This is a genomic window from Virgibacillus dakarensis (assembly GCF_900155625.1).
Taxonomy (GTDB): domain Bacteria; phylum Bacillota; class Bacilli; order Bacillales; family Amphibacillaceae; genus Lentibacillus_C; species Lentibacillus_C populi.
On sequence record NZ_LT732554.1, the window covers coordinates 1 to 57,671 of the forward strand.

The 57,671-nt window shown below is 39.8% G+C and carries 60 protein-coding genes, 12 tRNA genes and 1 rRNA gene; 14 read left to right on the plus strand and 59 right to left on the minus strand.

The window, feature by feature from the left end:
* The 14 genes from CZ382_RS09455 to CZ382_RS09525 all read right to left on the minus strand — a co-directional run.
* Nucleotides 1–126: ribosomal RNA gene (locus CZ382_RS09455) — 16S ribosomal RNA — on the minus strand; the annotation flags it as partial.
* Between the two features lie 243 nt (nucleotides 127–369).
* Nucleotides 370–443: transfer RNA gene (locus CZ382_RS09460), tRNA-Ile, on the minus strand.
* Between the two features lie 11 nt (nucleotides 444–454).
* Nucleotides 455–528 (minus strand) — tRNA-Gly (locus CZ382_RS09465).
* Nucleotides 529–559: 31 nt separating this feature from the next.
* Nucleotides 560–636, minus strand: a tRNA-Pro gene (locus tag CZ382_RS09470).
* A gap of 7 nt (nucleotides 637–643) precedes the next feature.
* Nucleotides 644–720, minus strand: a tRNA-Arg gene (locus CZ382_RS09475).
* 59 nt (nucleotides 721–779) lie between these two features.
* Nucleotides 780–863 (minus strand) — tRNA-Leu (locus CZ382_RS09480).
* A gap of 52 nt (nucleotides 864–915) precedes the next feature.
* Nucleotides 916–999: transfer RNA gene (locus tag CZ382_RS09485), tRNA-Leu, on the minus strand.
* A 15-nt stretch (nucleotides 1,000–1,014) separates the two neighbouring features.
* Nucleotides 1,015–1,087 (minus strand) — tRNA-Lys (locus CZ382_RS09490).
* Between the two features lie 65 nt (nucleotides 1,088–1,152).
* Nucleotides 1,153–1,224 (minus strand) — tRNA-Gln (locus CZ382_RS09495).
* A gap of 4 nt (nucleotides 1,225–1,228) precedes the next feature.
* Nucleotides 1,229–1,305, minus strand: a tRNA-Asp gene (locus tag CZ382_RS09500).
* A gap of 32 nt (nucleotides 1,306–1,337) precedes the next feature.
* Nucleotides 1,338–1,409, minus strand: a tRNA-Glu gene (locus tag CZ382_RS09505).
* Between the two features lie 8 nt (nucleotides 1,410–1,417).
* Nucleotides 1,418–1,508, minus strand: a tRNA-Ser gene (locus CZ382_RS09510).
* Between the two features lie 3 nt (nucleotides 1,509–1,511).
* Nucleotides 1,512–1,586: transfer RNA gene (locus CZ382_RS09515), tRNA-Asn, on the minus strand.
* Between the two features lie 801 nt (nucleotides 1,587–2,387).
* On the minus strand, nucleotides 2,388–2,849 hold the full coding sequence (locus CZ382_RS09525) for a SprT family protein (protein WP_088051027.1): 462 nt from the start codon (nucleotides 2,847–2,849) through the stop codon (nucleotides 2,388–2,390).
* Between the two features lie 162 nt (nucleotides 2,850–3,011).
* Here CZ382_RS09525 and CZ382_RS09530 point away from each other — a divergent pair, with 162 nt between their 5' ends.
* Nucleotides 3,012–4,475: a catalase gene (locus CZ382_RS09530; RefSeq protein WP_088051028.1), complete on the plus strand. Its 1,464-nt coding sequence runs from the start codon at nucleotides 3,012–3,014 to the stop codon at nucleotides 4,473–4,475.
* Between the two features lie 121 nt (nucleotides 4,476–4,596).
* On the opposite strand, the gene CZ382_RS09535 is transcribed toward CZ382_RS09530, so the two are convergent.
* The 16 genes from CZ382_RS09535 to acpS all read right to left on the minus strand — a co-directional run bounded on the left by CZ382_RS09535 (nucleotide 4,597) and on the right by acpS (nucleotide 19,028).
* Nucleotides 4,597–6,768 carry a Tex family protein gene (locus tag CZ382_RS09535; protein WP_088051029.1) on the minus strand — a complete coding sequence of 724 codons (2,172 nt, stop codon included), beginning with the start codon at nucleotides 6,766–6,768 and terminating at the stop codon, nucleotides 4,597–4,599.
* Between the two features lie 225 nt (nucleotides 6,769–6,993).
* Nucleotides 6,994–7,593 (minus strand): SpoIIE family protein phosphatase, encoded by a 600-nt coding sequence (locus tag CZ382_RS09540; RefSeq protein WP_088051030.1) that lies wholly within the window; start codon nucleotides 7,591–7,593, stop codon nucleotides 6,994–6,996.
* Nucleotides 7,590–8,381, minus strand: coding sequence for an RNA polymerase sigma factor SigB (gene sigB / locus CZ382_RS09545; protein ID WP_088051031.1), 792 nt, complete (start codon nucleotides 8,379–8,381; stop codon nucleotides 7,590–7,592). Before sigB ends, CZ382_RS09540 begins: the two co-directional genes overlap by 4 nt.
* Nucleotides 8,353–8,829 carry an anti-sigma B factor RsbW gene (gene rsbW / locus CZ382_RS09550; protein ID WP_088051032.1) on the minus strand — a complete coding sequence of 159 codons (477 nt, stop codon included), beginning with the start codon at nucleotides 8,827–8,829 and terminating at the stop codon, nucleotides 8,353–8,355. Before rsbW ends, sigB begins: the two co-directional genes overlap by 29 nt.
* Nucleotides 8,829–9,161, minus strand: a complete 333-nt coding sequence (locus CZ382_RS09555; protein ID WP_088051033.1) for an STAS domain-containing protein — start codon at nucleotides 9,159–9,161, stop codon at nucleotides 8,829–8,831. The genes rsbW and CZ382_RS09555 overlap by 1 nt, the downstream gene beginning before the upstream one ends.
* Before the next feature lie 66 nt (nucleotides 9,162–9,227).
* Entirely contained in the window at nucleotides 9,228–10,238 is a 1,011-nt protein-coding gene (locus CZ382_RS09560; RefSeq protein WP_088051034.1) for a PP2C family protein-serine/threonine phosphatase, read from the minus strand.
* A 178-nt stretch (nucleotides 10,239–10,416) separates the two neighbouring features.
* Nucleotides 10,417–10,818 carry an anti-sigma regulatory factor gene (locus CZ382_RS09565; protein WP_088051035.1) on the minus strand — a complete coding sequence of 134 codons (402 nt, stop codon included), beginning with the start codon at nucleotides 10,816–10,818 and terminating at the stop codon, nucleotides 10,417–10,419.
* A 2-nt stretch (nucleotides 10,819–10,820) separates the two neighbouring features.
* Complete coding sequence (locus CZ382_RS09570; protein WP_088051036.1) at nucleotides 10,821–11,177, minus strand: STAS domain-containing protein; 357 nt, start codon at nucleotides 11,175–11,177, stop codon at nucleotides 10,821–10,823.
* A 4-nt stretch (nucleotides 11,178–11,181) separates the two neighbouring features.
* Nucleotides 11,182–12,048 (minus strand): RsbT co-antagonist protein RsbRA, encoded by an 867-nt coding sequence (locus tag CZ382_RS09575; protein ID WP_088051037.1) that lies wholly within the window; start codon nucleotides 12,046–12,048, stop codon nucleotides 11,182–11,184.
* Between the two features lie 312 nt (nucleotides 12,049–12,360).
* The gene (locus tag CZ382_RS09580; RefSeq protein WP_159457745.1) at nucleotides 12,361–13,623 is read right to left on the minus strand and encodes a transposase; all 1,263 of its coding nucleotides are present in this window, start codon (nucleotides 13,621–13,623) and stop codon (nucleotides 12,361–12,363) included.
* A 245-nt stretch (nucleotides 13,624–13,868) separates the two neighbouring features.
* Nucleotides 13,869–14,228 (minus strand): type II toxin-antitoxin system PemK/MazF family toxin, encoded by a 360-nt coding sequence (locus CZ382_RS09585; protein WP_088051038.1) that lies wholly within the window; start codon nucleotides 14,226–14,228, stop codon nucleotides 13,869–13,871.
* Nucleotides 14,229–14,232: 4 nt separating this feature from the next.
* Nucleotides 14,233–14,520, minus strand: a complete 288-nt coding sequence (locus CZ382_RS09590; protein ID WP_088051039.1) for a CopG family ribbon-helix-helix protein — start codon at nucleotides 14,518–14,520, stop codon at nucleotides 14,233–14,235.
* Nucleotides 14,521–14,722: 202 nt separating this feature from the next.
* Nucleotides 14,723–15,853 carry an alanine racemase gene (gene alr / locus CZ382_RS09595; RefSeq protein ID WP_188725638.1) on the minus strand — a complete coding sequence of 377 codons (1,131 nt, stop codon included), beginning with the start codon at nucleotides 15,851–15,853 and terminating at the stop codon, nucleotides 14,723–14,725.
* A gap of 138 nt (nucleotides 15,854–15,991) precedes the next feature.
* On the minus strand, nucleotides 15,992–17,008 hold the full coding sequence (locus CZ382_RS09600; RefSeq protein ID WP_088051041.1) for a LolA family protein: 1,017 nt from the start codon (nucleotides 17,006–17,008) through the stop codon (nucleotides 15,992–15,994).
* A gap of 89 nt (nucleotides 17,009–17,097) precedes the next feature.
* Entirely contained in the window at nucleotides 17,098–18,615 is a 1,518-nt protein-coding gene (locus CZ382_RS09605; protein WP_088051042.1) for an NAD(P)H-hydrate dehydratase, read from the minus strand.
* 53 nt (nucleotides 18,616–18,668) lie between these two features.
* Nucleotides 18,669–19,028, minus strand: a complete 360-nt coding sequence (gene acpS, locus CZ382_RS09610; protein WP_088051043.1) for a holo-ACP synthase — start codon at nucleotides 19,026–19,028, stop codon at nucleotides 18,669–18,671.
* 362 nt (nucleotides 19,029–19,390) lie between these two features.
* Here acpS and CZ382_RS09615 point away from each other — a divergent pair, with 362 nt between their 5' ends.
* A complete protein-coding gene (locus CZ382_RS09615; protein WP_088051044.1) occupies nucleotides 19,391–20,152 on the plus strand; it encodes a rhomboid family intramembrane serine protease in 762 nt (253 codons plus the stop codon).
* Between the two features lie 116 nt (nucleotides 20,153–20,268).
* On the opposite strand, the gene CZ382_RS09620 is transcribed toward CZ382_RS09615, so the two are convergent.
* Nucleotides 20,269–21,747 (minus strand): DEAD/DEAH box helicase, encoded by a 1,479-nt coding sequence (locus CZ382_RS09620; RefSeq protein WP_088051045.1) that lies wholly within the window; start codon nucleotides 21,745–21,747, stop codon nucleotides 20,269–20,271.
* Between the two features lie 616 nt (nucleotides 21,748–22,363).
* On the opposite strand from CZ382_RS09620, the gene CZ382_RS09625 reads away from it, so the two are divergent.
* Both CZ382_RS09625 and CZ382_RS09630 read left to right on the plus strand, forming a co-directional pair.
* On the plus strand, nucleotides 22,364–23,269 hold the full coding sequence (locus CZ382_RS09625; protein WP_088051046.1) for a DMT family transporter: 906 nt from the start codon (nucleotides 22,364–22,366) through the stop codon (nucleotides 23,267–23,269).
* A 100-nt stretch (nucleotides 23,270–23,369) separates the two neighbouring features.
* Entirely contained in the window at nucleotides 23,370–24,227 is an 858-nt protein-coding gene (locus CZ382_RS09630) for a DegV family protein (protein ID WP_088051047.1), read from the plus strand.
* Nucleotides 24,228–24,245: 18 nt separating this feature from the next.
* Here the strand turns inward: CZ382_RS09630 and CZ382_RS09635 are convergent, their stop codons facing one another.
* The 7 genes from CZ382_RS09635 to CZ382_RS09665 form a co-directional block, all read right to left on the minus strand.
* Nucleotides 24,246–24,938, minus strand: a complete 693-nt coding sequence (locus tag CZ382_RS09635) for an alpha/beta hydrolase (RefSeq protein ID WP_088051048.1) — start codon at nucleotides 24,936–24,938, stop codon at nucleotides 24,246–24,248.
* 318 nt (nucleotides 24,939–25,256) lie between these two features.
* The gene (locus CZ382_RS09640) at nucleotides 25,257–25,631 is read right to left on the minus strand and encodes a YppG family protein (protein ID WP_088051049.1); all 375 of its coding nucleotides are present in this window, start codon (nucleotides 25,629–25,631) and stop codon (nucleotides 25,257–25,259) included.
* A 79-nt stretch (nucleotides 25,632–25,710) separates the two neighbouring features.
* Nucleotides 25,711–25,962, minus strand: a complete 252-nt coding sequence (locus CZ382_RS09645) for a glutaredoxin family protein (protein ID WP_088051050.1) — start codon at nucleotides 25,960–25,962, stop codon at nucleotides 25,711–25,713.
* Nucleotides 25,963–26,333: 371 nt separating this feature from the next.
* On the minus strand, nucleotides 26,334–27,236 hold the full coding sequence (locus CZ382_RS09650; protein ID WP_088051051.1) for a YegS/Rv2252/BmrU family lipid kinase: 903 nt from the start codon (nucleotides 27,234–27,236) through the stop codon (nucleotides 26,334–26,336).
* Nucleotides 27,237–27,413: 177 nt separating this feature from the next.
* Nucleotides 27,414–28,061 carry a PepSY domain-containing protein gene (locus CZ382_RS09655; RefSeq protein WP_159457783.1) on the minus strand — a complete coding sequence of 216 codons (648 nt, stop codon included), beginning with the start codon at nucleotides 28,059–28,061 and terminating at the stop codon, nucleotides 27,414–27,416.
* 96 nt (nucleotides 28,062–28,157) lie between these two features.
* Nucleotides 28,158–29,501, minus strand: a complete 1,344-nt coding sequence (locus tag CZ382_RS09660; protein ID WP_088051053.1) for a HAMP domain-containing sensor histidine kinase — start codon at nucleotides 29,499–29,501, stop codon at nucleotides 28,158–28,160.
* A complete protein-coding gene (locus tag CZ382_RS09665) occupies nucleotides 29,498–30,190 on the minus strand; it encodes a response regulator transcription factor (protein WP_088051054.1) in 693 nt (230 codons plus the stop codon). The genes CZ382_RS09660 and CZ382_RS09665 overlap by 4 nt, the downstream gene beginning before the upstream one ends.
* A 177-nt stretch (nucleotides 30,191–30,367) precedes the next feature.
* Between CZ382_RS09665 and CZ382_RS09670 the strand changes: the two genes are divergently transcribed.
* Together CZ382_RS09670 and CZ382_RS09675 are read left to right on the plus strand one after the other, a co-directional pair.
* Nucleotides 30,368–30,979 carry a TetR/AcrR family transcriptional regulator gene (locus CZ382_RS09670; protein WP_088051055.1) on the plus strand — a complete coding sequence of 204 codons (612 nt, stop codon included), beginning with the start codon at nucleotides 30,368–30,370 and terminating at the stop codon, nucleotides 30,977–30,979.
* A gap of 150 nt (nucleotides 30,980–31,129) precedes the next feature.
* Nucleotides 31,130–31,777, plus strand: a complete 648-nt coding sequence (locus CZ382_RS09675) for a VOC family protein (protein ID WP_088051056.1) — start codon at nucleotides 31,130–31,132, stop codon at nucleotides 31,775–31,777.
* A gap of 111 nt (nucleotides 31,778–31,888) precedes the next feature.
* On the opposite strand, the gene CZ382_RS09680 is transcribed toward CZ382_RS09675, so the two are convergent.
* From CZ382_RS09680 to CZ382_RS09700, 5 genes are all read right to left on the minus strand, one after another.
* A complete protein-coding gene (locus tag CZ382_RS09680) occupies nucleotides 31,889–32,491 on the minus strand; it encodes a class I SAM-dependent methyltransferase (protein WP_088051057.1) in 603 nt (200 codons plus the stop codon).
* 64 nt (nucleotides 32,492–32,555) lie between these two features.
* Complete coding sequence (locus CZ382_RS09685) at nucleotides 32,556–34,073, minus strand: PH domain-containing protein (protein WP_088051058.1); 1,518 nt, start codon at nucleotides 34,071–34,073, stop codon at nucleotides 32,556–32,558.
* A gap of 2 nt (nucleotides 34,074–34,075) precedes the next feature.
* A complete protein-coding gene (locus CZ382_RS09690) occupies nucleotides 34,076–34,567 on the minus strand; it encodes a PH domain-containing protein (RefSeq protein ID WP_088051059.1) in 492 nt (163 codons plus the stop codon).
* 356 nt (nucleotides 34,568–34,923) lie between these two features.
* Nucleotides 34,924–35,244, minus strand: a complete 321-nt coding sequence (locus CZ382_RS09695) for a thioredoxin family protein (protein WP_088051060.1) — start codon at nucleotides 35,242–35,244, stop codon at nucleotides 34,924–34,926.
* A 71-nt stretch (nucleotides 35,245–35,315) separates the two neighbouring features.
* Complete coding sequence (locus CZ382_RS09700; protein WP_088051061.1) at nucleotides 35,316–36,131, minus strand: DUF368 domain-containing protein; 816 nt, start codon at nucleotides 36,129–36,131, stop codon at nucleotides 35,316–35,318.
* A 165-nt stretch (nucleotides 36,132–36,296) separates the two neighbouring features.
* Here CZ382_RS09700 and CZ382_RS09705 point away from each other — a divergent pair, with 165 nt between their 5' ends.
* Nucleotides 36,297–36,632, plus strand: a complete 336-nt coding sequence (locus CZ382_RS09705) for a PadR family transcriptional regulator (protein WP_088051062.1) — start codon at nucleotides 36,297–36,299, stop codon at nucleotides 36,630–36,632.
* Nucleotides 36,629–37,309 carry a DUF1129 family protein gene (locus CZ382_RS09710; RefSeq protein WP_088051063.1) on the plus strand — a complete coding sequence of 227 codons (681 nt, stop codon included), beginning with the start codon at nucleotides 36,629–36,631 and terminating at the stop codon, nucleotides 37,307–37,309. The genes CZ382_RS09705 and CZ382_RS09710 overlap by 4 nt, the downstream gene beginning before the upstream one ends.
* Before the next feature lie 692 nt (nucleotides 37,310–38,001).
* Here the strand turns inward: CZ382_RS09710 and CZ382_RS09715 are convergent.
* From CZ382_RS09715 to CZ382_RS09760, 11 genes are all read right to left on the minus strand, one after another.
* Nucleotides 38,002–38,253: a hypothetical protein gene (locus CZ382_RS09715; RefSeq protein ID WP_088051064.1), complete on the minus strand. Its 252-nt coding sequence runs from the start codon at nucleotides 38,251–38,253 to the stop codon at nucleotides 38,002–38,004.
* A gap of 27 nt (nucleotides 38,254–38,280) precedes the next feature.
* The gene (locus CZ382_RS24780) at nucleotides 38,281–38,457 is read right to left on the minus strand and encodes a YesK family protein (RefSeq protein WP_088051065.1); all 177 of its coding nucleotides are present in this window, start codon (nucleotides 38,455–38,457) and stop codon (nucleotides 38,281–38,283) included.
* 90 nt (nucleotides 38,458–38,547) lie between these two features.
* Entirely contained in the window at nucleotides 38,548–38,829 is a 282-nt protein-coding gene (locus tag CZ382_RS09725; protein WP_088051066.1) for a hypothetical protein, read from the minus strand.
* Nucleotides 38,830–38,849: 20 nt separating this feature from the next.
* Nucleotides 38,850–39,881: a TolB-like translocation protein gene (locus CZ382_RS09730; RefSeq protein WP_088051067.1), complete on the minus strand. Its 1,032-nt coding sequence runs from the start codon at nucleotides 39,879–39,881 to the stop codon at nucleotides 38,850–38,852.
* Between the two features lie 23 nt (nucleotides 39,882–39,904).
* A complete protein-coding gene (locus tag CZ382_RS09735; RefSeq protein ID WP_088051068.1) occupies nucleotides 39,905–40,768 on the minus strand; it encodes a permease prefix domain 1-containing protein in 864 nt (287 codons plus the stop codon).
* Nucleotides 40,765–41,088 (minus strand): PadR family transcriptional regulator, encoded by a 324-nt coding sequence (locus CZ382_RS09740; protein WP_088051069.1) that lies wholly within the window; start codon nucleotides 41,086–41,088, stop codon nucleotides 40,765–40,767. Before CZ382_RS09740 ends, CZ382_RS09735 begins: the two co-directional genes overlap by 4 nt.
* 662 nt (nucleotides 41,089–41,750) lie before the next feature.
* Entirely contained in the window at nucleotides 41,751–41,933 is a 183-nt protein-coding gene (locus CZ382_RS09745; RefSeq protein WP_088051070.1) for a transcription initiation factor TFIIIB, read from the minus strand.
* A gap of 36 nt (nucleotides 41,934–41,969) precedes the next feature.
* Nucleotides 41,970–42,140, minus strand: coding sequence for a hypothetical protein (locus tag CZ382_RS23955; RefSeq protein ID WP_188725895.1), 171 nt, complete (start codon nucleotides 42,138–42,140; stop codon nucleotides 41,970–41,972).
* Nucleotides 42,141–42,217: 77 nt separating this feature from the next.
* Nucleotides 42,218–42,430, minus strand: a complete 213-nt coding sequence (locus tag CZ382_RS09750) for a hypothetical protein (RefSeq protein ID WP_235000411.1) — start codon at nucleotides 42,428–42,430, stop codon at nucleotides 42,218–42,220.
* A 29-nt stretch (nucleotides 42,431–42,459) separates the two neighbouring features.
* Nucleotides 42,460–43,617: a CapA family protein gene (locus CZ382_RS09755; RefSeq protein WP_088051071.1), complete on the minus strand. Its 1,158-nt coding sequence runs from the start codon at nucleotides 43,615–43,617 to the stop codon at nucleotides 42,460–42,462.
* Between the two features lie 75 nt (nucleotides 43,618–43,692).
* Complete coding sequence (locus tag CZ382_RS09760; RefSeq protein WP_088051072.1) at nucleotides 43,693–44,979, minus strand: DUF2254 domain-containing protein; 1,287 nt, start codon at nucleotides 44,977–44,979, stop codon at nucleotides 43,693–43,695.
* Nucleotides 44,980–45,185: 206 nt separating this feature from the next.
* On the opposite strand from CZ382_RS09760, the gene CZ382_RS09765 reads away from it, so the two are divergent.
* The 4 genes from CZ382_RS09765 (at nucleotide 45,186) to CZ382_RS09780 (ending at nucleotide 47,634) form a co-directional block, all read left to right on the plus strand.
* Nucleotides 45,186–45,344, plus strand: a complete 159-nt coding sequence (locus tag CZ382_RS09765) for a YfhE family protein (protein ID WP_088051073.1) — start codon at nucleotides 45,186–45,188, stop codon at nucleotides 45,342–45,344.
* Between the two features lie 129 nt (nucleotides 45,345–45,473).
* Entirely contained in the window at nucleotides 45,474–46,394 is a 921-nt protein-coding gene (locus CZ382_RS09770; RefSeq protein WP_088051074.1) for an ABC transporter ATP-binding protein, read from the plus strand.
* Nucleotides 46,387–47,340, plus strand: coding sequence for an ABC transporter permease (locus CZ382_RS09775; protein ID WP_088051075.1), 954 nt, complete (start codon nucleotides 46,387–46,389; stop codon nucleotides 47,338–47,340). Before CZ382_RS09770 ends, CZ382_RS09775 begins: the two co-directional genes overlap by 8 nt.
* A gap of 111 nt (nucleotides 47,341–47,451) precedes the next feature.
* The gene (locus CZ382_RS09780) at nucleotides 47,452–47,634 is read left to right on the plus strand and encodes a hypothetical protein (RefSeq protein ID WP_088051076.1); all 183 of its coding nucleotides are present in this window, start codon (nucleotides 47,452–47,454) and stop codon (nucleotides 47,632–47,634) included.
* A gap of 418 nt (nucleotides 47,635–48,052) precedes the next feature.
* Here the strand turns inward: CZ382_RS09780 and typA are convergent, their stop codons facing one another.
* The 3 genes from typA to CZ382_RS09795 form a co-directional block, all read right to left on the minus strand.
* Complete coding sequence (gene typA / locus CZ382_RS09785; protein WP_088051077.1) at nucleotides 48,053–49,882, minus strand: translational GTPase TypA; 1,830 nt, start codon at nucleotides 49,880–49,882, stop codon at nucleotides 48,053–48,055.
* 290 nt (nucleotides 49,883–50,172) lie between these two features.
* Nucleotides 50,173–51,504, minus strand: coding sequence for a sensor histidine kinase (locus tag CZ382_RS09790; protein ID WP_088051078.1), 1,332 nt, complete (start codon nucleotides 51,502–51,504; stop codon nucleotides 50,173–50,175).
* Between the two features lie 2 nt (nucleotides 51,505–51,506).
* The gene (locus tag CZ382_RS09795; RefSeq protein WP_088051079.1) at nucleotides 51,507–52,193 is read right to left on the minus strand and encodes a response regulator transcription factor; all 687 of its coding nucleotides are present in this window, start codon (nucleotides 52,191–52,193) and stop codon (nucleotides 51,507–51,509) included.
* 166 nt (nucleotides 52,194–52,359) lie between these two features.
* Between CZ382_RS09795 and CZ382_RS09800 the strand changes: the two genes are divergently transcribed.
* Nucleotides 52,360–53,715, plus strand: a complete 1,356-nt coding sequence (locus CZ382_RS09800; protein WP_088051080.1) for a S1C family serine protease — start codon at nucleotides 52,360–52,362, stop codon at nucleotides 53,713–53,715.
* Between the two features lie 258 nt (nucleotides 53,716–53,973).
* Nucleotides 53,974–54,816, plus strand: coding sequence for a zinc ribbon domain-containing protein (locus CZ382_RS09805; RefSeq protein WP_088051081.1), 843 nt, complete (start codon nucleotides 53,974–53,976; stop codon nucleotides 54,814–54,816).
* Between the two features lie 49 nt (nucleotides 54,817–54,865).
* On the opposite strand, the gene CZ382_RS09810 is transcribed toward CZ382_RS09805, so the two are convergent.
* A complete protein-coding gene (locus tag CZ382_RS09810; protein WP_088051082.1) occupies nucleotides 54,866–55,072 on the minus strand; it encodes a zinc ribbon domain-containing protein in 207 nt (68 codons plus the stop codon).
* A gap of 754 nt (nucleotides 55,073–55,826) precedes the next feature.
* Nucleotides 55,827–57,497, minus strand: coding sequence for an IS200/IS605 family accessory protein TnpB-related protein (locus CZ382_RS09815; RefSeq protein ID WP_235000412.1), 1,671 nt, complete (start codon nucleotides 57,495–57,497; stop codon nucleotides 55,827–55,829).
* Nucleotides 57,498–57,671: the final 174 nt, after the last annotated feature.

Genomic DNA, 57,671 nt, shown 5'->3' on the forward strand with positions numbered 1-57,671 from the left:
TCACCCGTCCGCCGCTCGTTCCACTAGCGTCCTCCCGAAGGATTCCGCTTGCTTCCCGCGCTCGACTTGCATGTATTAGGCACGCCGCCAGCGTTCGTCCTGAGCCAAGATCAAACTCTCCAAAAAAGTTTGTATAAGATTAACACCAATTAATCTTATGAAATGTCTTAGCTTCAAAAATTGATTTCAGTGTCAAAAGCACTTCATCGGAATCTGACCTCCGGCTTCTGACCTCTGACATCCGTTCACATACTGGTTGTTTTGTTCAGTTTTCAAAGAGCAAATTTAGCTGTGCGTTTAACAGCAACTTTATAAGTATATCAGACCCTTTAATTAAAGTCAATACTTTTTTTTGCTTTTTTAAGCAAATGGGCCTGAGTGGACTCGAACCACCGACCTCACGCTTATCAGGCGTGCGCTCTAACCAGCTGAGCTACAGGCCCAACATAAATTATGGAGCGGGTGAAGGGAATCGAACCCTCATCATCAGCTTGGAAGGCTGAGGTTTTACCACTAAACTACACCCGCACAGAAATGTGTTTTCATTTTACACTTACACTGGTCGGGAAGACAGGATTCGAACCTGCGACCCCATGGTCCCAAACCATGTGCTCTACCAAGCTGAGCTACTTCCCGTAAAATATGGCGCGCCCGAGAGGAGTCGAACCCCTAACCTTTTGATCCGTAGTCAAACGCTCTATCCAATTGAGCTACGGGCGCTTTTTAAGCGAACTTTTTAATTTTAGCATACACGGTTAAAAATTTCAAATGTTTATTGATGCGGCCGAGAGGACTTGAACCTCCACGGGTTATTCACCCACTAGGCCCTCAACCTAGCGCGTCTGCCATTCCGCCACGACCGCATTTTAACAGAAAAAATAAACTGCTGTGTATCATCACAGCAATTTCATTCAGTGCGGGTGAAGGGATTTGAACCCCCACGTCCACAAAGGACACTAGACCCTGAATCTAGCGCGTCTGCCGTTCCGCCACACCCGCGAAAGATAAGAAAGATGAGCCATGGAGGATTCGAACCTCCGACCCTCTGATTAAAAGTCAGATGCTCTACCGACTGAGCTAATGGCTCATGTTTAAAAAAAGTTAATGTTTTCATCAAAACAATACAACTGCTTACTACAAAATAAAATATAACTGGGCTACCAGGATTCGAACCTGGGAATGACGGGATCAAAACCCGCTGCCTTACCGCTTGGCTATAGCCCAAAGATGGCGGTCCGGACGGGACTCGAACCCGCGACCTCCTGCGTGACAGGCAGGCATTCTAACCAGCTGAACTACCGGACCGAACCAAGTTAAAATATTCTATTCATGCAAGATGACCCGTACGGGATTCGAACCCGTGTTACCGCCGTGAAAGGGCGGTGTCTTAACCACTTGACCAACGGGCCATAAAAAATGGCGGAGAAGGAGGGATTTGAACCCTCGCGCCGCTTACACGACCTACACCCTTAGCAGGGGCGCCTCTTCAGCCACTTGAGTACTTCTCCATATGGCTCCACAGGTAGGATTCGAACCTACGACCGATCGGTTAACAGCCGATTGCTCTACCACTGAGCTACTGTGGAATAATCAGATAACATTCGTATTATAAACAAATTAAACTTATCGCAATTCATTTTTTCACATTCCAATATGCGTTTTTAATTCATCATAAAACCACATATCAAGACTCACAAATAAGGCGATGAAGTCTAACTGGGTATGTATATCATAGCAGTTAATCAATCATCCATTATTAATGTCTCTTTTTAGTCGGCAAACATGCGACGAAGAACATAATATAACATTTTCATTTATTTGTCAATCATTTTTACTCTAATCTGTAAAGAAAAAAGTAATATTTATTCAAGGCTTATTTAATTTAACACGGCAGGCATATTTCGTCAAGGTTTGCATAGCTTTTTTGACAAAAATGTATGCTTAAGCAGCTCATATTACGTGTTCAAAAAGCCGCCTAATCAGGTCCTGAAGGTCGAGGTCGACTCCCAAGTACCAGGCTTGCCGGTAAAGCGTGCCGGTTTTAGTCGTCCTTCCAAACCGAGCACTTTCGCTTTTGTTCTCGTCTAGGAAATTATAAAATTTTGCGGCTGTGGATAACTTAATAACCGGATAAGCCACGTCCGGCTCCAGCGCCCAGCGGCTAGTGTGCTTCCTTCACCTCCGTACGATAAGTCAACATCGACTCCCTCCGGTCGTCGTGTTTCCTTTATCTCCTACGGCTCAGTCCAGCACATACGCCGCTAACCGGGCGCTTCCGCCTTTGTTCCTCAGGACGTGCTGACCTCTGTTGTTGACTATTGTCGTAGGGGGTCTTAACAGAAAAACCCTTACTACTAACTCTATCATTTTGTGACTTTTTGAACATCCTATTTTAGTTTCTCTTCCAAAAGTTTTCCCCTGCATTTTCCACACCTGTATTTATTCACATCCATTTTGCGTAACCGCCGATAAACATGTCCACATTCCTGACATTCATAAAGATATTTAAATGCTCGCTTTGACGACGGCAGCGGGTTGCAATGCCTTGGGGATCCGGTCTCTTTTAATAACCTTTTGAATGATTCATCCCCATGCTTATATCCTTTTCCTTCTATATGAAGATGATAATGACATAGTTCGTGCTTAATAATCCCAATAAATTCATCCATATCCAGCTCAATCAAGTACTTCGGATTTAATTCAATCGTTTTCTTCACAGGTATATATCTTCCGCCAGTTGTTCTCAATCTGCTGTTAAATTGAACATGATCGGTAAATGGTTTATGAAAAAACTCAATAGACAGGTTATTAACCAAGTTGTAAAGTTCCTTTTTATTTAACACGTTCATTTTCTTACATCCTTATTCATTAATTTCTTCATTTTATCATATATAACTAAGGATGTAAGCTTAGCCAAAGAGTCAGTTATTTAAAATAAATATAATTAAACATTGATTTTTATTAGATTTATATTATAATTATTTATAGACTAATCAAAGGAGAGGTGTTTTATGAGTGAAAAGCGTAATACATTAACTACTGGAGCTGGAATTCCTGTAGGCGACAACCAAAACTCCATTACTGCCGGGCATAATGGACCTACACTAATTCAGGATTATCATCTGTTGGAAAAGCTAGCACATTTTGATAGAGAGCGGATTCCTGAGCGTGTTGTACATGCAAAAGGCGCAGGTGCTTTTGGCTATTTTGAAGTTACAAACGATGAGATTTCCAAATATACAAAAGCCGACTTTCTAAGTGAGAAAGGGAAGCGTACAGAAATGTTTGCCCGGTTCTCAACTGTTGCAGGCGAACTGGGATCATCTGATACCGTTCGCGACCCGCGCGGCTTTGCATTAAAGTTCTATACAGAAGAAGGAAACTATGATTTAGTTGGTAATAATACACCGATCTTCTTCATTCGCGATGCGATTAAATTTCCTGATTTCATCCATACACAAAAACGCAACCCACGTACGGGATTAAAAGATCCGAATATGGTTTGGGATTTCTGGTCATTATCACCGGAATCATTGCATCAAATTACTTATTTACATGGAGACCGGGGTATCCCGGCAACATTACGTCATATGAATGGATATGGCAGTCATACGTATAAATGGGTGAATGACCAAGGGGAAGCTTTCTGGGTAAAATATCATTTCATCAGTGACCAAGGTGTTAAAGGTATGGATGTTAATGTAGCAGACAAGCTTGCTGGGGAAAATCCTGATTATCATAGAGAAGATCTTTACAATGCAATTGAGAATAATGATTTCCCTTCATGGACATTATACGTACAAATCATTCCGTACGAAGATTATAAAACGTACAAATGGGATCTGTTTGATGTAACGAAAACCGTTTCCCAGAAGGATTATCCACGGATTGAAGTAGGAAAAATGGTATTAAACCGTAATCCGGAAAATCATTTTGCAGATGTTGAGCAGGCTGCATTCACACCAGGTAATTTCGTCCCTGGAATTGAAGCATCACCAGATAAAATGCTGCAAGGACGGATTTTCAGTTATGCTGATACACAACGCTATCGTCTTGGTGTTAACCATCAGCAAATTCCAGTGAACCGTTCGAAAGCGGATGTTAACAACTACCAACGTGACGGTTACATGCGTGTAGACGGTAACGGTGGCAGTACTCCAAACTATGAACCAAACAGCTTAAATGGACCGAAAGAGGATCCGGCAACGAAAATCAGTCCTTTTGAAATGCAGGGTGTCGCGGATAGTGTTGCCTATGATTCAGAAGATCACTACACACAACCTGGTGATCTGTATCGATTAATGAGCGCCGATGAAAAAACACGTCTTATTGAAAATTTCGTTGAACACATGAAGCCTGTTGAGAAAGACGAAATCAAATTACGTCAAATTGAACATTTCTATAAAGCAGATCCAGATTGGGGAGAAAGAATCGCGGCCGGTTTAGGATTATCTGTTCCTGAAGGCGTAAAGTAGCGCGACACGAGAATTCGCGCGATACTTTTAGAAATGAGAAAAAGGGTCGCTCCATATATGGGGAACGGCCCTTTTTTCTATAAAAAATTATCGGCAGCAAAATAAGTATTTAAATCAAGTACTATTTTTTATTTTCCACCATCGATAATGCGATTCTGCCCTTTTTCGTATCAACTTGCTCCACCCAAACGGTTACAACATCCCCAACTGCAGCAATATCCATCGGGTGTTTTACAAACTGATTGGACATTTTCGAAATATGGACAAGCCCGTCTTGTTTTACACCAATATCAACGAAAACACCGAAGTCAACAACATTTCGCACTGTCCCCTGCATTTCCATTCCTGGCTGCAAGTCTTCCATTGACAATACGTTTTGTTTCAATAAAGGTTTCGGTAAGTCATCACGCGGGTCACGTTCAGGACGGCTTAATGCACGCATGATATCAATTAGCGTTGGTTCGCCAATACCAAGTTTTTCTGCGATTTCTCTTTTATTTAGTGATTTTAATTTATCCTGTAAGGTGCCTGAACCAATATCTGTTAATTGGCAGTCAAGCATGTTTAATAGCCCCGTTACTTGTGGATATGTTTCCGGATGGATTGGGGTCCGGTCCAACGGATTATCTCCATCAATAATTCTCAGAAATCCGATCGCCTGTTCATACGTTTTCGCGCCTAACCGCGGTATCTTTTGCAGCTGCTTTCGATTTGTAAATTTCCCCTCATCATTACGTTTTTTCACAATGTTGTTTGCCACTGTTTTACTCAAACCTGAGACATATTGCAATAATGAAGTAGATGCTGTATTTACATTTACCCCAACTTGGTTAACTGCTGTTTCTACAACGAATGTCAGCGATTCGTTCAATGATTTTTGACTAACATCGTGCTGATATTGTCCAACGCCGATTGACTTTGGATCAATTTTGACAAGTTCGGCAAGCGGATCCTGCACTCGCCTGGCAATGGAAGCCGCACTTCTTTCCTCTACTTGTAAATCGGGAAATTCCTCACGTGCCAGTTTCGAAGCAGAATATACACTAGCCCCAGCCTCATTTACGATGATATACGGAACATCGAGTTTATGTTTTCCAATTATGTCAGCAATAAATTGTTCCGTTTCACGAGATGCAGTACCATTTCCAATGGCAATCAGCTCAACGTTATATGTTTTAATTAATTCCATCACAATTTTCTCTGCACCCACTATGTCATGCTTGGGAGCAGTTGGATACATCACACCAACGGAATGAACCTTTCCAGTCTCATCAACTACCGCAAGTTTACAACCGGTCCTGAAAGCCGGGTCAACACCAAGCACAGTTTTTCCTTTTAAAGGAGGCTGTAACAGTAAGTTCTTCAGGTTTTTCGAAAAAACATCGATTGCTTGCTCTTCCGCCTTTTCCGTTAGGCTATTTCTAATGTCTCGTTCAATCGATGGTTGAATTAAGCGTTTATAGCCGTCATCGATCGCTGCTTGTAAAATGTCTGAAACAGTCTGATTATCCGAGGATTTGACAACTTTTTTTCGTAAAAATTCAACAATCCGCTCGATCGGTGGCTCGATAGTTACTTTTAACACGCCTTCTTTCTCCCCGCGATTCAAGGCAAGAATTCGGTGGGAAACGAGAGAGCGAACGGCTTCGTTAAATTCGTAATACATTTCATAAACACCTTTTTCATCCAGCTCGGCTGCTTTCACCTCTGAACGAATGGCACCCTTTTTGTATGTTTCATCACGGATATAATCACGGAATTCAGGGTCGTCCGAAATCCATTCAGCAATAATATCATTGATGCCGCTTAATACATCTTCTACTGTATGTAATTCATGTTCTTCCGAAAAATATTTTTCCGCTTCTGCCTGTATATTAATATTTTCCTGCTTCCATACTAATTTGGCTAATGGCTCTAGTCCCTTTTCTTTAGCGATGGTCGCTTTTGTGCGGCGTTTTTGTTTGTATGGCCGGTATAAATCTTCTACTCGCTGTAATTGGGTTGCATCAGTTATATCGCGCTTAAGCTCTTCCGTTAATTTTCCCTGTTCATCAATTAAACGGATGACTTCTTGTTTTCGTTCAGCCAGGTTTACGGCATAATGCCATTTGTCCTGGATTAATTTAATTTGTACCTCGTCAAGTCCGCCAGTTACTTCTTTACGGTAACGCGCAATAAATGGTACCGTATTTCCTTCATCCATTAAAGCTATAACTTTATTAACAGTACTTGTTTTGACCTGGGCCTCTTTTGCCACCCAGCTGCTAAGATTTTGTTCTAATTCAACGGCCACTGCGTTTCCTCCTTTTCGTACACCTTTATTTTACCAAAATATATTTCGTATTCCTAATCCAAGTTGTCTCCTTACCATTGTTTCTGCTTGAGGTTTTGTCTTCTCATTGAGGTCCCTATCTCACGGATACACCCACGTTTAATCTGCCAAAAAAATATGGCCGTCAGTTTTTCCTGACCGCCGTCGTTATCCATCCAGCACAACATTACAAAAAAGCACCCTTTTTCACCCTTCATAGCGTATTGCAATTAATGTTGTATCATCGTTTTGTGATTCACTGTGCAGATGGGCATATGTGTTTGTTATATCGTTCACATCCCTGTTCAGGATAAACTTTTGTGACAGATCTGCATCGGTTACACCGTCAGAGAACATGAGGAAAATCATATGTGGCTCCAGTTTATCCGTGATCACTTTAAATGTTCTGTGGTAGCCTGCCAAGTAACCGGAATTGGGGATATTACGCTTCCTTTTTCCATCTCTCGTTATCGTCAAGACACCAATATTTCCGATGGAAGAAAAAGAATACTGCCCCGATAAAAAAGTCAACTTTAATATCCCTAAAACAACCCCACGTTTACGAAATAGCTGTTCATTGCACTGTTTAACGATGTGTTCCACCGTTGCATGAATATTGTTTTTAATAATATCGATCACAATTTGCGAGGACTCTTTTGCAAATTCTCCACTGCCTAATCCATCAGCTATTGCACAAACAAATTCATTCTCGGTCTCGATATAATAATAGCTGTCACCGCAATGGAAATTTCCCTTTTTTGCTCTTTGATAGACCGCTACCTCTACCCTGTTTTCTTTTGTGCTCAATCCAATACCTCCGTACTATCGGATTGGATAGCTTCCCGGAGTTTGCGTAAAGCGCGTCGTTGTAATCTGGAAACGTGCATTTGCGAGATTCCCAGCAGCTCACCGGTTTCCTTTTGGCTTCTGTTCTCAAAATAGGTGTACTGCAAAATTTGCTGTTCCCGTTCCGATAGGATAGGCAGAACTTTTTCCAAAAGCATACGCTGGTCAGCACCTTCGTATGCCTTGTCATCGTTTCCCACCAAGTCCAGAATAGCAACTTTACTGCCATCCGAATCTGCTTCAATTTCACGGTCTACCGATAAGGCTTTGTAACTTTTACCCATTTCCATCGTTTCCAGCACATCTTCTTCTGCCACATTCAGGTAATTGGCAATTTGTGTCACTGTTGGTGATTTCTGGTTTGATGTTGTCAACTCGTCTACCGCTTTCTTTATCTTGGGGCCAAGCTCTTTGATTCGTCTCGGTACATGAACACTCCATGTTTTATCACGAATGAATCGTTTAATCTCCCCGATAATTGTTGGGATTGCAAAAGATTCAAAGGATTTACCAAATGTTGCATCATATCGCTTGACTGCAGCTAACAGTCCAATCATACCGACCTGGACCAAATCCTCATGAATACCACTATTTTTGGAATACTTTCGGGCAATGGATTCCACAAGATCTTTGTAGGTTAGCACTATTTTCTCTTGTATCGCTTCATCAGCTGGCTCGTCCTGCAAGTGTTTGATCCATTGGTAAACCTCGTCTCTCCCTTTATTGTGTGGTTGAGATTTGGTCGTCATCAAAACCCACCTCTGTTTCTTGAAGGTACTTTGTCATCAAAACAATTACACCATAGTCATTGTTTATCTCAACCTTATCCATTAATGCTTCAATTAAGAAAAGGCCAAATCCACCTTCCCGTAAGGTTTCTACTGACTCTGTCTGTTTATAGGGTCCGATTGATCCTTTAATTTCATTCAAATCAAAACTTCCGCCATGATCAGCTACCATTATTTCCAGGCGATTGGGGTAAACACCGAAACCAATTGTAACCTCCCCTTCATCTTCTGCTTCATAGGCATGCGTAACGGCATTCGTAATTGCTTCTGATATCGCAACCTTTAAATCCTCAATATCCTCATAAGAAAAACCCATTCGATTGGCAATCCCGGAAATACTTAACCGAATAACACCAACATATTCCGCTTTTGCGGGTATCTTCATTTCAATAAAATCAAATGTTTCCATTATTCACTTCCACCTCGAATCGCAGCCTTAATATCCATTATGTCAATTAATCCTGTTATTTTAAATAACCGAAACACTCTCGTCTGTAAATCCACTAATTTTAACTGACTGCCATTCTCTTTCGTTGACTTCAGCGCACTAATAAAAACACCCAAACCAGTACTATCCATATAATTTACATGTTCTAAATTCACTTCAACTATTTGCCCTTCTGTTTTTGTTAGAGGTAATAGTGTTTCCTTTAGCTGTGGTGCTGTATAAGCATCAATTTCTCCCGATAAAATAACGTTGGATTGATTACTTGCTTCCTTAACATTAATTTCCAGATTCATATTTCAATCCCCCTTCATGTACTTAAACAAACTTTATAATGTTTAGGTACCCGACAATAAAAAAGGTTAAACGTTTCTTCGCAAAATAATCAGTGTAAAATCATCCCGAAGCTCAAAATGCTGCATCCGTTCGAAATATTTATATACGTGACCAACCATTTCCTGTGCTGATAAGCGGGAATAGCTTCTGATAACATCCAGTACTTCCTCTGTTTCGATAAAACGATGCCCTTGTCTGCACTCTGTTACACCGTCCGTTAGCAGGATAACCATGTCCCCTTTTTCAATCCTGCGTTCATACCGATTATACACAGCGTCTGCCGATACACCCAACACTAAGCCCTTTGTTTCTATTTCCTCAAAACAATCCCTATCCTTATGATAAAAAAAGCCGGGCTCGTGTCCTGCAGATGAATAGCGAAGTATATTTTCTTCCGGGAGATATTGAGCGTAAAACATTGTTATAAACATACTAGGATCGACATTTCGCTCCACAACACGATTTAAATTTTCCAGTATTGCCTTTGGTTGCATGAATTCTTCAGGAAGAATGTCCATCGAATATTTAATCATTGACATGCATAATGCGGCCGGGACGCCTTTCCCGACAACATCTGCCACTGCTACCCCGAGTGATCCGTCTTTCCCCTTAATAAAGTGATGGTAATCCCCATTCATTTGATGGGCGGGAACACTTACTACCCCAATATCCAGTCCTTCGATAACCGGCTTGGTTGTGGCTAAAAGTGTTCGCTGCATCCCGGCAGCTACGCCAATTTCAGATTTCAATTCAAGCTGTTTCTCCCTTAACGTTTGGAACTCTTGATGTGTGAGGCCGTAAGCTATCATGGATTCCAGGAGAAAATTCATGGAAATCTGCAGTTCCTCTGATAAATCCGGGTACAGTTCCCTTAATGCCTGAATATGCAAATTAATGATTTCCTCGGGAGGTATTTTACGTTTAATAAACGATTTGCTGATTTGCTCAGCACCATATAAAGATTGCTCGTCCCGGGTTTCAATATAATGCTTTAAAAGATTTTTGTAGTTTTCTGTATCTGATTTTATTGCATCCATAAGTCTATATCCCCCTGTGATCGGAGTTATCCAACTGCTTTTTCTAATAGGTAAGAAAGTATAAGAATCCGGGCTCAATTCTGCTCATGTCAGGGCAGGCCACGCCCGGCTCCAGCGCCTTTGTCCCTCACTAATGAGGAATGACTTCCCGCCCGCGAAGCCATTCCTCATGCTGGGTTTAACGCAGCCATTTTATTGCTTTTATTTCCGTGCCTTTCCCTTTTTCCGATTTTATATCAAAAACGTCCATCAAGCGTTTTACACCTGGCAGGCCTGCGCCAAGCCCCCCCGAAGTTGTAAAGCCATCTTCCATCGCCTGACTGATGTCATCAATCCCGGGTCCTTTATCAACCGCTATCATGCATATCCCTTTTTGATTTATGTTATCTATTACTTCAAAGTAAATTTGGCCTGAACTGGCATATAAATATATGTTGCGGGCAAGTTCTGATATCGCGGTAGCAATTCGTGCCTGGTCAACGGTTCCAAAGCCTGTTTTCTTGGCTATATCACGGCCAACCTGGCGTGCACCAACAATATCCCACTCTTTTTGTATGTTAACGCGGGATTGGAGACTCATCATTAATCCCCCAATTCCTGATGTAATTTAATCAGTCCTTGTTCTAAATCCAAAGCGGTGGGAACGTTCTTCATATGAATCCCCAGATCGATTAGTGTCATTGCGACAGCTGGCTGAATACCAGTTAATACTACTTTCGCCCCCATTAGGTCTGACATGGTTACAACATCACCTAATACTTTGGCAATAAATGAATCGATTATTTCTACAGAAGTTAAATCAATAACAACTCCTGTTGCCCCGCTTTTATGAATTTTACTTAGCAGATCCTCCTGAAATTGTATTGCTGTATTGTCATCGATTTCTGTCTGAATCGAAATTAATAAATAATTATGCAGTTTAAGAATCGGTATTCGCACAAAATCACTCCCCGTTCAATGATTTCAGCATATTTTTAATCTCTTCTTTGGAACTAATAGTTTCAACTTTACGGTTAGTAATTTCAAGCGCCTTTTGGAAGCCTTTCTTCAATGAACTTTTCGTCGGGAATTTGCCTAAATCAATCCCCAAGTTAACAATGGTCTGAGCGATTTCCGGACGAATTCCTACCAAAATGCATGTTGCCCCAACCAGACGAACTGCCTCCGCCGCTTGTATAATATGATGAGCCACCATTGTATCGACAACAGGTACTCCTGTAATATCCATTAACACAACCTCGGAATTATGTTTAATCACACCTTCAAGTACATTTTCCATAATCAGCTTTGCGCGTTCTGTATCAATGGTACCGATTAACGGCATGATGGTAATGTTGTCCATCACCGGGATAAGCGGAGCTGATAATTCCTGCAAGGCTAATCGTTGCAAGGAAACGATGTTCTCCCAGCTTCCCGAATATTCATTGACCAGTTGACGAATAATTGGTTCAACCCACGCATCAACGCTTTGTAATACATTTGATATAAAAGCGGAATCCACTTGCTCTGATTGACTGAGAATATAATCAATCGTGACCCTTCTGAATATATGCAGCCCGTCCGTAATGTAACTTAATGGCCAGCCGAGATTAACCAGTTTTTCCGAAAAGTCTTCCAGTATTTTAGACGATCCCTGGTTTTTAATACTAGTAAAAATCACATTGACAAATTCTCTGTTTGTACTTTCAAATAATTCATCAGAAATTGTTGTTGTATAATTGTCATCCTTTGAAATATCAACCTCTTCCATCCACATCTGTACGATGGAATCACTATTTTCCAATGCTATCCTCTTAAACTTATCATCCATTTCACATGCCCCCAAACCATCTTTAACTATTATTAAGAATATTGTAAAGTATTTTTTGATATTCGTGCAAATTTTCCATACAATAACATATTCCGACAACATCAATTTTTATTTATTGTAACATACATTAACCGAGGGCATAACAAAAACCCTTTTTAAGTTTACCTTTTTTCGCCGCATAAAACGGAATTATTTCACCTTAAGAGTCCTTTAGAAGGTTTTTTTTCGTTTTTATTGAAGGAAGCAAATTTTTAACCAGCACAAATAGACATACTTATCAGTATGTTTTTTCTTACTATTCAATTAATAAATTCAGAGTTGTAATGTTAGCTGCCGTGAACTTACTGGTTTCTCTATGTATTTAAAATGCCGAATGCCATGTTTGTCTTTTATCAATATGGCTTCCATCCCCGCTGAAAAACGATATAGAAACATCTTAATTTTATCCTTTGCTTTAATCCCTTTTGCCCGTTCAATCACGTCATGGAAAAATCCATTCTGCTTTTCTACTTTCAGCGTCATAAACGTTATCATAATGGAAACGAGTAAAAACATTCTTTTCAGTCTTGGCAATGTACGAACCCGAACATTTTCTAAGTCAAATTCCTGCTTTTGAACGCGAAACATTTCTTCGATACGCCATCTAGTAATATAAGCTTTCAAAATAGACAGGACCTCTTCCTTTTTTTGAACCCGTTTATTTGTAAGCAGCACCATCGGCTCTTTTCCGTATCCATACACCACAACCATAGTGAATTTTTGACCCTTTAGCGAAGGAATTTCCACAGTAAGATGAGAGACTTTCAAATCATATACGGTTCCCTTTATTTCAGAACGAAAATTGATTTTCCCTTTCCTTCTGATCGCTAAGTTGTGTACAGGGAATTTTTTATTCTGGTACAATAAATTCCGATTTTTCTTCAAACGAATGATAAAGTTATTTTTCTGCTTGAGGATCTTTTTCATGACTTCTATATTGTCATACCCACGATCCATCACAAAGGTTGCCTTCTTTGCCTCTACAAGTTGATTCACGTAATCCAAGCCCTTGTATGTTTCTTCATTTTCGCTGACAAATCCCTTTTCGGCGGCGGAGTACAGATGGGAATAAATTGAAATCGGGTGCTTTGTTTTCGGAGCCACGGCAATCATGTTGGTTGTCCAATATCCATTGCCTATCTTTCCTGTTGAACCATCTCTCACTTGTCCAAGTGCTTCCATTTTACTGGCAGTAGATTTCACAATCTCGGAATTATCGACTAAAACCAGATTATCTTCCTCTTGTAGAAAAGGTTTTACCATTTCCTCATAGTTCTCCAACAGCTCGGATGTTTCGTGAAATTCGTCCATGCGATTGGACAGTCGCTTGACGGTTTGTATCGCTTCAATGGGTTCTTCCAGAGCGCGTGCAATTTTAGTAAGCAAAACAGATCTGCCTTTTGCTAGTCCAAATAACATGTCCAGGATAAAGTTTTTGTTGGGTTTTTGCAGCCCTTGGGTTAATTTGGACGCAAAATGAAAAATGGAACGTTTTGTGGTATAAATTGATTGGTTAAATGTGTTATGATTAGACATAAAGAGTCTCCTTTTTGTGTTCATATATTTTGTTTTAACCCAATAAAATTTTAACACATTTAGGGAGGCTTTTTATTTTTCTTTTTCAATAAATGACGTACATTTTAAGCAAAAAACGTTAAAATAGGCATCAAAAAGTTCATTTATCACTAGAACTTTTCGATGCCTATTTTTTGTTGGAAGTCAATCATTATTTTTAGGTAAACTTAAAAAACCCTTGCTGCTGAATCTGACAAGGGTTTTTGTTAATGGCCATACATTTCTTTTAGTCCCAGACTTATTTCCAATGCATGGTTTATTTTCTCCATCATTTCTTTATCTAATTTCGTTATTTTGTCTGTTAACCGCTGTTTGTCCAGCGTTCTGATCTGTTCGAGCAGAATAACAGAATTACGGTCAAACCCATATCGCTTTGCGTTAATCTCCACATGGGTCGGGAGCTTTGCCTTTTGAATTTGTGCTGTAATGGCTGCTACAATAACGGTTGGGCTGAACCGGTTTCCGATATCATTTTGCAAGATCAATACTGGGCGGATGCCTCCCTGTTCTGATCCAACAACAGGAGATAAGTCGGCAAAATAAACTTCGCCTCTTTGTACGATCAAATTGTTACACCCCGATCACAGAGCGCTCTAAGGTGTTTTTTTCTGCTTCCTCTTCGGCTTGAAAAGCTTCCGAAGCAATTGTTAGATTAATTCTGGCCATTTCTGTATACCCTTTTATCATGGAATCACGAAATTGCTGGATATGCTCTTCTTTCTTGGATTCTAAATAGTTTCTTGTCGCTTCACAAATGAAATCACTTAAGTCGCTATTCTCATACTTCATTAATCCATCCACCTCATTTAACAGTTTTTTTGGTAATCGTACCAAAATTTCTTGTAAGCTCTCTGACAAAATGATGCACCTCCGCCAACTGTTGAACGACCGAAATTATATTCTTTTCTAATAATATCATTGTCTACTTTGCTTTGCAAAGACATTTAAAGTTTTTTTAATATAAAATTAGGTTTATGAAATAATTGGCTGTGGTATATGTTTATTTTAGTATATCAATATTATGCCACATTATCAGCAATTAAAAAATTAGCGGTTACAGTTATGATTCCGATACCTTGTAAACCCTCGGAACCCGGCTCGTGATTATACAGGGGATTTCATAGTTTATCGTGTCCAAGTATGCAGCCACTTCATCCATTGTTATTTCCTCATTTCCCTGCTTTCCAATTAATGTTACCTTGCTACCAACTGGATATGCTTTATCCAAACGCAGCATTGTTTGATCCATACAGATTCTGCCGACAATAGGCATACGCTTCCCGTTCACCAGCACTTCCATTCCTTGAAGCTTGCGAATCCACCCGTCCGCATATCCAATTGGAATTGTTCCAATCCATTCATCCTCTTTCGCCGTATATGTTGTACCATAACTGATTGATTCGCCGGCTTGTATTTTTTTCACATGAATAAGGCGGCTATAGAGCGAAAATGCTTGCTTCAGGTTGATTTTCCTTTCTTGTTTCACCGTTTTAGACGGGTACAGTCCATACATGGCGATACCAAGCCGGGTGAACTGAAACATGTCCTCGGGAAACCGAATCGAGGCAGCACTATTTCCAATGTGGATTGCAACAGGATGTCTCCATCGCTTGCGAAATGTCTGCAATAAGGTTTGAAACCTTTTTTGCTGTTCATCATAATAGGTTAAATCAGCTGCATCGGCTGTTGCAAAATGGGTATAAATCCCGGTTAGACGAGTGTTTGGACTTTCCGCTAATTCATCTAACAACTGCTTCAGTTCCTTTTCCGTGCGGATACCAAGCCTTCCCATGCCGGTATCCCATTTCATGTGCAATTTAAGCGGCCGCTGGAAGGTACGGTCTTTTACTTCCTGCAGCCATTCCATTTGAAAAAATGTCAGGGTAAGATTGTAGTCGGCAGCAAGCGGGGTATCCTGCGGCGAAACCCAGCCAAAGACCAGAATTGGCACGGAGATACCTGCATGTCGCAATACTATTGCTTCTTCCAGCAGTGCAACCGCTATGGCACTGGCGCCGGTCTTAACAGCCTTTTTAGCAACCTCTATAGCGCCATGACCATATCCATCTGCTTTCACAACTGCAATAATTCTTGTTTCTGCTGGCAGCTTTTGTTTCATTTGCGTTATATTATAACCAATTGCTTCAAGATTTACTTCAGCCCATGTATTCCGATAAAATGTATCCTGCACAACACCTTGCCCCTTCCATTTGTAAAACATTTTCCTTCATTATTTCGCTTTCCTAATGCACTGTCAAGAATGGAGGCATTCTCCAGGCAATAAAAAGCAGACCCCCTCTCCGTTAGAGTCTGCTTACATCTATTCATGCTATTTCACTGCTTTGCCCTGGACAGATTTAGCTATTTCAATTAGTTCTTCTTTTGTCAAATCTTCACTTGCCAGATAAAAGTTTACACCATTACTGCTCCACTCGATTGCATTTTCTGAAAGTGCACCAATCGAATGCCCAAGATTTACAATGTCACCTTTTACTTCTTGCGGAGAGGATAATGTTGAGACTGCATCCTTTTTTTCCTCAATTAATGTGAAATTCTTTTCACCAGTATACGTCATAATAACTCGTTTCCCGTTATCGGTTTCTACCTCTTTTTGTTCCGCAAGCTCAGCTCCTGCCATATATAACGGAAATACGACAGTAAGTGGATCGGCATTTTCATTTTTTGCAGCAGATGCTTCAGCATGCCCACTTGTCATATTTTTTTCCATTGCAAAATCATCATCTTTAAAACTTGGTTTCATATCAAACTTCGAGAAGTTCACTTCAACAAGCGCATTTTTATCTTTGTCAAGTACCTTTACCAAAACCGGGCTATAGGTTTTTTTATCAAAATATATTTCCTGATACGGCAGATTATTGTTGCTTTGATAATTTGTTTTGGTTTGGAAAATATAGTGTGAATCACTTACTTTAAATTCGGCATCCTTGTCTTGTTTAATGTCATGGACAAGCGATTGAAAAAGATATGGCTGGCTGCTGTTATCAGGCCAGTTTGTTTGGAACTTAAAGCTTTTATTTAAAGCAGGGGTCAGCACAAACACACCATCTTTATTCTTCAGGATAATTTGGCTTCCTTTTTCATCCTGATCATTTTTCAGTGAGACACGATAATACTCTTTTTTCTTATGCCAAATATCAATCTTGTATTTCTGACTATCCTGTCCGGTATTCATTTTCATTTCCGCTTTGGCCTTGTAACCATTCATGGAATCTACTTTATCTTCCAGTTTTTTCAGAACATCCTCCTGTGACTTTTCACCGCAAGCAGTAAGTAACAAGATCAGGCCAAAGACGATCAATAACCAGATACTAAACATCTTCTTCATGGACATATCTCCCTTGTCTTGTTTCAAAACAAGAGCGCAAAACGATTACGCCCAAGTTTCCCCAGGACAAAGAGAACGTGTCACCTGCACTAAAGAAATGTACGATATACTGCTGGAATACCTTCTATAACATCGGTTGCAAGCAAATCATAATAGGAATGGTTATCCCTAATAAGCAAATCCGCGGCAGCCCCATGGACGAAGCATGCATTGCATAATGCCTGGAAAATATTTTTATGCTGCATCACCATTGCCAGGATAATCCCGGACAGCACGTCCCCACTCCCGCCTTTCGCAAGCCCCTGATTTCCGGTCTGATTAACGGCTTGCTTTCCATCTGGTACTGTGATAATTGTATGTTTTCCTTTTAACACAACATACACCTGATGGATAGCGGCAAACGCTCTGGAGTAATGAAACGGTTTTTCCAAAAGCTCGGCAATAGGCACCTCTAACAGCATGGCCATTTCTCCAGGATGTGGTGTCACAATTATCGGATCTGAACGCTTCGATAAGATGGAAGGATCAGCCTTCACATGAAACAGTCCGTCGGCATCGACAATAACCGGACAATTCGCTTCGTTCAAAACATGCATAACTAGCCGTTCCGCTTCTTTATCCCGCCCCATTCCCATCCCCATTACGATACAATCAAACCGTTCAAACGGAATTGCTGCAGCCTTCCCGCCATGTTCATTATGATCATCAACCATTAGGTAGGTCGCCTCAATACAAGTTTGGGCAATGGATGAAATAACGTTTTTCGCTGTTCCGACAGTGAGTAAGCCAGCACCAGCTCTTAAGGCTGCTTTAGCAGTCATCGCTATGGAACCTGGCATCTCGACTGATCCGCCAATAGCAAGTCCTTTCCCGTGCGTTCCTTTATGAGCATACGGATCCCGTTTCGGTAATGTATTTCGGAAGTGATGCTCCCCCCACGTATACTTTTTAGGGACATCGTCCATTGTATTAATTGAAATACCGATAGGAACAACTTCCCATTTTCCATAATAAGGTGCAGTATGCTCCAAGAAAAGACTCATTTTTGCTGCCTCAATCACAAATGTCCAGTCAGCATGAATCGCCGAAAAACCTGTTATTCCTTCATCTGCCGGAAGCCCTGTCGGTATGTCTACGGATATAACAAAATCAGCCTTTTGATTGATAATGGAGACAATTGTATAAACCGGTTCTCTTAATTCGTCATGAACCCCGATTCCGATCATAGCATCAATGATAACGTCTGAGCTGGTAACGAATTTATCCACCTCCGTTGCATCGCTGCTTACATGAACGGAACCATTACAATTTAAATATAGCGTTTTATGGTAGAGTGCCTCCCCGGTTATTCTTTCATCTGGAACAATTTGCAGAACAGTCACATTATAGTTTTGCGTATGCAATGTCCGTGCGATAACAAAACCATCCCCGCCATTATTTCCGGAACCAACAAATATACAGATTTGGTTCTGTTTCGATATAATTCCGGTTATTTTACTGCTTACCGCCCGACCTGCATTTTCCATCAGCAGTCTTTCATCCAAACCGATCTCCTGTATGGTATGACGATCCATTTCGTACATTTCTTTTGCGGTGACAATATACACTTTCGTTCCCTCCTACCCGCACTAAAATATATGAGACAACCTTACCGATTATGCTATTTATCTTCTATTACAACCTGAGCAGCTGCATATGCTTTACTATGAGTGATAGATATAAATATGGTGACATCTTCATACCCGCTGGCAGTCAATTCAGGTGCCCCAGAACCATTTGGCAGCACTTCAATATGTTGAAAGCTCAATTTTCCGATACCACGCCCGCAAGCTTTCGCAAATGCCTCTTTAGCTGCAAATCTTCCGGCCAGAAATTCTGTTTTTCGCTGTACACTTTCCAAACTAAAAAAAAGCTGATGTTCATTTTTCGTTAAAATTCGTTCACTTAGACGCGTATTTCGCTCCATGCTTTTTTTAATACGTGCTAATTCAATTAAATCCATCCCGATCCCCTTTATCAAACCATCCACCTCTTTCCTGTCATAAATGGTTTTTCATTGCATTCTGCTACATGATTTTAGTAATCTAAAAATGGTCATACTATTGTATAATGTCGCTTACAATAATAATACCCGATCGTAACGGTTTGCACAAAGGCGTAAGCGCCCGTTTAGTGACGTATGGACTGGACTGAGCCGCAGGAGATAAAGGAAACACGGTGAGCTGGAAGCGAACCGATGTTGACTTATCGTACGGAGGCGAGGGAAGTCCACTAGTCACTGGGCTCTGGAGCCGGACGTGGCTTACCCTGCTGAGGGTAGAATAGTGCCTAAATTTATATACCTTCTTAATCTTTAAAAAATTTTTGCCGAGGAGTTTATCAATGTTCATTCGCACGGAAAAAAGCATAAAGGAATTCATCCAATTTTATCCTGTTGTAGCAACTCTGGTAATCATTCATCTGGCGTTATGGCTGATCATTGACTTTTTACATTTACCAATTGGGATTCGATTCTACCAGTGGGGTGCAGGCAATAATTTATATATCCATGAAGGGGAGTATTGGCGTTTACTGTCATCGATCTTGCTTCATCACGGGTTTATGCACGCCATTTTTAATTCATTTGCACTTGTTTTGTTTGGACCCGCATTAGAACAAATACTGGGAAAAGGTAAATTCATCCTCGCCTATTTCGTTGCCGGATTTGCAGGCAATATCGCCACATACCTGATAGATCCAACTGCTTTCTACTCCTATGTCGGTGCATCCGGTGCCATATACGGATTATTTGGGATTTATGTCTATATGATCGTATTTCGAAAGGACCTAATCGACCAAGCCAGCTCGCAAGTTGTTCTAATTATTTTTGTAATTGGTTTAATTATGACATTCCTTCGTCCCAATATTAATATTTACGCACATATCTTTGGCTTCATCGGCGGATTTGCTATTGCCAGATTACTGCTAACCAACAACGTATACCCGTTTTCCCCAACTCGGAACAGAAGGCGAACGGGAACAGTACAATTTGATCCCAATCGCTGGAATAAGCGACGGCGCTTACCAAGGGGGCTCGGAACAAAAGTATTCTGGATCATTTTCGGTATTCTGGTTATACTTGGGCTATTAAGCCGAATATTGTAAGGGAGCCGGCACCTTTGTCAGTTCCCTGATTTTATCGATAAGAGTACCATTTCACTATACCATTAAAGACTAAAAGAAAAAGCTCCCGTTTTACGAGAGCTTTTGTCTTGATGCTATTAACCACGATTTTTTTGCTTTTGGTAATTTCCTTTGCGATTACGTCCGCTATATTGATTACGCCCACCTTGGCCTCGTCCGCCCTGGTTTCGTTTTCCATAATAATTGCGTTTATTTCCACGTTTATTATTGTCTTTACCTCTTTGTGCTTTTTTAACACTGATCGGTTGGATGGAAGAAATTCGTACCGGTGTGTTTCTCCGTTCTTTTGTCAGCATTTTTAATGCAGCTGCAATTACCGTTATGGAATCATGATCCTGCAGTAATTCATTAGCTGTCTCATGATACGCTTTTAGATCTTTTTGTTCAATTGTTTTCAGCAGCTTTTCCACAGCGACTTGCTGCTGGCCTCGCAAGGCATCTTGACTTGATGGCGGCATGATCCGTTTCATTTTACTTTTCGTCGTCTTTTCAATTAAATGCAAATGTGCCATTTCTCGTGGTGTAATAAACGAGATGGCTTCACCAGTGCGTCCTGCACGGCCAGTACGGCCAATCCGGTGTACATAGCTTTCCGGATCCTGCGGAATATCAAAGTTATAGACGTGCGTAACACCGGAAATATCGAGTCCTCGTGCTGCTACATCAGTTGCAACTAATACTTCAACACGGCCGTTTTTAAACTTATTCAATACCGACATCCGTTTGCCTTGTGTTAAATCTCCATGAATCCCTTCAGCACGGAATCCCCGAGCCTGCAACCCTTCTGTAATCTCGTCAACACGCTTTTTTGTCCGGCTAAAGACAATCGCTAAATCGGGGCCATTTATGTCAAGATGGTTAGTTAGCGTATCGAATTTATATTTTTCTGGAACCTCAACAAAATACTGGTCAATATTTTCAACCGTCATTTCTTTTGCCTTGACTTTAATTTCTTCTGGGTTCTTCATGAGATGTGTTGCAATATCACGAATTTCCTTTGGCATCGTTGCGGAAAATAGCAATGTTTGCCGATCTTCTGGAATTCCCTTTAAAATATCGCGAATATCATCAATGAAACCCATATTGAGCATTTCATCTGCTTCATCCAATACAGCAGTTTGCACTTGGTCGATCCGAATGGTTTTCCTGCGCATGTGATCCAGCAGCCGTCCAGGAGTTGCCACCACAATATGCGGACCATCCTTTAATGCCCGGATTTGCCGCTCCATATGCTGTCCGCCGTAGACAGGCAATGTCCGGATTCCTTTAAACTTGCCCAGTCGGTTTATTTCCTCGGCAACCTGAATGGCCAGCTCTCTTGTTGGGGCTACCACAAGTCCTTGAATTTTGTGGATGGATTTATTGATTTTTTCGATCATCGGAATGCCAAACGCGGCGGTTTTCCCTGTACCTGTTTGTGCTTGTCCAATAACATCTTTTCCTTGCATTGCAAGCGGGATTGTCTCTGCCTGAATTGGTGTCGCTTCCTCGAAACCCATTTTCTCCAATGCTTTGATAATAGGCTGCGACACTTCTAAATCATTAAATGTTGTCACCTTAATAGTCTACTCCTTTTTTCCTTGAAATTTGCATGAACAAAAGCGTAAGTGCTGTACTGCTGTCCCTAAAAAGCTCCATATTGATAGTAAGATACGAGCGTGTTCAAAGAGTTGCCGAATGCGAAGATTGACTTAGAACGCCATGTCCTATGCAGCGCAACAAGGACTGGGCAGCGCAGGGAGTCATCAAAGAAAGCGGAAAGCTTCTCTTCTCCATGCATCGCACAACGGAACAGCCGTAATATCCGCCACTGCAGGATTGCTCAAGAACCTGACTGTGCTAGCGATTTTTATGAGCGGTTTGAGCTGAAGAACTTTATCGCCAACCTTGGAGTTTGCTGCTTATTCATTGGATGTCGCTTCGAACACGCACTACAAGGAACACAATTAAGGAAGTCGACTAAGCTCTTTCACTTTCTTTATCTTTATCATAAAAAAAGGCATCCTCCAGATTGGAAAGGGGCCTCACTTGAAAATTCATGCTTAAAATAACAGTCATTTAATCATAACATATTTACCATAATGATATCTACTACTTCGTGATTTTTTATCTTTAGCATGATAAAATATATTAGATTACGTTTCAACATGATTAACAAGGAGACTTATCCACATGCGTATACCGCCATTTAACCCATATATTGCGGTTGTAATTGGTGTAATAGCCGTATCAACCTCCGCAGTTCTAGTTAAATTAGCAGATGGTACACCAGCTGCTATTATTGCAAATTATCGTTTGCTATTTGCCGTTATTCTTATGGCACCATATGTTTTTCTTAAACACCGTCATGAATTTCGGCTGATTGAAAAGAAAGACTGGATTCTTTCCATCGTCGCAGGAATATTTCTTGCATTTCATTTTATTCTTTGGTTTGAATCCCTGAATTATACATCCGTTGCAAGCTCTGTTGTCCTAGTAACGCTTCAGCCGATATTCGCCTTTATTGGTACCTATTTCTTTTTTAATGAACGATTTTCACAAGGTGCTGTCATAAGCATGATCATTGCTTTGTTAGGCAGTATTATTATCAGCTGGGGCGACTTTCGCATAAGTGGAATAGCCTTGTTTGGGGATATGCTTGCCCTTCTTGGCGCAATTGCTGTTACCGTCTACTTCTTGCTTGGGCAAAATGCTAGAAGACGGTTATCGCTGATGCCATACACATTTGTCGTATATGGCATCAGTTCCCTTACCTTAATTATTTATAATTTACTGTTGGCTAATCCGTTCTTTGGATACCCGTTAGAAAATTGGTGGATTTTCTTTGCCTTAGCGATTATTCCGACATTTTTTGGTCATACGTTGTTTAATTGGGCATTACGATGGCTTAGTACCGCAACCATTTCGATGGGAATTGTCTTTGAACCGATCGGAGCTTCCCTGCTTGCATATCTGATTCTGGATGAAAAAGTGACGCCATCCCAATGGCTGGGAGGAACCATTGTAATATTCGGGCTGTTTTTGTTCATCATGAGTACCTCCCGAAAGCGAAACGTAACGATTTCTCAGAAAAAGTAAAAACTGGTCGGGGTATTTATAAAATTTTTAAAAAATTGTCATATAAATGTTTAGACAAACCTGTTATAATAGAACCATCCTTGATAAAGCAGGTGATGCTATGCACATCCAACTAATGACTGACGGTGGTGCAGATGTTCCAAAAAAATTGTCCAAAAGCTTGCATTTAATTTCTGTACCACTTTATTTACACTTTCAGGATGAACAATACAAAAGTGGGGTTAATATAGATTTACACCGTTTTTATAAAAAAATAAAAGAAGCAAATGCGCTTCCTCGTTCATCTGCACCGAGCCCGAATGATTTTTACGAAGCATATAAACAGGTTGATCCGGCAAAGCCGATTATCATGTTCAGTTTATCAAAAGGACTGAGCAGCACATTTGAAAATGCGGTAACGGGGAAAAACATGCTGCTTGACGAACAGCCCGATCGCAAAATTGAAGTAATCAATACGAAAACAGCCTCCTGCGGGTTGGCATTGTTACTCCATGAAGCAAGTATCAAAGTGAAAGAAAACTATTCGTTTGAAAAATTGGTTGACCATCTTCATGAACGTGTGGAACAAACGACAACATTATTTGTGTTAAAAACGCTCGAAAATTTAATTCTTGGCGGCCGTTTGGACAGAGTGAAAGGCACCATTGCCAAAACCCTTAATATCAAATTATTAATGCGCGGAAATGAAAATGGTACGATCGAAGTAACCGAAAAAGTTCGGGGAGATAAAAAATCAATCAGACGATTCATCGAGCAAATTGGAGAATATACGAAAAACGCAGAAGACAAAGTAATTGCAATGACGCATTGCAATGCGGAAGAACGTGCCAAAACAGTACTTGCGGAAATCCGCAATAAATACCCATTTAAAGATGCTTTTTTATCTGAAATGGGGCCGCTGATTTCCACCTATGCGGGAGAAGGCGGGTTGGTCATATCATTTTTCAAGGACAAATAAACGGCACATACCCGCCGTTTATTTATCTTTTATCAGAAAGGAATACACCATGGAATTCAATGTATCTTTATCATTTCCCAAACAAATCAAATGCCTTGACCGTTCAAAAAATACAATTTCTTTTTGCTTGGACGTGATTTCTTTTTCTAAATAATACGCTGTCTTATATGGAACCATCCCATCCTGCTGACCCTGTGCAATCAGTACAGGAGTGTCGACTTTTTTTAAATATGGTTTTGTGTACTTGACCAGTTTTAAAAACTCTAAATTAGCCTTAAAAGGAACCGCACCAAGTTTTCGTTTATAATGCAGATACAATTTGTTCTTGTTCAAGGTTCCTCGCAAACCGTCCGCAACAACTCCTCCAATGTCACGACATATTTGTGTGAATGACAAATATTTACCAGCAGGGGCAAGTAACACGAGTTTCGTCACATTATATTTTGCTGCCAAGTAAGAAGCAATCATTCCTCCCATGGAAAATCCAATCAAGTAAATTTCATCATATTTCTCAAGCATTTGTTCGAGGGTATTTTCAGCAGCCTGGATCCAGCGTTTGTGGGAAATATCCTTGAGTGTCAATTTCTTCCCATGCCCTGGCAGGGTCGGAACTGTAATATGCCAATTTGTGTTTTCCGTCAAAAAGGAAGCTAACGGATCAACTTCATAAGGGCCACCCGTATAGCCATGAATAATTAAACAACCAATCATAAAAATTCTCCTTTAATCATTCTTTCGTTATCATACATAACCCTTCATTCATAAGGGTCTGCTCCGCCACAAATAAAGGATGTTCTGTTTTATTACCCTAACTATTATATCCCGTCACTCAATTTCTAACGCCACCGAGGTTGACCGTAAGTGTATATGTAAATAAGCTGATAAAATGATCAGCTTATTTTGTTCACAGATAATAAAGTATAAAAATTTAGGCTCAATTCTGCTCATGCCAGCGTAGGCCATGTCCGGCTAATTACAAATTTAGTAATAATGTAACAGATAAGTGAAAACGAACCACGTTCAGTTTCATTATTTAAAGTTCTTTATCATCGATCCAAATTGTTTTACGACTGGGGAAATTTGCTGGATAGTATTTGCAAATTGACCAACTGTCGAAAACATTTTATCGAGATCTACTTGCCCATCTTTATCCTGAAAATAAGCGAAAAGTCCATTCGGTTTATGTTGTGGAGATGGAGCATTCGTATGCATTAAATCAAACCAATTATCCGGTTGCTTCGGTTTTGAAAAATAGTGAAATGGTGTCTGAAAATATGCTGGATTCGGTTGTGGAAATTGCTGTTGCTGCCATTCCTTGTTGTTATAAGGATTAACATGATAAAACTTTGCGTAATCGTCATATGCCTGATATGGCTGATTATAATAGTAAGGCCTTTCAACCATTCCATACACCTCTTCTTTAGTTTATCATGTTACTAATTTATGCGGTTTCTTACCAAGTGTGAGATCAAGCGTATTTTCTTCAGTTAAAGCGATTTTCCAGTCCAAGCGCATGTTTCATTTTGTCTTTTTGAAAACCCAATATCGGATTTCCGTCAATAAACGTTACAGGGGTTCCATATATCCCTTTGTCTTGCAATTCCCTTAAATACTGTTGATTTTCTGCAACATTTCTCGTTTCGTAATTTATATTCCATTTGTCCAACTGGTCCAACAGATTTGACCGGTGTTTGTAATTATTATTAATATATACCAAAACCTGTTTCTTGTTCATGACAGCGTTCCTCCCGGAAGTTTCTTATTTTCTTAATACCCAACATACAGGAAATAAAACATAACTATTACATTTATGTTTCAATAATTAGTACTTAAGACACAAAAATGCTGAACCTGTTACAGCGTCAATACCCCCTTTCTTTTTTAGAGTTATCCGTAAAAGAAAAAAGCAAAACCATCATCCTGTCCGGAAGTGGTCTTGCTTTCGAAAAGTGGAGTACAAGCATACGTCCTAGCTTGCACTAATTATGATAATAGAGCAGAGACATCCCACGCCTCATTATTATGATATCGCTTTTTTCATACGTCTGCTATGACATAGATCACATCCGGAGTAATTTTTTTAAGATGAGTCTAGTACCCAACCCTTTAATATGTTCCTCTTCCGCCTACCATTTTTATATGACGCGGCAAAAGCCTTATTTCTGCTGGGGTAGTACCGTTTATTTCTCCGTCCATATCAATTTCCTTACCAGTGTCAGTGTTAATCGTAAGCTCATTCGTTTGGAAATGGGTAAAAGCGGTTAATTGCTCATTATCATAATTTGAATTATTCATCATTAATAATTCCCGAAAGGCTGCTATTGCCGACTTTTTTACAATCAATACATCAAGCTTTCCATCGGCAGGATCAATTGTGGAAACCGGCAGCTGTCTAGTGCCAATAAATTTACCATTTAGCACTAGAAGCATAACAGCATCACCAGTATATTGTTCATCACCCGTTTTAATTTGATAGGAAAAAGTTTCAGCTTGATTAACCGTTTTTAGCGTACTTATAAAATAACTGAGGACACCAAAGCTTTTCTTCTGATTTTCATCAATGTTTTGCGATGTCTCAGAAACAAGCCCAATCCCCCAGAAATTCAAAAAATATCTGCCCATTGATTCGCCAACATCGATTTCAACCATCTCACCATTCACAATTGCTTCTGCCGCCTGCCGCAAATTTTGCGGAATGTTTAGCATGCGGCTGAAATCATTACACGTTCCACCTGGCAAAATGGCAATCGCCGGCCGGTGCTCTTTAACAGCAATACGATTCATACATTCATGAACCGTTCCATCGCCGCCAAGGATAATGATTAAATCAACTTTATCAGCAACATTCGTACAGCAGGATTTTGCTTCTTCGATTGTCTTCGTTTGGACAACGGTTAATTCTTTAACGCTCTGTGTCAAAATGGGCAGGGTTGCCGAAAGCTTTTGTTCAATATCATCGCTCCCGGCATTCCCGTTGTATAGAAATAGTGCTTTTTTAAAGACATTCATATGTTTTCACCTCATTTCGATATTCTCCTTTTAACTATAACCGTCTCTGGTTTTATTGAATCGTTAAAAACAAAAAACTGTCAGCATAAGTGCCAACAGTCTCCGGAAAAGAAAGCTATATACCGATTTCTTTTACCTTTTTCAGCATAGTCAAAAACAACATCGAAATTGTTACTATCAATCATCATTATCAATCGACAACACGATAATTTCACCGGTATAGGCATCTATTTCGATTTCTGCTTCACTCTCCCCTGCTTCCATTTCAATTTCATAAATAAGCCGACCATCGTCTTCATCTAATTCAAAATCCGTTATCGTGCCGTTAAATTCATTCTTTGCAATCTCTCTTGCTTTTTTCGAACTGATTGCTGGGGTCTGTTTCGTATTTTGCTTCCTGATTTCTTTATGTTGATCTGTTTCCTGATCTTTATCTTCGTTTACGGCAATATTTTGCTTCTGATGGTTCGTTTCTGTTTTTTTATTTTCATTGGCTTTATCTTTAGCCTTTTCCGTATCTCCTGGATCACTTGCATTTAATTTCATTTTTTCCTTTAAGTCAAGAATTTCACCCGTTTTGCCATCGAGGTGCAGTTCATATTCTTTACTGTCTCCATTAATTTCGACTTCGTATATCGCTTTGCTGGCGTGCTCTTCCAATTCAATATCAGTGATTGTTCCCGGATATTGCCCCGATACAATTTCTTTTATTTGAGCTATTGATAATTCCGGTGCCAATTCAGAAGCACTTGAATGATATATCCCAAGTCCCAATGCCGCAGCACCCGTAACAGCCCCAATCATAATACCTATTTTATTTAACAACAGCATTTCCTCCCTTTTATTCGTTTCTTACTACAGTATATCGGGCAAGAATGAAGATACCCTGTGATAAAAATTAGAAATTGATGAGAAAAATAACTATTCTTCAATTGGCAATTTCACGGTAAATATCGACCCTTCACCGTATGCACTCGAAACTGAAATCGTCCCTTCGTGCGCCTCAACAATCGTCTTGGCAATCGACAGGCCTAAACCGGTTCCACCCGTTTCCCTGCTCCTTGCTTTGTCGACACGATAAAAACGTTCAAAAACCTTCGCCTGGTCATCCGGCCGAATTCCTTGGCCAAAGTCTTCAATTTCTAAAATTGCCTGATGGCCATCTTGGCCAACACTTACCCTAATCTCATCATCACTGTATTTCAAAGCATTGCTGATCAATATATAAACAACTTGTCTGATTTGCTCCTCATTTGCATAAATCATGACATTTTCCTGCTCGTTAATCAATGTAATTGCTCTATCATAGGCACCTGTAAAAGTACTGATACTTTTTCTGCATAAATTTACCAGGTTGATTGTCGTATGATCCTCTTCACTTTGATTTTTTGCCAGCAAAAGCATTTGCTCTACTAATTTTTGCATCCGGTCTGCTTCCGAGTCAATTGCCCCTACGGCTTCATGGAAAACCTCCGGGCGTTCCAGACCTCTTCTTTCCAATAGCTGGGCATAGCTTTTGACAATTGCAATTGGCGTTTTTAATTCATGTGAGGCATTAGAAACGAACTGCTCCTGTTTTTGGAAGTTATCTTTTAGATGATCAATCATTTCATTAAACGTAGCTTCCATTTGATATAATTCATCTTTAGAACGTCCATCTAATTCTGTCTTTTTCCAATTGCCTAGCGTCTTGTTTTCCTTCATTGTCTGAATCAGCTTATTAATTGGCTTCAATAGAAATACACTTAAAACACTGCCAGCTATAACGGTTGGAATAAGTATAATTATCGAAGCAATAATAACGGCGTAAAGCAGTACCCGCATCGTTTTTTGTAATTCTAACAAATGGTTTGATACTTGAATCGTTACAATATTACCGTCCTGCCAAATAATTGGTTGTGTGATAACAGCAATGTCCTCTCCTGTTTCCGATTTGATTACTTCCTGCTTCCCTTTTGCGGAAAATTCACCCGGGAGACTTCGATACTTATTACGTCTCGTTAATTCATTGAGTGGCTCACCATCCTTATCAATAAACCGAATCATTCCTTCAGCAGGTACATAGGCATCAAGCAGATCCTTTACGGGAATTTCCGGGTGTTCATTTAACGTACTGACAATTGTAGCCGTTCTCTCCTGCAACTGCTCCACTTCACCATTAACGGATACTTTATAAAATAAAAGATAAATCGATGTATTAACCAGGATTATCAGAATCAGTATAAAGATACTGGAAAACAATTGAATTTTTGTCCGTAATTTCATTGGCGTCTATCCTTGATCACATATCCAACACCACGAACGGTTTGGATATAGTTTTCTGTAAAGCCTTTATCGACTTTCTGCCTGAGATAGCGAATATAGACATCTACGACATTCGTATCCCCCACATAATCGTATCCCCACACATTTTCAATTAATTGATCACGCGTTAATACGATGTTTTTATTTTTTAGTAAATAAACAAGTAAATCATATTCTCGTGGTGTCAGGTCAATTTCTACTGATTTTCGTTTAACCATCCTCGTATTTAAATCAACATGCAGCTCACCTGTCTCCAAGGATTCTGTTTCCTGGTTTGTCTTCCGCTGACTGCGCAGGTGGACGCGAATACGTGCGAGCAGCTCTTCAATTTGGAATGGCTTGGTGACGTAATCATTCGCACCCAAATCCAATCCGCTCACCTTATCATGAACCTGATCTCTTGCGGTTAATAATATGATTGGTGTATGCTGATCTTTCCGGCGCACCCGGCGCAGTATTTCCAACCCGCTAAGCTCCGGAAGCATAATATCCAGTAAAACTAAATCCCATTCTTTTTCTTCCAATAACTGAAGGGCATCTTTTCCGTTAGCAGCAATTTTCGTTTCGTAATTTTCATACGTTAGTTCTAATTCTAATACGCGGCTTAGCTTTTTTTCATCTTCAACGATCAAAATAGCTGGTTGATTCATTTTTTCCACTCACTTTATCCGTTTTCTTTTAATGTACTACACTAAATGACGTTAGGAAAGTGACAAACTGAAATTTGGAATGGTCGGAATTGACATTGTGACACAGCGTCATTTATAATGATGACATTCTCAAAATAAATGACGCCGTGTCATATATTATAAATTGGAGTAATGAAAATGCCAAAAATGACCTTTTATAATTTGCCGGAAGAAAAAAAGCAGATTCTTATTCAAGCAGCGAAGAAAGAATTTTCACGAGTTTCTTTGCACGAAGCATCCATTTCTAATATCGTCAAAACCGCAGAAATCCCAAGAGGAAGTTTTTATCAATATTTTAGCGACAAGGATGATGCGTTTTTCTATATTTTGGATTTATACGGGAAGCTAGGAATAAGGGAGTTCGTTTCTTCCCTTAAAGAATCCAACGGTGACATTTTCACTACTGCTGTTACCATGTACCAATCTACACTAAGAAATTGTCAAAGCAAGGAAAATCGGGACTTCTTTAAAAATGCATTTTTAAATATGAATTATAAAATCGAGCGAACGTTTACGGATAATTTCAGTCAAGATAAATTAACACAGTTGGCGGAAATCAGACATTTGATTAATACTAAAAGATTAAATATTGCCGATGAAAGTGACTTGCTTCATATCGTGCAAATTATTATCGCCGTTGCATTTCACAATCTTGTCATTAGCTTTGCCAGAGAGTTATCGTATGATGATGCAAAAAAATGCTTTTTGAAGGAAATAAACTTGCTTAAACAAGGGCTTTATAAGGAATGACACCTACCTAAGATGACTAGGACACTATTTGTAAACATATATATTGCAAAGCAGCAAAAGGAACCGGATAATATGGAAAATGATTTCGTCACAATAATGTTTAACAATCCATGACAGATAGAAACAATTAAAAATGGGGAGTGATATGTCATGTTAGCACTGGATCATATCGTTATCGCAGGAAATAATGCAGAAAAGGCAAGCGCACAATATGGAAATAAATTTACAATAAAAGCGATAAAAGGCGGCGAGCATATAGATTGGGGCACGTACAACTACTTGTCCTACTTTTCAAATGACAGCTATTTAGAATGGCTTGGTATCACAGATCTCACAAAAGCAAAAAATGCCGAGAACCCTCTGATCCAGCATTTGGTATATACAATGGAAAATGACTTGCTAGGTCCATTCCAATTTGCACTCCGAACAAACCAGATGGATGATTATATTGCCCATTTCAAGGCGGAAGGTATCCCTTATAAAGGGCCATTTTCCGGTGAACGAGCAAAACCGGATGGAACGGTTTTGAAATGGCGGATGCTCTTCCCGGAATATGATCATACCAAAGAATTGCTCCCATTTTTAATTGAGTGGGAAAACCCGCGGGATGCCTATCCGGATACAAGCCTGCTTAACATTCAAACCATTACCAAAATCAATTACAGCGGAATGGATCGGGACAAATTCGCACACATTTATCAGTTGAAACCAAAAAAGCTAAACAAAAATCTGTTGACATTGCAAAATTGCAGGATACAGTTTACGGATCATAAAAAATTACATTTTGATTTAGTGTGATGGAAAGGGATGGGGAACATCCTTTTCTTGTCGTCTAGGAAATTATAAAATTTTGCGGCTGTGGATAACTTAATAACCGGATAAGCCACGTCCGGCTCCAGCGCCCAGCGGCTAGTGCGCTTTCCTCCCTACTGCACAAACTGTATCATTTGGTTTTGTTGGTTTGATAAAAATGGCAATTTCGCTAAATCCGGCTTTAACAAGCATACTTTTTAGCTGACCGCCGATCAGATTGGTCGTTTCATCTGTAGCACCCTTTTCATGCGGTCTTAACGTTAAGGCGATTCTCCCGCCATGGTTCATTTGCTTATAGATTTTTGTCAACGTTACAACTGGCTTGTGCCAGAATGAAACATTATTAATAGCCAGTACGTTGTCAATTTTTCGTGACAGCTTTGGAAAATCATCAGCATACCGTTCAAAAAACTGGATCTGTCCGTTGATCAAATGTTTGTTTAACCTCCTTAACGCTTGATATACCATGACCTCCGACGGATCGATACCTGTAATGTACAAATGTTTTCCTGACCCCAGGATTTCCTCCATCGCCTGTCCAGATCCGAATCCAATTTCCACAATATGATCGTGATCTTTTATATCCAAAAAGTCGATTGTCCAGCGGTTAATTTGTTTATTTTCTTTTGCCATTAGCAAGCCAAAGATTTTTCCTGTCGCCCCGGTTGGCTTGGCAAATTGCGAGAATAGTTTCTTCATCTCCGTCACCCCTTTCCCTAAGCAGTTCCCTTTGGAGCCTGGTGTTGAATCAGCCTTTTTCTGCTCATTCACACTCTACTTTGATTTCATTGCGCCTGTCGCGATACCAGGAAATAAATTGACGTGACGCATCAACGGGAATATCTTTCAGTTGCTCAAGATGAACGGGCTTTGTCCGGTTGATTGTACTGATACTGGCTAGACCAAATCGTTTTTGGAGGATGGATCGTTCTACCTCTACCTCGATCACCTTTCTCCGGTTTGTCAGGAATAATGCAGACCACAAACCACCTGTTTTAAATTGAATGAATTCACCGTTTATGACATAACGTGTATTTCGATAATCGAAAATACGACCCATGTACGTAAGCACAAATAAAATTGGCGATACATACCACAAATTGGGTTTCAGCCAGAAGATTAAAACAGTGACGGTGATACAAACCCACGGCATTCGTAACATTCGCATCAAAAGTGCTGTTTGTGGCAGCTTGTTCATATTCTCCTGAATCTTAAATGTCGGCAATAATTCCGCAATAAGCCGATTTGCCTTATCTGTCGGCAGAAACGGATAAAGTGAATTGATCTCCTCTGAGTCCTCATCATCACTTCCAGCACTAACAAGCCTTATCTCCATTAACCCGACTACCTTTTTTAATGGCGTCTGGGTCATCTGAATCGCTTGAACGTTTTCCTTACGTATGGAAAATGCCTTTTCACTTAATATGCCACTGCTAATATAAATCCGTTCCTCATCGGATGCTATTTCATATTTCCCGTATTTCAAAAATGTCCGGATCATACCAAAGGCAATCGCAATAATGACAAACAAGACGATAGCCACCCCCATGACAAGCCATGAGTTCATCAATAATGCCAAAAACCCCTTTGCTTGCTCATCCAGATTTATAACATCATCAATTTCATGATAAATGGTGGCAAGTATAGGAATAAGTCCCAGGAAGCTTAATGAGAGAAAAGATGCTCTTATTAAATCACTTCGGGTTGGATTAAAATGCACCGTCCTCCTATCACCTGTATTCTCCATACGCTCCATAACCTCAGAGGACTGCAACAATTCAGGTTCCTTAGTTTCATCCTCATGTTCCACCACTATTTGTTCATGCTCAAAGTTCCCTTCCCAATAACTGTCTAATTGCTGTTCAATCCTTTTTGCTTCTTCCTTTTTAATCGCTTCAAACTTTACCGAAGCTTCTTTATCTGTTGCACTCGTTTGTAAAGACAAAACAGTCAGGTTAAAGATTCGGTAGTAGAATGGCGTAGACAATTGCACATTTTGTATCCGGTCCAATGGCACGCGATTGTCAGTTTTCGTAAACCATCCGCTATAAATGTGAATAGAACCATTTTTAATTTCATACGTTGTTTTCCACCATTCAATGATAAGTGAAACTAACCTGTATACAAGGAAGGCCAAAAATACAATTCGCCCTAGTTTAATAAAGGTTGATACATCCCGAAAGTGAATAACGAATAAATAAATAATAAATACAAAGCTGTTCTTTAGCGTGTTGATAAAGGAAAAGATAATTTTCATCGGATGCATTCGTTTTGGCTGCATATTCAATCCACCTCCTTAAGCTTTGCTTTGTGGGCGATTTCATCACGCAGCATCAAGGCTTCGTGTTCAGGGAGCGCAGGGATCGAATGTGAAGACTGCATTGTACCAATGGATAACGTATACAACTTGTACTTTCTTAGCAGTGGACCCTGTTTCGCCTCTACATATTGTACCTTTGTCATTGGAATGATAATATGTTCCTCATTAAGAATTCCATGCTTCAATTGAACAAATTCTTCATTGATTCCATAACGCCAATATTTTTGTAGAAGTAATGGTTCCATAAAGACTGACCAGATGGCTGAAATCGGTGTCAGTACAATAAGAACCCATAATACAATGATGATCCAGTGATACCAGTCAAAGTAATACCCCGCCCAAAGAAGCCCGGCCAGAACAATAAGGGCAATGCCTTCTCCAATACTATTACTTATCCGCCAGACCGTGACGGCATCTTGTGAAATATGATTATCCGGTTCGTTTATTATGTTCAACGCTGCCTCACTCCTCAGTTGCAATTCTTACAATGAATAAGTGGTTGTCTAATGGTATGTTTTTATTTCTATTACGAATTTTTGACGATAAAAGTTTCGTATTCTAGTAAAAAATGGGGGTGCCGGATTATTTTATGGATTGATCCTTGGAAATTTCAACCCTTGGAGGAGAACATCAACCCGTGCGCGCAAAACTTCAACACATAGATGAGAGCATCAAACCGAGCTCGGAAACTTCAACCCTTGGAGCTTCAACCCGAGCGCAGAAGCTTCAACACATGGACGAGAACATCAACCCATAAAAAAAGCCAACCAAGATTCTTAATAGAACCCAGTTGGCTTAATAGAACCAGCTATCATCCAAGCTGTTCGTGTAAAAATTCCGTTACAGATTCAGGTGTCTTCGTATAGGCACTGTGCTGATGCGCAAGTTTTTCACCGTTTTGGAAAATCAAAATGCTTGGTATGCCCATTACTTCAAATTTTTCAGCGATACCTTTTACTTCATCACTATTTATTTCATACCAGTCGTAATTGCTAAATTCATCGATCACATCGCCAATGAACATATCCATTCGCTTGCAATCCGGACACCAATCAGCAAAGAACTTTACAATGACAGGCTTTTCACTTTCAATAACCTCATTAAATTGTTTTTCCGTGTTTATATGTTTCATTTTCTTAACACTCCTTATCAACATCTGCCTTTATTGTATCGATTATCAGCCTGATTGTCTTACAGTTTGCTCTAATCTTTATATTCCACCCGACCGAGAATATAGGCGACAAGTAGTCCTGCCGCAAACGCTGCAACACTTAACAGTACGATTGAATTGGCTGTTGGCCACCCAGGAAATACAACAGCAATAGATCCGATGACTAATCCGATGATCAATGCAAACGTGCCAATTCGATAATTCCGTAAAAAGAAATTAATAATTTTACTCATCAGAACAATACCCAACACGATACCTACCCCTGTTACTGCTAAAATATCAAAGTGCAAATTACTCACAGCACCAATAATGGTCGGATATACGCCAACTACGAGAAGCATGAATGATCCACTAATCCCAGGCAAAATCATCGCACTACTGGCAAGGATTCCAGAAAAGAATAATAGAACATAAGTTGACGTTGTTATATCTTTTATAACGGAAGGTTCACCGGCTTGCAAGAATGCCAATGATCCTACTAATAAGGCGCCAATGATCAGCAACAGAAAGTGATTCATCCGGAACGTATTTTTAGCATCAGCCTGATGAAATAGATAAGGCAATATCCCAATGATCAGACCTAGAAAGAAAAATTGTGTCGGCATCGCATGATGCTCGAACAACCATTCAATTAGCCTGCTTAATAATAAAATTGCTGCTCCAACTCCAATTGCAAGCGGGATTAAAAAACCGAGTTGTTTTTTCCAATCTTTACTGAAGATCCCATTTATAGCTGCTATTAATCGATCATAGATGCCGAGCAGAACAGCGATCGTTCCCCCACTAACCCCGGGGATGACATCACTTGCACCCATCAGCATGCCGCGATAAATATTTTTCCATTCCATGTAGTAAACTCCTCATCACAAATATTCGTCTCACACATAAATTTATCATATCAAAAATCACTTGCAATTTATATATGAAAATGTATAATTAAGTTAGGCTATCTTGTAAGGCAAGGTAGCCAATTCATTCCTTAGTATCTTGTATGACAAGGTAGGTGCATCAATTTGACATTACGAAGCCAGTTACTCAAAGGTATTCTTGAAGGCTGCATTCTTTCCATTATCGGACAGCAGCCAACTTACGGATATGAGCTATCCGTTCGACTGCAGGGGTTCGGTTTAGCCGATGTCAGTGAGGGTTCAATCTATCCGATTCTACTCCGGCTGCAAAAAGAAAAACTAATCGAAGGGGTTATGCAAAAATCGGAATCAGGACCCAAGCGGAAATATTATCATTTAACACCCGAGGGGGAACAAGCTTTAGCAGAATTTATCCATCACTGGGAGACGATTAAACAACCCGTTGACCGGATTATCGAAAAAGGGGGAGATATGTCGTGAATGCAAAGGAACTTATTGCATTAAATAATGAGAAACGAGAGCAATTAAATAAAGAAAACCTTGCTTATTATGAGGAGATGCTTGTTTTTATCAGGCTTAGCTTTAACAAGTCGGAGCAGCAGACGGAAGAATTGTTATTAGAGTTATTGGAGCATTTATTGCAAGCACAAGCGGAAGGGAGATCAGCTGAAGAGGTATTTGGTGCTGACCCAAAAGCATATTGTCAGGAATTAATTGGGGAGATACCGAAAGAACAGACAAAGCAGCAAATTCCTTTTATAGCTCATGTTGTCTTGCAATTTTTAGCGTTCATTAGTCTTGTAACCGGGATCGTACAGCTGGGGCTGTTTTATTTCTTTGGTATAGGTTTAAATACAGTTTCGATTTCACTTGGAGCCGGTCTGGTAACTATATTGATTTTTTTGGCGTTGCTTTATAGTTTTATTTTCATTATATTTAAATGGATTAAACGCTCATCCTTTAAAAATAAGCAATTGAAAAAGTGGGTCGAATTCATCCAGCTTTGGTTAATTTGCACAATCCATATTGGTCTATTAGCCTTCGTCCCCAGGTTGATTCCTGATTTCGGACCCGTCATAACATTGCATGCTATTTGGTTTGCAGTAGTAGGTGTCGTACTTTATCTTGTATCTTATTTGGTTAAGAGAAGTTGGTAGCTTAAACCAGGAGTAAAAGGTAAGACAATAAAAAAGTTGATTTTTTTGATTTATTCGCATATAATTAAAGTAGAAGATAATAATAAAAAAGGAGCCGTAAGCTGTAACTTACGACTCTGGACAGTTACCACAGAGTGTGGCGACTAGGTTTTAATTAGGGCTAAAAGTAATCACCCGCTTATTCCAGTCAACAGGGTGATTACTTTTTTTCATGGCTGCTCACAATCAAGACAGCAAGAGTTGCGAATAGTATCATCAACTCTAGTGTTTTCTCAATTGGTATCACAGGCATCCACCCCCTTTCTTTCCTGGGGATGAACCGCCACACCTCCCGTCTGTTATGGGATGTGCGCCACACCCTGCTTCACTGTCCATCTCCATTATACAACAAAAATAGCAGAAAGGAACAATATATTTTGTAATTTCAATAAATTTAATCCAACAGTATCATCACACTCTATGAGAATATTCCTGAACCTTTTCCTTCAGTAAAGTTTTTTTCATTTCAACCCACTTTATCTTTCCAAAGGTAGCAAACGACAAGACGCTAATAATTATATATGACAAATACGGTGGTTCCTTCATAGATTGTTTAATAATTTCCAAAGGTATTTAACTCCTCCTGATATAGATTAATACACTCAGTAATCCAACTTTTTAAACAAATACACACTCCTTCATTTTATTATACCTCAAGGCTCATTCCAGAAAAAAGTTGTTACTATAAAAGGAATAATAATTGTTATGAACACTATAGCTCCATTTCCGATTAAACCAGTTTTTCTTACCACACCTTTTTCCGCAAAGAATGCCAAAAGAAAACCGATCGCTGATACTACAACACCACCAAACCAAAAACTATCATTTCCCAATAAAGCCAATATATATGCTGCTAAACCAAATAAGAAGAAGACAGTGGAGAGAGTACCCACTATTTTTTTCATTTTCCGCATCAACCCCTAAGCTTGCTTTTACTTAACCAAAACACTGAGTATGGTACCGACAATAATGCCAAGGTAAATTGAAACTGTAAAGGCTCCTAACCCCATACCTGCCCAGCCGCCTACTCCGAATATGCTATATAAAAAGGTAAAAATGCAGATTAGACTGAGCACACTTGTTATGACATAAAATACTGTTTTGGTAATGAATCTTTATCACAATCGCCGCACCAGCACCGGCAAAGATAATTGGCAGCCAATCCTTAAAAACTGGCAAATCCATGAAAAACAATTCATTTATATAATATTCTTCAACCAAATCATTAATCGTACAAACTCTAGAGGCTTGAATACTATTATGAGCAGCAAGATAATGAAGAATAATGCAATGCTAATGACATTTGCTCTGCCTTTTTCGCCACGAAATAGAGCAACAAATCCCAATACCACGCTAACCAATAAGAACAAATATCCGATGAATGCAATTGATTCAGAATAGTTCAGAAACCCCCAATTGATTCCAAGCAACAATAGCCCTAATAATATAAAGGTTAATGCCCCAATGCTATACCTTCTCAATCATAAATCCCCCTTAAAACCTATTTCATATCATCTACTTCCGGTATATTAATGCTCAAATGTTTCCGCTGATCCCCATCCATGCTAACCCGCCAGTAAGAGTATTCAGAACGAGCTTCGCCAAATTTTTCATCAACCGTTACGATAAGACTGTTACTATGATGAAAAAACACCGGGTTTGTAACATGTTTGTGAAAAGATGTAATTTGCTTTGCTTGTTGCGTGTCAACATCCATTTTAAAAGCTTCATAAATGAACAAACCATCTTTACCCTTAGTTGCAACATCAGAGAATGTAACCCGTTTCCCATCTGATGATAACGAAGGTGACGAAATAATCGGGGCACCAGAGGCAAACTCTCCACTTGGTATTACAACTGTTTCCCCATCATCTGCAAGGGAGTGAAATACTAACTGATCACCATTCCCGTAACTCCGGTACATCAACTGCTTTCCATCCGGTGTTACAGCTAAACCAGACATTTCATATGCCTTTTTATGTGTAATTTGATCGATTGCTTTTGTTTCTAAATCCATGCGAAATATATCAAATTCATGTGGCCGCTTGGAAGCAATTTCAGAATAATTTTTGTATACCGATGCCTTTAGGAAATATAGTGTTTTCCCATCCGGAGAAAAAACTGCTTCCGTAATTAGGTTATTCGTATCCGTCAGCTGTTCCATTTTCCCGTTCGTCTGGTCAATTATCATTAATTCTCCAAAAGTACGTTCTTGTTCTTCAACTTCCCACTGTTTGATAAAAGCCACTTTATCTCCATTTGGGGAAAACGTCGGATTAATAAAAGAATTTCCCTCAATCGGTTTTGCTAATAGCTTTGCCGTTCCACCACTTGCTGGCACAGTATATAACGAAGCGTTACCATCCTGGAAATAAGAGAAAACCAATGTTTCATCATCGGGTGATAGGTCTGTGGTTTCACCAAATCCTGAAAAACCCTTTGAAGGCTCAGCGAATAGACTTATCCCCCACATAAAAAAGAACAGGAAGACCATGCCAATTAGGAAAGTTATATTCTTCATTTTTAACGACATCTTGTCATCCTCCCACAGAAAAATTATGTAAATACGAGAATCCCAAAAGGCAAGGCAATAGCAACACCGGAAAACAGGAAACCTGTCGCAAGCGATAACAACGGTTTTTTTGCAATGTATGTCATTTGGAATTTATAAAAGGTTAGCCATAAAAAAATAGGAATTGATGGCACAAATGCAATTGCACGCATGCCGATAAAGACAAGGAATCCCCACATAAAGAACAATCCAAGGGAAATAATAATAACCCCGAATAACAGATTCATAATATAGCTGAATTTCACCAGCCCAGGTTTTCTCTGTTCATTTTCCGTCTGGCTAGTAGAATAATAGGAATTTCTGAAAACAAAAATTAGACTAACAATGATCAAGATAGTTAGATATAAACTAAATAAGAATGCCTGTCCCCCGGGTGCCGTTTCTACCATCATCAGATCGATCCCACTCCAAGTGGCGGAGACGAGTATTAACAAATTGACCAAATAGAAATACCGGCCAACAATTGATATATTAATTGCAGCCAAAATGACAGCCGTTCCTATAAGCAGTTGAATACCAAACCACACAATTATCCGCTCATGAAGCAAAAAAACAGCATTCAAATAGAAAATGACTCCGAATATAATTGTCGCGATGCCGATTACGTATAATAAACCACGCTGAAATGGATAAATGGACTCCTGTAGTTCACGCCCGATTCTGCTTGGATTCCCAAAATCAGCAAGTGCATATTTCTCCGCTTGTTTTTCAGAATACCCTTCGTAGAGGTAACGCTTCTTTGCTTCTTCCAGATGCATGAGAAGTTCTTCACGCATTTCTTCCCGTTCAGCTTTTGGACTTTGCATTTGCTCAAGGACGCGACGGATATATTTTTCCGTCCGGTTCATGATAAGTTCCCCGATGTTTTTGTGATTAGGTTATGAATGCTGTTCCATTCCTTCAGTTTTTTTTCCAATATTGCACTTCCGTCATCGGTTAATTTATAATACTTTCTTCTCCCATTTTCGGTTTCCGACCAATATGAACAGACCCAATTCTTTTTTTCCATTCTTTTCAAAGCTGGATAAAGCGTCCCTTCACTCATACTGTAAAGCTGTTCGCTTTTGTCTTTTAACACTTTTACCATTTCATAACCGTACATATCTTTTTCGGATAATAAATTAAGCAATAAAATGTCAATGCTGCCCTTCATAATTTCTCGGTCCATTCGTCTTCACTCCTTTTTAACATTGTAATACGATGTGCATCGTTTTACAAGGTATAAGAGAAGATTAATTTTACTGAAGACTAAATTCTCAAAGGTTGTATTTTTAATTGATATTGCATATAATAAAAATAGAAGATAATAATAAAAACGAGCCGTAAGCTGCTACTTACGACTCTAAACAGTTACCACAGGATGTGGCGACTTTTATTGGGTGAAAAAGTAATTACCCCTTGATTAGAGTCTACAGGGTGATTACTTTTTTCATGGCTGCTCACAATCAAGACAGCAAGAGTTGCGAATAAAATCATCAACTCCCGTGTTTTCTCAATTGATATCACAGGCATCCACCCCCTTTCTTTCCTGGGGATGTACTGCCAGCACCTCCCATCTGTTAAGGGATGTGCGCCTCACCCTGCTTCACTGTCTGCCTCTACTATACAATAGTTTATTTTAGAAAACTTGGCATTCGCCAAGCCTTTGGGCGAATGCCTTGGTTGCACTTATGCAAGATAAGAAAGTCTATACTTTCTTATCTGCCAAGAAAACACTGAAAAATCTATCTTTTAATGAATAATCAACCGTTTCGAATATCAACCTACTTCGTAAACACGTGCCTCTTTTTCATTCGTACACTATAATACCGCATTCTTTTACCTATCCTTCTATTTAAAGTTTTTCGGTTTCTCTGCATAACTCTCCACTATAAATCCGCAATTCGTACAAATCGTATGTAAAATATTCGAACCCAAATTGAAACGGTCAGAGTTCATTTTGGCATAACCAGCCTGTTTACCTGTTCCAAATTCCCTTCCGACACATTTTGTACATTCCTTATCATCATTCATTAAAAATCTCTCCCTTCCCCATTATATGCCAATCCATTAATCATCTTGATCTGACCTTTTCTCAACCATGAGCAATATTAATGTAGCAACCGGTCCAAGCAACAAAGAGACAAGAAACCAGTTTAATCCACTTCTATTCTTTCCCTGGGCGATACCTGCATTAATCAAAGATAACGTACCCCAGCCAACAAAGTATTCTTCGTTCATTACTTCAGCTCCCTCTTCTTAGCTATATGATTGTTTTTCAGGTGAAGGAAGATACTTTGTATAATAAGCTCCTAGCATTAAAAGGGCGATTGTAATCCCCAACTGACGATTCCTGAAAAGTTCAGCCAATATGCCAAAAGGTTCGTTATTGCAACCAGGAAAAGGCAAATAGATGATAATGCACTTTTTATGCCTGTTATACCTTTCCGCTTTCTTTTCTGGGCTAGTACAAATGTAGAAACGATTAGACCAACGACTGTTAATATGGTAAAAATTATTGGAATCATCACTTTTCCTCTCCCCCAAAATATATCCCTTCTCACTCTTCTACAAACTCAAGCCCTGGCATCCACTGTGACATGTGCTCCCGTATCTCCTGATAATGTTTATCCGCATCCTTCAATTCCCCATTGGTAAGTTGATACATAGGGACTACCCTGTAATCTGTTTCATCGTGAAATGTTACAAATGTCGGCATGAATTTCGGAGCGACTACCTCTATTTCCTTTTTCCCATCCTCTTTAGTGGTCTGTTTAATTGTGAATTTCAAAATCCCGCCGATTCGATTGTAAAATTCATCCTGCCCTGATAAAAAATTTCCTAGTGAATACGCGACAAGAGTTTTATTTCCCTTTTTTCCTTTAACCCATTGCAGCGGCTGCAGGACATGCGGATGGTGCCCCAAGACAACATCGACACCGTTATCGGCGGCAAATTGTGCAAGATCCTTTTGAGTATCATTCGGCATGCGCTCATATTCGTCGCCGAAATGAAGGCTTAGTACCGTCACGTCTGCTTTCTTCTTCGCCTCTTTAATTGCACCAGCCATGACTTCTTTTTCAATTAAATTTACCAAATAATCCTTCCCGTCCGGAACAGGAATCCCGTTTGTCCCGTACGTATAAGCTAGAAAAGCGACCGATATCCCCGCATCGGTTTGATAGATTCGGATATTTTCACTATCTCTCTTATCTTTATATGCTCCCGTGTACATCATATCAATTGTTTCCCAGTTCTTAATCGCCTGCTGGATTGCTTTTTCGCCACGATCCAACGTATGGTTATTAGCGATTGAGACAACATCGACTCCAGCATCTTTTAATGCATAGCCAACCTCAACTGGACTATTAAACGCGGGATACGAGGATAACCCAATCTCTTCCCCACCGATCATCGTTTCCTGATTCGCGATCGTAATGGTTGTATCACTTAAAAAAGGGTTGACCTTCCTAAGCATTGGCAGGAAATCGTACCCATCCTCCACCGCTGCATCATTATATACTCTATCATGAATCAATATGTCACCAATCGCCGAAAGTGTAATTTGCTTCACCGTTTCCTTTGGTTCTACAGGTTTTGTTACTTCCTTATCACGTTGCTTTTCCGTCGTTATATCTACTTTTTTATCATTAGCACAAGCAGCTAGCAAAAAAATAATAACCAGTACAAAGACGGTGGCTAATTTTCCTCTTTTCATCCAAACTTTCTCCTTAGGGCTTTTTCTTCATCATAACATATGAATGACAAAAGACGACATCAACTTGAAATCCTATTATTCACCGTAGCACGATCTGAATTTACGGTAAATTGATTGCAAATGCTGTCGATCCAATTCCGATAGTGTATCCCATTCAATTACATCAACAATATAATAATGAAATCGCCATATCTTTTGTTTAATTTTTTTGTTACTGACGAATGCAATTTTATATAACACTTCAATCAAACCGTACAGCACAGAAACATCGTCTTTCCCGTAGTGGCGGATTTGATAAAAGCTTTTATATAAATAATCCTCATATTTCTTCGGTTCATTAATCACACGCAAATTCCCCGCTTTATCTGCCAAATAATAAATTTCCTTATAATTGGTACTGACCTCACTCAACAAGGCTCCTATCCGGTTAATACAGTTAATCGCTGTGTGTGGATCATTTATGGCCGGGGAAATAGCCCGTAATGCGATTTCCACCAATTTTTGCAGTGAAAACTCAACATCTTGAAGATCGGTTCGTTCATTGCAAATAATTAAGTATCGCTGAATGTCGTCCAATTTTTTCCACTGGTCTAAATTGATTCCACTGATAACGGGCGAATCCATTAAGACAAAATCCCCAATTTGCACATGTAAATGGACAATACAATTCTCATGCTTTGCCCAATTAACCAGCCCTTTCCAATCAATTTCCTGTACATACCCCGATTTAGAAGCACAGACGTGCCGTTTAGTCTGTGTCTGCAAATACCGAACTTCCCCTTCATTCCATTCTTCATATTCCAAATAATCCTGCTGCTGATAAGCATGCTTAATCACATTTGAACCATCGATCCGAATTTTTGAAATCAAATTATTCACTTGAATCCATCTCGCGGAATGATGAATAAAGTAAACAAAAAAACCCAGAACCATAATTGCAATAATTCCCATCAATATTGGCCCTATCACAATGCTGCCTTTTCCAACGAGAAGCAGATGCAGCAAGGCAAAGACGAATCCGAAGCAATACATTCCGAGCACATGCTGGGTTGTGCTGCTTCGCATAAAATCCTGCAGTGTCCGGGGCGAAAACTGTGTTGTATAGGTGGTTAACACAACCATAATCACCGAAAAACTGATCGTTGTCATCGTTAAAATGGCAGTGACCAGTGAAGCATATAGTTCCTTTGCCACGTCACTGCTGGTTAATGCTATATTGGGAAGTTGTTCCTTTAAGTGCGACATAATCCATGAATCTGCACTGTTCACAACAAACACTAAAACAATTGACATAACTCCGTAAATGGCAGGTAAAAACCAAAAACTGTCTCGGACATTAATCCATATTTTTTCCTTTCTCACCGAGCAAACCCCCATCAAAAATATTCTATACCGTTCTATACCCCTTGCTGCCTATACTCAAGCAAAGGCGAGTTTCACTAAAAAATGGGAACTTACGATATTTTACATTGCAGGATCCACACTGGAACGAACGTAAAGTTTTAGCTTGGCAAAATCGGGAATACAATTAATTGAACACTATAATTTAAGAGAAAGGATAGTTAACAATGCGAAATACACAGTATCAGCCGACGAAAAATAAACAGCTTTCCGATGCACAGGAAGTACATTATACAAAGGATTTTAAGCAAGCTGATATTGCCGGTGGCTACCGGAAGCCCAGAGTGAAAGAAGCGAAACGGGAAAACCCTAAATTAATGAAATAGAAGGAACTTTTTACCCCTTGCTTTTCCCACGAAAAGCAAGGTTTTTTTACATGGAATTGCAGACGAATGAAACCTTTTCAGCCAATTTTCGTATAAACAAGGAAAGAAAAGATATGGAGGTATGAAGAAATGTCAGAACCAGCAATGCAGTTGCTTGATGTTAACAAAACAATCAGCAACAAACAAATTATCAAAGACTTATCGTTCTCCATCAATCCTGGAGAAGTGTTTGGCTTTATCGGTCCCAACGGTGCTGGTAAAACAACAACGATCCGAATGATGGTTGGGTTAATGAACATTACCAGCGGGGATATCCGGATTTTGGGGAAGAGCATTAAAAGCGACTATAAACAAGCCGCTCGAGAAATCGGGGCGATTGTCGAAAACCCGGAAATGTATCCGTTTATGAGCGGGATGCAGAATCTGCGGCATTATGCTCGTATGGTTCCGGGTGTTACCAAGGAAAGAATCAATGAAGTCATCACGCTTGTCGGACTGGAAAAAGCAATCAACTATAAGGTCGGCAAGTATTCATTAGGGATGCGTCAGCGTTTGGGGATTGCCCAAGCATTATTGCATAAACCATCGATACTAATACTTGATGAACCTACAAATGGATTGGATCCAGCCGGTATCAGGGAGATTCGTACATATATTAGAAGCCTTGCAGAACAGGAGAATGTTGCGGTTATCATTTCCAGCCACCTTTTGTCAGAAGTTGAACTAATGTGTGACCGCATCGGTATTATTAAAAATGGTGAATTAATTTCCACCCAGAATTTGCATGACACACCTTCCGAGAAGCAGGCTTTACAAGTACAAATGGAGGTAACACCATTAGAAAAGGCCAAAGAGCTCTTACGTACAGAACACAATGTGAGTGCAGCAATCAAGGATGGGGTACTATTGTTACATAGCGAAAAAGAGGACATTCCAAAGCTGATCCAAACACTGGCAAAACATGATATATCTATCTATCAAGTTGGTGCTGCAAAGGCATCGCTGGAAGATAAATTTTTTGATTTGATTGGAGAGAATACGATTGAGTAGCTTTATGAAACTTTTATATAATGAGCAAATAAAAATTTATATCCGTAAATCTACATGGGTTATGTACCTATTAATGGCTGCGATTATTGTTGGATTAGCTGTTCTGGCAAATTCATTTGGCGATCTGAATGAGGATTATCAAGGTGATGACTGGCGTGAAGTACTCCAGGAAGAAAATGCCTCACTAACGGAAGAAATGGAAAAAGAAGAAGGAATGGAAGGGTTCAATTCTGATCAGATTGCAAAGAACAACTATTATCTGGAACATGATATCCAGCCTGTAAAATACGATGCATGGCAATTTGTCGCAGAAAATCAAATGCTGTTGTCATTGGTAACCTTATTTACAATTATCGTGGCTGCAGGAATTATTGCCAATGAATTTAAATGGGGAACAATCAAATTACTGCTTATCAGACCGATATCACGCACGAAGATATTACTTTCTAAATATGTTTCAACCTTGTTGTTTGCCCTCTTTAGCCTTTTGGCGGTATTACTGTTTTCCTGGATTGTTGGCGCCATTTTCTTCGGCGTAAACGGATTCGACCAGCAAATTGTACAATATCAGATGGACGGTAGCTTTGGTCATAGTACGCCTATGAAACAAATTGTAGAAGGCTATGGCTATCAGCTCGTTACATTGTTAATGATGGCGACATTCGCATTTATGATTTCGTCAATATTCCGCCAAAGTTCCCTTGCCATTGGTCTGGCGATCTTCCTTATGTTTGCCGGAAGTTCCATTGTTAGCTATTTTTCAGATAAGGCCTTTGCAAAATATATTTTATTTGCTAACACGGATCTAAGGCAATATGCATATGGTGAACCATTGATAGAGGGTATGACATTAGGTTTTTCGATTACTGTTTTAGCCGTTTATTATGTAATTTTTCTCGCTGTATCATGGCTATTCTTCACAAAACGGGATGTTGCCGGCCAATAGGATAATCTCATTGTAAAAGCGAAAAGCCTATGTTATAACTATAAATATTATCCTAGTTTCACCCTTTAATTTTTGTACCGATTGAGGGCTTTTCAAACCGAGGTGTTACAAATGAAACGGTACTTATCTACCATGTTTCTTATTCTTAGTGCATTAATTCTAATTATTGGTCTGCGATTTGACTATCAATGGAGCGGGATTGCCTCATGGGGGTTATCGCTCGTCTGTCTGATTTTCGCAGCCTATTTCACAAAGTACATTCCGAATGAGAAAAGAGAAAAGAACCAAAATTAAGCACAAAAGCTGTTTGCATCTAACGCAAACAGCTTTTCTTCCATTCAAGGTGGTTCAGTGAATTTTTGGCTTGGTTCAGCACTTTTAAAAAATCCTCAGCTTTTTTTAGCTCCAGTTCAGCAACATCCAGCTGAACTTCAGCACATTTTCCAAAACCCCAGTATTCTCCAAAAAATCAAGTACAAGAGTGGAAGCACAAGTTTAGCGGCTAGAATAATCCGATTCTAACATTTCGTGTGGCTCCGTTTTATTTACCGGGAACAATGCGATGTAGATTATCGTTCGGATCGGGAATTGCACACTACCGATGGGACGTGGTCTATCTTGGTGATAGCTGAATGAAGCTAGAATTTTGTACTGTCCTAACCTATAAATAAAAGCCGAAAAAGACGGTAACCCACGCCTTTTTCGGCTTATCTCATCCTAATTTGGTTCTTTTTGCTGCTTTTTCCCGTTCATTTTTGTTTAATATTTTTTTGCGTAAGCGAACGGACTCTGGTGTTACTTCACAATATTCATCGTCGTTTAGGTATTCAATTGCTTCCTCAAGTGACATGCTTCTTGTTTTTCGGATAGTTGCCGTTTGGTCTTTCGTTGCTGAGCGAACATTCGTCAGATGCTTTTCTTTCGTGATATTAACCGTTAAGTCATTCTCGCGGTTATGTTCACCAACAATCATGCCAGCATAAATCTCTGTTCCAGGTTCGACAAATATTACACCACGGTCTTCAAGCTGCATGATCCCGTATGTGGTCGCTTTTCCATTTTCCATTCCGACGAGAACACCTTCACGCCGTCCTCCAACATGACCTTTATAGAGTGGCTCGTACGAATCAAATGTATGGTTTAAAATGCCATACCCGTGCGTTTGCGACATGAATTCTGTCGTATAGCCAAGCAACCCGCGTGATGGTACTTTAAATTCGATTCGAACTTGGCCATTACCATGATTGACCATATCAAGCATTTCACCTTTACGGGCACCTAATGATTCCATTACACCGCCTGTATATTCTTCCGGAATGTCCACTTGAACACGTTCGACAGGTTCACACTTCACCCCATCAATTTCCTTGATAATCACTTTCGGTTTGGAAAGCTGCAATTCATAGCCTTCGCGCCGCATATTTTCAATTAGAATCGACAAGTGTAATTCCCCACGTCCAGAGACAACCCATGCGTCAGGTGACTCGGTTGGATCCACTCGAAGACTTACATCAGTTTCCAATTGCTTCATTAACCGCTCTTCAATTCGTCTTGACGTTATATATTTCCCTTCTTTTCCGGCAAATGGACTATTGTTTACGAGAAAGGTCATTTGCAAAGTTGGTTCATCGATCCGGAGCGTTGGCAATGCTTCTGGATGGTCTTGCGGGCAAATCGTTTCTCCGACATTAATATCTTCCATGCCAGCAACTGCGATGATATCTCCAGCCTTTGCTTCTTGTATCTCCATCCGTTTAAGGCCAATAAAGCCAAACAGTTTGCTAATACGGAACGATTTGGTCGTGCCGTCTTTTTTCAGTACGACGACTTGTTGTCCGACCTTGATTTTCCCACGAAATATCCGGCCAATTCCAATTCGGCCAACATAGTCGTTATAATCAAGCAATGTTACTTGAAATTGTAAAGGTTCGTCAGCATTATCCACCGGTGCTGGAATATGTTGCAAAATAGTCTTAAAAACAGGATCCATTGTTTCCTGCTGATTATCCGGCTCTTCTCCAGATGTACCATTTAAAGCTGATGCATATACGACTGGGAATTCCAATTGTTCATCATCGGCACCAAGCTCAATAAATAGATCCAACACCTCATCAATCACTTCATCTGGACGGGCATTCGGACGGTCAATTTTATTTAAAACAACGACTGGTGTCAGTTTTTGTTCCAATGCTTTTTTCAGCACGAATCTGGTCTGCGGCATGCAGCCTTCATAGGCATCTACGACCAGCAAGACACCATCAACCATTTTCATAATCCGTTCAACTTCTCCACCAAAGTCCGCGTGACCAGGTGTGTCTAAAATATTAATTGCTGTATCTTTATATTTAATCGCCGTGTTCTTCGCCAGAATCGTAATTCCGCGCTCACGCTCAATATCATTTGAATCCATTGCACGTTCATCAACATGCTCATTTTCACGAAAAGTGCCCGAGTATTTTAACAGCTGATCTACAAGTGTTGTTTTGCCATGGTCAACATGGGCAATAATCGCGATGTTCCGTATATCTTCTCTTAATTGCATAAAAGTACGCTCCTCTTTCGTTACGGGTAAAGTGAAACTTCATTCATTGAGGGGTTCTTCCCCACTAATTATTAGTTGGGGCCCACACAATGTGGTTTACAAAGACGTTGTCACAGGAAGTGACGTTCTTCGTCTTTGTTCCTATGATCGTGCCTTTACGGACGGTTGATCCTCGCTTTTTCCCTCTAGTTTAAAACAGGGATTTTACTTTCCATAAAAACGGGATGAATCAAACCATACAATTATACCATAAAATGCCCAAATATAAAAATTTATTTTTCTTTTGAGCGTTATGATTCAAATAGCAGAACAAATTTAGCTCCACCCAAATCCGACTTTTCTACCTTAATACTTCCGCCCGATTGTTCAACAATTGCGCGGGCGATAGCAAGTCCTAAACCCGTTTCCCCATTCTTACCTTTGACAAACCGGTGGAAAATATGTGGAATTAAATTTTCTGGTATACCTGCACCATCATCCCTAACGGAAATAATCGTTTTGCCTGCTTCTTTTTTGGCATCAATAGCTACTCGGGATGTTGCATGACGAACCCCGTTAAACGTAATATTTAATAGTGCCCGGAGCAGTTTTTCCTGATCGGCGTAAATGGTAGCTCCGGCTTCTACATTATGCTGAATCGTGATCCCCTTTTCATTTACTAGTGGTAACGCGCGATCGAGAACCTGATCAATTAATTCTGTAACAGCGAGCTCTTCCGGTTGGTACACTTCCTGTTCACTATCCAATTTAGCTAATAAAATCATTTCATTAATAATTTTCTTCAGCCGCTTTACCTCGTTCACCATCACTTCCAAGCCTTTTTCCTCATCTTGTTCAGCAAAAATACGATCCCGAATCCCTTCAGCATAACCTTGTATCGTCATCAGCGGGGTTTTTAGTTCGTGGCTGGCATTTTGAAAGAACGCTTGCTGTGATTTCATATACCGTTGTAATTCGTCTGCCATCTCAAATACACTTTCTTCCACCTCTTTTATTTCCCCTGTAGCTTGAATGCGCTCTAACGAATCGAATTGCCGCTTTTCAATTTTCTTCAGCTGCCATTTTAATTTGGTTAATGGCGTTACGAGTTTGTTCGTTAGAAAATAACTTAAGACAATAACGGCAATCCCGCCAATTACAAACACCAGCAGCAGCCGTTGAAAGTAATTATGCTGTACTGCCTGCAAATCTTTGAGTGGCGTTAATAATATAAGCTCAAGTCCTGTACTTTGCGGGTAAAATAAAATTCTTGACGTTACATATTTATCATTGCCATATTCCCATAGCTGTTTCGAATCATCGGCAAAATTATTATTCGAAAAAAGTCCAGCTGTAATCCTGTTTGACAATGTGGAGTCCAGGACCCGATTCGATTTGCGGTCATAGAGAAATAATTGCAAATCCTTATCCTGTAAAAAGTCACTGAATTGTTGAACATTTTGCTGTGCCCCGTACTCCTCATTTAGAATACTGACCAGGATCTCCCCTTTTTGCTTCAATTGCCGTTGCTCATCCTGTACCAATAGATCAAGTATTAAGGAATAAATAACAAATCCGGTTACGGTCAGAATCACCAGTAGCAATGTCGTAAAGGCTGCATTTAGCTGATGTTGAAGTTTCATAGCTATTCCTCTTCAGAACGGAGACGATACCCGTAGCCCCACACCGTCTCCAATTGGATATCATCCAGTTTTTTTCGAATTCGTTTCACTAAATCATCAACAGCCCGATCACTGCCAAAATAATCGTCTCCCCATACCTTCACCAATAGTTCTTCCCGGGAAAAAGCCCGGTTCACATTCTCTGCAAACAAAAGGAGCATATCAAATTCCTTCGTTGTTACGTCTTGTTCCTTACCATTCCAAAAAACACGCCGATCCCCTTTATAAATTAATAACTGATCAACCTTTACCTTTTCCTGCGCAGGATCATTTGCATCTATCGTTAAATTGGTCCGTTTTAACAACCGTTTAACACGCGCTACTAATTCACGTGGGCTAAAAGGTTTTGTTAAATAATCGTCACCGCCAAGCTCAATTCCTAATATTTTATCAACCTCTTCATCTTTGGCAGAGATAATAATGATTGGCACTTCACTTTCCTGTCGAATTCGCTTGCAAAAGTCATACCCATCCATTCCCGGAAGCATAATATCCAAAATCCACATATCCGGGGGTTGTGTCTCCCATAACTCCAAAGCATTTTCCGCAGTATCGTGAATCGTTACAGTAAAGCCCTCTTTTTTCAAATAAGCGGAAACAATATTTTGGATATTAGCATCATCTTCTACTACACCAATATAATAACTCAACTACAGTACCCCCTTAATGTTTGGTTTATACACTTTTATTTTTGCACAAAATGGGGAATATGAACAATGAAAAGGGAATTACATACTTTTTCTACAATTATCCTGAATTCCTTCCAAAGGAAATTTATACAATAAAATCGAAATAATATTGAAGAAGGTGATGTAAATGGAATATAATGATGAACATCATGACCAACGGCATAATCAGCAACCGGCAAATGGAATGGAAAATAGCAACCAATCTGAAACGGAACAAGGCCAATTTCACCTTGACCAGGCTGGTAAAGGCCCTGGCCTAACAAAACCGCCAGCACAAGGTTCATCCAAAAAACAGAAGTCACCGTCACACCCACTACTAAGCGGAATAATCGGTGGTGTCATTTCAGCAGTGGTTGTCGCATCCTTATTTTTGACAAACATAATTCCACTGAATTCCACCGGAAACACGGATAACAGCGGATCAGCTGGCACAGATAATCAACAAGCAGAACCAGCGATATCCAATACAATCGCTTCCGATGATGCTGATGTTGCTGCCGACATGAATGAAGTTTCGAAAACTGTTGTCGGTGTCGTTAACAAACAACAGCAAAGCCTATGGGCGCCTAGTCAGGAAGTTGGATCCGGTTCGGGGATTATTTATAAAAAAGAAAATGGGAAAGCCTATGTTGTTACAAACAATCATGTTGTCAATGGCGCCAAAGAGGTTGACGTTGTTCTGAATAATGAGGATCACATCAAAGCGAAAGTATTGGGAACGGACGAATTAACCGATTTGGCAGTATTGCAAATTGATGGCAGTAAAATTGATACGGTAGCAAAATTAGGCTCCTCCAAAGATTTGGAAATCGGTGAAACCGTAATCGCCATTGGAAATCCACTTGGCATGGAATTTTCCGGATCGATTACAAAGGGAATTATCAGCGGGTTGCAACGTAACGTTAAGGTAGATACAAACGGGGATAAACAGCCTGATTGGGTAACGGAGGTCATTCAAACAGATGCAGCGATCAACCCCGGAAACAGTGGCGGGGCATTAGTCAATGCTGACGGGGAAGTTATTGGTATTAATTCGATGAAAGTCGCCCAAGAAGCTGTCGAAGGAATCGGGTTTGCCATTCCAATCGATTCAGCTTCATCAATTATGAAGCAGCTGGAAACCGATGGCGAGATTGCCCGGCCATTTATTGGAATCAGCACCGCTTCGCTAGAACAAGTACCACCGCAATACCAGCAAAACATTCAGTTGCCGGAGAAAGTTGACCACGGCATGGTAATTGCGAACGTCGAAGCCGGCTCACCTGCAGATAAAGCGGGATTACAGCAATTTGATGTTATAACAAAAATAAATGATGAAGAAATAGCTTCTATTCTTGACTTACGTAAATACATGTACTCAGAAACGAAAATCGGGGAAACCATTCAACTGGAAATTTACCGGAACGGCAAACCGCAAACAGTTAAACTAACGTTAACAGAACGAGAAGAGCAGTCCAATTCCGGAAGCGATCTTCCCAAATAATATATTGATAAGTTATATGATTAATTTTAAAAGAAGGGAAGTTTCCCCCTTCTTTTTTTATGTTCAGCCGATATAATTTATAATGTGTACTTTCGCCCATAGCAGTCCGACTATCCATATCAAGCCATTTATTACTCAATAAAACAAAATCCTTATAGAAAAAGGATTTCCAAAAAATTTGTCGAAAGTATACTTAATATAGGACGGATATCATATTCATAGACCATTATCCGTTAATATGAAGAAGGAAGTGATGTTATGCATTGTCCGAATTGTGGTCAAGAAACAGAGGGGGGAAAGTTTTGTACGAGTTGCGGAGCGCAACTGCCTAATGACGAATATTCAGCAGCTGCAGACCCAACGATCAATACACCACCACAGGTGCAGCCAACCATTCAGCATGAGCAAACGGAACAAACCCGGCAGTCAAACGAATCGGTTGAAAAATTAAAAACTGCAGGCTCAAACTTTGGTCATTTCTTTGTTACACTGCTTAAAAGCCCAAGCAAAGCAAAAAAAGCAAACAGTAATGATTTAATCTCAAGTATTGCAACAATGGTCATATTCTCTTTATTAATTGCGTTAGGACTTCATTTATTTATGAGCTCGTTTAGCAGCTTGGTTAGCGAATCTATTCCAAGCGGGTTTTTCGGAGGAGTATCAGAACCATCGATCTCATTTTTTGACAGTTTTGTTTTACCATTAATTGAGTTTATCATTCTGTTCCTGGTTGTTGCGGCATTGACATTTGCTGGTGTGAAGTTTTCTGCTCAAGCATTGACTTTTACAGATGTTCTTAGCAAGTACGGTGCTTATCAAGTTCCTTTTTTACTATTGTATGCTGCAGGATTTTTGTTCGCTTTAATCGGACTTACTTCTTTGTCAATATTCCTGATTATGATCAGCATGTTTGGTTTAATATTCATTATCCCGACGATTATTTTACACGAGCAGCCAGCCAAGGGATTTGACCGTATTTATGTTTTACTGGGAATTTACTTTATTAACCTTTTACTATTTTCATTCTTTATCCAATCATTCGCGAAAACCTTCCTTTCCGTTGTAATTGATGGAATGGGCGGAATGTTTGGTGGATTTTAAAGAAAAAGGCTTTTACCGCTTAAATGTGGTAAAAGCCTTTTTTATATGATCAGCCAAAGAAAAAGTCAAAAACATTACTCCCCACAGAGCTGCGTTTGTTGTAAAATTCCGAGTACCCGCAATTTTTACAGTATACGACAATGAACTGATTGTTTTGCACATCGAACATTTTCGATAACCCGGTTCCGGTCATTGCTACCTCCTTTTTATCAGCATCTGTGCTGCCACATTTGATACATCCTTTATCTTCTTCCATTTCTAGTCACTCCCTTTTTTCCTTCTATACGATCACGGATTATAATTGTTTCATTTTATTTTTGTTTGTTCTCAAAAATGTCAAAGAAAAAGAGCTTTGTAATATCTTCTGTTAACGGGAGAAAAAAGATGGTAACATCATCATTTTGCATATAAAAAAGAATTGCTTCGTTGGATATTTCTGGATCAGTTCGCCCAGCATTATTAGTTCCACCATGGAAGGTAATACTTTTTTTCTTGTAAGTACAGAAAGTATAAAAATTTAGGATCTATTCTGCTTACGTCAGAGTTGGCCATGTCCAGCTCCAGCTAAAGCCTAGCAAACTTCACACTCCTTCACTACGATAAGTCAACATCGGTTCGGGGAAGGAGGAAGGCCGACTAAAAACGGCCTTTAACGGCCAACGTCGGCATACCCCTTTTGCAGGGGCATGTTTCCTTTATCTCATTGCGGAGTGCTCCAGTTTGTACGTTGCTAAACGGGCGCTTGCGCTTTCCTTAGTAGATCTATCGCTGAAATTCGACCATGTTCTTCACTCGGTTTTATTCCAATCGAATTTTTACATTGAACTACCCACCGCTTAACAAAGATCGTTTGAAGCGGGGGATTCTGAAATAATCAGACGTACGTCTCTGTACGACCGCTTTCCGTTCAACTAGAAAGCGGCTTTTCTGCTTTTTAATTTCGACAAACGTTTTTGTTCCAGAGCAAAGGATGTTCAGCTAAGAGCGCCACGTCCTATGGCAACGCTGAACTAACCCGCGTCCAGTGGGCCAAGAGCACCTGAAACAAAGAATTCACCTGTTTTGTGAAACCTGTCTACATCAAAAAGCTCTGCAAGATAGAATGCATGTGTATGCACTTTCTTCAGGTGGTTGGAAACGTACCTCCACTGCACCCAGTGATGCGCACCTATTATCTTCTCCGGTAATAGTGCACGCAACACTGGTGGAAGTTTTTCACGAAATCCCATTGCTCTTCTGGCAATTACATAGCTTGCCGCCTGGTGAATGGATATCCCGAATCGTTTCATGTATTTCATTTTGCCAATTTGGCTGGTGTAGGCTGGATTAGTCTCATACACAGCCACTCCCATTTTTTCTGCTCTGGATTTAATGGCGGTTATCATTTTCTTATAAGCAAACATGGCCATGTTCCGGTTTGCTTTTTTATTGCCATATGGATTCGATACTTTGGAAGTGGTTGTATTGATTCTTTCCAAAGCAATTGGCTTGTTCGCTTTCAGGGCAATATCTACAACTCCAATCGCTTCAGCTTCGATGATCTTGGTAATTTGCCCTGACGTTTTGCCTTCCAGCTTAAATGGTAATGTGCAGGATGAAAGTAACTGACCTTTTGCATTGATGTTGGCAATGGCGAAATGATCGACATTACAATCTACGCCAATGACTCCATCGGATTTCGAATAGTTTGTTTGCGAATTGGTTTCAACATCCATCATACATTTGACTATATAGTAATCACCATGATCTTCAAGGGACCAGGCAATCGGTTTCCCATACTTTTTCTTATTTTTACAGTTCTGTTGGGTTTGGATGGCAGATGCCACTTTTTCCTGGCCATATGGGAAATGAACTTGTTCCATGTTAATGAAAACCCCACTTGGTGTTTTGAAATGGAGCTGTTTATTTTCTGTATCGTAGTTAAATACAAAATTCCCGTTTGCGGCATCTTTCCGTCCGGATAGAATCATTTTTTGGTTGCGAGATTGTTGCCATTCCTCCAGCCAAGCGTCATGATTGTCTATGTAGAAATCCTTCGTATGTTGCGATTTGAATCGCTTTTTTGAACCGAAAACAACACTTGGAATATTGGCCCGTAACTGTTTTAATTCCTCTTCTTTCCGGTTCAGCCTTGACGTCAGAAAGCCAATTCTTGTTTTACGTTGTTGTATCGTTGGATCAAGATACGTATGTTCAAATTGATACGCATGATAATAGATGTCCGTTTTCTTTTTATAGCTTATGACAAAGTAATTGCCTTGTTTTTGTTCTCTTGCATGCTTGGGAAATTTAGGTTTGTCTTTGATGATGGATGTTTTGATTTTTCTTAAGGTGGTTAATCTGGAGCGTTCCTGTTTTAATTTCCGTTTGATGGAACGGATTTGTGCTGATTTATTTTCGATATAGATTTTTTTCAGTTCGTCCAGACTTTTTAATTGGGCGTTGGCAGCTTGAACAGCACTGTTGGCATAATAATCGTCCAATTGATATTTTTCCTTGACGTGTAAATGGATCGATTTTTCCCGCCTATTCTGGCCCGAACGTTTTTCCTTGACCAAGGTATTCAATACCAACTGTTTTGCACGGTTGAAGCGGGATAAGCTATCGCGAATAGCTTCAACAACTGAATTGGAAAGCGTATTTTTATAGATTCGATTAGAGAAATATGCTTTTGTGCTCATCCCTTAAAGGCCCCTTTTCTTTCCATCTATGCCTATTATCACACGAATGCACGTTCTTGTCAACCTTCAAAAAGTCTCCCTTGGAGAGGCGATTCATCCCCTACCTACTCATTTGGTTTTACCCTATACATTCCTTGAGGAAGGGGTCTTCTCGCCAAAGGAAGATAAACAAGT

Excerpts from the sequence above, each read along its gene's own strand:
- CZ382_RS09525 (WP_088051027.1), bottom strand. The coding sequence starts at position 2,849 with ATGAACGTGTTAAATAAAAAGGAACTTTACAACTTGGTTAATAACCTG.
- CZ382_RS09530 (WP_088051028.1), top strand. The coding sequence starts at position 3,012 with ATGAGTGAAAAGCGTAATACATTAACTACTGGAGCTGGAATTCCTGTA.
- sigB (WP_088051031.1), bottom strand. The coding sequence starts at position 8,381 with ATGACGACCAAATCTCAACCACACAATAAAGGGAGAGACGAGGTTTAC.
- rsbW (WP_088051032.1), bottom strand. The coding sequence starts at position 8,829 with ATGGAAACATTTGATTTTATTGAAATGAAGATACCCGCAAAAGCGGAA.
- CZ382_RS09555 (WP_088051033.1), bottom strand. The coding sequence starts at position 9,161 with ATGAATCTGGAAATTAATGTTAAGGAAGCAAGTAATCAATCCAACGTT.
- CZ382_RS09560 (WP_088051034.1), bottom strand. The coding sequence starts at position 10,238 with ATGGATGCAATAAAATCAGATACAGAAAACTACAAAAATCTTTTAAAG.
- CZ382_RS09565 (WP_088051035.1), bottom strand. The coding sequence starts at position 10,818 with ATGAGTCTCCAATCCCGCGTTAACATACAAAAAGAGTGGGATATTGTT.
- CZ382_RS09575 (WP_088051037.1), bottom strand. The coding sequence starts at position 12,048 with ATGGATGATAAGTTTAAGAGGATAGCATTGGAAAATAGTGATTCCATC.
- CZ382_RS09580 (WP_159457745.1), bottom strand. The coding sequence starts at position 13,623 with ATGTCTAATCATAACACATTTAACCAATCAATTTATACCACAAAACGT.
- CZ382_RS09600 (WP_088051041.1), bottom strand. The coding sequence starts at position 17,008 with ATGAAGAAGATGTTTAGTATCTGGTTATTGATCGTCTTTGGCCTGATC.
- CZ382_RS09615 (WP_088051044.1), top strand. The coding sequence starts at position 19,391 with ATGTTCATTCGCACGGAAAAAAGCATAAAGGAATTCATCCAATTTTAT.
- CZ382_RS09625 (WP_088051046.1), top strand. The coding sequence starts at position 22,364 with ATGCGTATACCGCCATTTAACCCATATATTGCGGTTGTAATTGGTGTA.
- CZ382_RS09630 (WP_088051047.1), top strand. The coding sequence starts at position 23,370 with ATGCACATCCAACTAATGACTGACGGTGGTGCAGATGTTCCAAAAAAA.
- CZ382_RS09635 (WP_088051048.1), bottom strand. The coding sequence starts at position 24,938 with ATGATTGGTTGTTTAATTATTCATGGCTATACGGGTGGCCCTTATGAA.
- CZ382_RS09640 (WP_088051049.1), bottom strand. The coding sequence starts at position 25,631 with ATGGTTGAAAGGCCTTACTATTATAATCAGCCATATCAGGCATATGAC.
- CZ382_RS09645 (WP_088051050.1), bottom strand. The coding sequence starts at position 25,962 with ATGAACAAGAAACAGGTTTTGGTATATATTAATAATAATTACAAACAC.
- CZ382_RS09650 (WP_088051051.1), bottom strand. The coding sequence starts at position 27,236 with ATGAATGTCTTTAAAAAAGCACTATTTCTATACAACGGGAATGCCGGG.
- CZ382_RS09660 (WP_088051053.1), bottom strand. The coding sequence starts at position 29,501 with ATGAAATTACGGACAAAAATTCAATTGTTTTCCAGTATCTTTATACTG.
- CZ382_RS09665 (WP_088051054.1), bottom strand. The coding sequence starts at position 30,190 with ATGAATCAACCAGCTATTTTGATCGTTGAAGATGAAAAAAAGCTAAGC.
- CZ382_RS09670 (WP_088051055.1), top strand. The coding sequence starts at position 30,368 with ATGCCAAAAATGACCTTTTATAATTTGCCGGAAGAAAAAAAGCAGATT.
- CZ382_RS09675 (WP_088051056.1), top strand. The coding sequence starts at position 31,130 with ATGTTAGCACTGGATCATATCGTTATCGCAGGAAATAATGCAGAAAAG.
- CZ382_RS09680 (WP_088051057.1), bottom strand. The coding sequence starts at position 32,491 with ATGAAGAAACTATTCTCGCAATTTGCCAAGCCAACCGGGGCGACAGGA.
- CZ382_RS09685 (WP_088051058.1), bottom strand. The coding sequence starts at position 34,073 with ATGCAGCCAAAACGAATGCATCCGATGAAAATTATCTTTTCCTTTATC.
- CZ382_RS09695 (WP_088051060.1), bottom strand. The coding sequence starts at position 35,244 with ATGAAACATATAAACACGGAAAAACAATTTAATGAGGTTATTGAAAGT.
- CZ382_RS09700 (WP_088051061.1), bottom strand. The coding sequence starts at position 36,131 with ATGGAATGGAAAAATATTTATCGCGGCATGCTGATGGGTGCAAGTGAT.
- CZ382_RS09715 (WP_088051064.1), bottom strand. The coding sequence starts at position 38,253 with ATGAAAAAAATAGTGGGTACTCTCTCCACTGTCTTCTTCTTATTTGGT.
- CZ382_RS09730 (WP_088051067.1), bottom strand. The coding sequence starts at position 39,881 with ATGTCGTTAAAAATGAAGAATATAACTTTCCTAATTGGCATGGTCTTC.
- CZ382_RS09735 (WP_088051068.1), bottom strand. The coding sequence starts at position 40,768 with ATGAACCGGACGGAAAAATATATCCGTCGCGTCCTTGAGCAAATGCAA.
- CZ382_RS09740 (WP_088051069.1), bottom strand. The coding sequence starts at position 41,088 with ATGGACCGAGAAATTATGAAGGGCAGCATTGACATTTTATTGCTTAAT.
- CZ382_RS09745 (WP_088051070.1), bottom strand. The coding sequence starts at position 41,933 with ATGAATGATGATAAGGAATGTACAAAATGTGTCGGAAGGGAATTTGGA.
- CZ382_RS23955 (WP_188725895.1), bottom strand. The coding sequence starts at position 42,140 with ATGAACGAAGAATACTTTGTTGGCTGGGGTACGTTATCTTTGATTAAT.
- CZ382_RS09755 (WP_088051071.1), bottom strand. The coding sequence starts at position 43,617 with ATGAAAAGAGGAAAATTAGCCACCGTCTTTGTACTGGTTATTATTTTT.
- CZ382_RS09765 (WP_088051073.1), top strand. The coding sequence starts at position 45,186 with ATGCGAAATACACAGTATCAGCCGACGAAAAATAAACAGCTTTCCGAT.
- CZ382_RS09770 (WP_088051074.1), top strand. The coding sequence starts at position 45,474 with ATGTCAGAACCAGCAATGCAGTTGCTTGATGTTAACAAAACAATCAGC.
- CZ382_RS09780 (WP_088051076.1), top strand. The coding sequence starts at position 47,452 with ATGAAACGGTACTTATCTACCATGTTTCTTATTCTTAGTGCATTAATT.
- typA (WP_088051077.1), bottom strand. The coding sequence starts at position 49,882 with ATGCAATTAAGAGAAGATATACGGAACATCGCGATTATTGCCCATGTT.
- CZ382_RS09790 (WP_088051078.1), bottom strand. The coding sequence starts at position 51,504 with ATGAAACTTCAACATCAGCTAAATGCAGCCTTTACGACATTGCTACTG.
- CZ382_RS09800 (WP_088051080.1), top strand. The coding sequence starts at position 52,360 with ATGGAATATAATGATGAACATCATGACCAACGGCATAATCAGCAACCG.
- CZ382_RS09805 (WP_088051081.1), top strand. The coding sequence starts at position 53,974 with ATGCATTGTCCGAATTGTGGTCAAGAAACAGAGGGGGGAAAGTTTTGT.
- CZ382_RS09810 (WP_088051082.1), bottom strand. The coding sequence starts at position 55,072 with ATGGAAGAAGATAAAGGATGTATCAAATGTGGCAGCACAGATGCTGAT.
- CZ382_RS09815 (WP_235000412.1), bottom strand. The coding sequence starts at position 57,497 with ATGAGCACAAAAGCATATTTCTCTAATCGAATCTATAAAAATACGCTT.